63 protein-coding genes, 1 pseudogene and 1 riboswitch are annotated in these 57,671 nt (G+C 34.2%); of the genes and pseudogenes, 3 read left to right on the forward strand and 61 right to left on the reverse strand.

Annotated features, from left to right (window positions below):
* Both GMA06_RS02555 and GMA06_RS08475 read left to right on the forward strand, forming a co-directional pair.
* On the forward strand, positions 1-335 hold a 335-nt coding region (locus GMA06_RS02555), incomplete at its 5' end, for a transposase (RefSeq protein WP_163561595.1).
* A gap of 182 nt (positions 336-517) precedes the next feature.
* Positions 518-728, forward strand: a pseudogene (locus tag GMA06_RS08475) (IS3 family transposase); the annotation flags it as partial.
* A 61-nt stretch (positions 729-789) separates the two neighbouring features.
* Here the strand turns inward: GMA06_RS08475 and GMA06_RS02565 are convergent.
* The 43 genes from GMA06_RS02565 to pduB form a co-directional block, all read right to left on the reverse strand.
* A complete protein-coding gene (locus tag GMA06_RS02565) occupies positions 790-1,386 on the reverse strand; it encodes a flavin reductase family protein (protein ID WP_163561596.1) in 597 nt (198 codons plus the stop codon).
* A gap of 4 nt (positions 1,387-1,390) precedes the next feature.
* A complete protein-coding gene (locus tag GMA06_RS02570) occupies positions 1,391-2,170 on the reverse strand; it encodes an ATP-binding cassette domain-containing protein (protein ID WP_163545203.1) in 780 nt (259 codons plus the stop codon).
* Positions 2,163-2,948, reverse strand: coding sequence for an ABC transporter ATP-binding protein (locus tag GMA06_RS02575; RefSeq protein WP_163561597.1), 786 nt, complete (start codon positions 2,946-2,948; stop codon positions 2,163-2,165). Before GMA06_RS02575 ends, GMA06_RS02570 begins: the two co-directional genes overlap by 8 nt.
* The gene (locus tag GMA06_RS02580; protein ID WP_163545205.1) at positions 2,936-3,742 is read right to left on the reverse strand and encodes an ABC transporter permease; all 807 of its coding nucleotides are present in this window, start codon (positions 3,740-3,742) and stop codon (positions 2,936-2,938) included. The genes GMA06_RS02575 and GMA06_RS02580 overlap by 13 nt, the downstream gene beginning before the upstream one ends.
* A complete protein-coding gene (locus tag GMA06_RS02585) occupies positions 3,735-4,670 on the reverse strand; it encodes an ABC transporter permease (RefSeq protein WP_163561598.1) in 936 nt (311 codons plus the stop codon). Before GMA06_RS02585 ends, GMA06_RS02580 begins: the two co-directional genes overlap by 8 nt.
* A 70-nt stretch (positions 4,671-4,740) precedes the next feature.
* Positions 4,741-6,282, reverse strand: coding sequence for a nickel ABC transporter substrate-binding protein (nikA, locus tag GMA06_RS02590; protein ID WP_240328827.1), 1,542 nt, complete (start codon positions 6,280-6,282; stop codon positions 4,741-4,743).
* A 115-nt stretch (positions 6,283-6,397) separates the two neighbouring features.
* The gene (locus tag GMA06_RS02595) at positions 6,398-7,504 is read right to left on the reverse strand and encodes an NADH-dependent flavin oxidoreductase (RefSeq protein WP_163545208.1); all 1,107 of its coding nucleotides are present in this window, start codon (positions 7,502-7,504) and stop codon (positions 6,398-6,400) included.
* A 1-nt stretch (position 7,505) separates the two neighbouring features.
* Positions 7,506-8,096 (reverse strand): histidine phosphatase family protein, encoded by a 591-nt coding sequence (locus tag GMA06_RS02600; protein WP_163545209.1) that lies wholly within the window; start codon positions 8,094-8,096, stop codon positions 7,506-7,508.
* Positions 8,093-8,815: an adenosylcobinamide-GDP ribazoletransferase gene (gene cobS / locus GMA06_RS02605; RefSeq protein ID WP_163561627.1), complete on the reverse strand. Its 723-nt coding sequence runs from the start codon at positions 8,813-8,815 to the stop codon at positions 8,093-8,095. The genes GMA06_RS02600 and cobS overlap by 4 nt, the downstream gene beginning before the upstream one ends.
* A complete protein-coding gene (gene cobU, locus GMA06_RS02610; RefSeq protein ID WP_163545211.1) occupies positions 8,812-9,396 on the reverse strand; it encodes a bifunctional adenosylcobinamide kinase/adenosylcobinamide-phosphate guanylyltransferase in 585 nt (194 codons plus the stop codon). The genes cobS and cobU overlap by 4 nt, the downstream gene beginning before the upstream one ends.
* Positions 9,389-10,675 (reverse strand): glutamate-1-semialdehyde 2,1-aminomutase, encoded by a 1,287-nt coding sequence (hemL, locus tag GMA06_RS02615; protein WP_163545212.1) that lies wholly within the window; start codon positions 10,673-10,675, stop codon positions 9,389-9,391. The genes cobU and hemL overlap by 8 nt, the downstream gene beginning before the upstream one ends.
* Positions 10,676-10,685: 10 nt before the next feature.
* Entirely contained in the window at positions 10,686-11,651 is a 966-nt protein-coding gene (hemB, locus tag GMA06_RS02620) for a porphobilinogen synthase (RefSeq protein ID WP_163561599.1), read from the reverse strand.
* Position 11,652: 1 nt separating this feature from the next.
* Positions 11,653-12,369, reverse strand: a complete 717-nt coding sequence (locus GMA06_RS02625) for a uroporphyrinogen-III synthase (protein ID WP_163561600.1) — start codon at positions 12,367-12,369, stop codon at positions 11,653-11,655.
* Positions 12,370-12,449: 80 nt separating this feature from the next.
* Positions 12,450-13,361, reverse strand: coding sequence for a hydroxymethylbilane synthase (gene hemC / locus GMA06_RS02630; protein WP_163561601.1), 912 nt, complete (start codon positions 13,359-13,361; stop codon positions 12,450-12,452).
* A 3-nt stretch (positions 13,362-13,364) separates the two neighbouring features.
* Complete coding sequence (gene hemA, locus GMA06_RS02635) at positions 13,365-14,603, reverse strand: glutamyl-tRNA reductase (RefSeq protein ID WP_163561602.1); 1,239 nt, start codon at positions 14,601-14,603, stop codon at positions 13,365-13,367.
* A 12-nt stretch (positions 14,604-14,615) separates the two neighbouring features.
* Entirely contained in the window at positions 14,616-15,047 is a 432-nt protein-coding gene (locus GMA06_RS02640) for a bifunctional precorrin-2 dehydrogenase/sirohydrochlorin ferrochelatase (RefSeq protein WP_163545217.1), read from the reverse strand.
* On the reverse strand, positions 15,022-15,636 hold the full coding sequence (locus GMA06_RS02645; protein WP_163545218.1) for a cob(I)yrinic acid a,c-diamide adenosyltransferase: 615 nt from the start codon (positions 15,634-15,636) through the stop codon (positions 15,022-15,024). The genes GMA06_RS02640 and GMA06_RS02645 overlap by 26 nt, the downstream gene beginning before the upstream one ends.
* A 1-nt stretch (position 15,637) precedes the next feature.
* The gene (locus GMA06_RS02650; protein WP_163545219.1) at positions 15,638-17,134 is read right to left on the reverse strand and encodes a cobyric acid synthase; all 1,497 of its coding nucleotides are present in this window, start codon (positions 17,132-17,134) and stop codon (positions 15,638-15,640) included.
* A 40-nt stretch (positions 17,135-17,174) separates the two neighbouring features.
* Positions 17,175-17,972, reverse strand: coding sequence for an ATP-binding cassette domain-containing protein (locus GMA06_RS02655; RefSeq protein ID WP_163561603.1), 798 nt, complete (start codon positions 17,970-17,972; stop codon positions 17,175-17,177).
* Between the two features lie 20 nt (positions 17,973-17,992).
* Positions 17,993-18,658: a cobalt ECF transporter T component CbiQ gene (gene cbiQ, locus GMA06_RS02660; RefSeq protein ID WP_163561604.1), complete on the reverse strand. Its 666-nt coding sequence runs from the start codon at positions 18,656-18,658 to the stop codon at positions 17,993-17,995.
* Positions 18,645-18,926 carry an energy-coupling factor ABC transporter substrate-binding protein gene (locus tag GMA06_RS02665; RefSeq protein WP_163545222.1) on the reverse strand — a complete coding sequence of 94 codons (282 nt, stop codon included), beginning with the start codon at positions 18,924-18,926 and terminating at the stop codon, positions 18,645-18,647. The genes cbiQ and GMA06_RS02665 overlap by 14 nt, the downstream gene beginning before the upstream one ends.
* Positions 18,923-19,657, reverse strand: coding sequence for an energy-coupling factor ABC transporter permease (locus tag GMA06_RS02670; protein WP_163545223.1), 735 nt, complete (start codon positions 19,655-19,657; stop codon positions 18,923-18,925). The genes GMA06_RS02665 and GMA06_RS02670 overlap by 4 nt, the downstream gene beginning before the upstream one ends.
* Before the next feature lie 174 nt (positions 19,658-19,831).
* Positions 19,832-20,533, reverse strand: a complete 702-nt coding sequence (locus GMA06_RS02675) for a cobalt-factor II C(20)-methyltransferase (protein ID WP_163545224.1) — start codon at positions 20,531-20,533, stop codon at positions 19,832-19,834.
* Between the two features lie 11 nt (positions 20,534-20,544).
* On the reverse strand, positions 20,545-21,312 hold the full coding sequence (locus GMA06_RS02680; protein ID WP_163545225.1) for a sirohydrochlorin cobaltochelatase: 768 nt from the start codon (positions 21,310-21,312) through the stop codon (positions 20,545-20,547).
* A gap of 12 nt (positions 21,313-21,324) precedes the next feature.
* Positions 21,325-22,770 carry a uroporphyrinogen-III C-methyltransferase gene (gene cobA, locus GMA06_RS02685; RefSeq protein ID WP_163561605.1) on the reverse strand — a complete coding sequence of 482 codons (1,446 nt, stop codon included), beginning with the start codon at positions 22,768-22,770 and terminating at the stop codon, positions 21,325-21,327.
* Positions 22,771-22,786: 16 nt separating this feature from the next.
* Positions 22,787-23,536, reverse strand: a complete 750-nt coding sequence (cobK, locus tag GMA06_RS02690; RefSeq protein WP_163545227.1) for a precorrin-6A reductase — start codon at positions 23,534-23,536, stop codon at positions 22,787-22,789.
* Positions 23,533-24,258, reverse strand: coding sequence for a precorrin-3B C(17)-methyltransferase (gene cobJ, locus GMA06_RS02695; RefSeq protein ID WP_163545228.1), 726 nt, complete (start codon positions 24,256-24,258; stop codon positions 23,533-23,535). The genes cobK and cobJ overlap by 4 nt, the downstream gene beginning before the upstream one ends.
* A 28-nt stretch (positions 24,259-24,286) precedes the next feature.
* Positions 24,287-25,348 carry a cobalt-precorrin 5A hydrolase gene (locus GMA06_RS02700; RefSeq protein WP_163561628.1) on the reverse strand — a complete coding sequence of 354 codons (1,062 nt, stop codon included), beginning with the start codon at positions 25,346-25,348 and terminating at the stop codon, positions 24,287-24,289.
* Positions 25,338-26,111, reverse strand: a complete 774-nt coding sequence (locus GMA06_RS02705; protein ID WP_163545229.1) for a cobalt-precorrin-4 methyltransferase — start codon at positions 26,109-26,111, stop codon at positions 25,338-25,340. The genes GMA06_RS02700 and GMA06_RS02705 overlap by 11 nt, the downstream gene beginning before the upstream one ends.
* Before the next feature lie 23 nt (positions 26,112-26,134).
* Positions 26,135-26,725, reverse strand: a complete 591-nt coding sequence (locus tag GMA06_RS02710; RefSeq protein ID WP_163561606.1) for a decarboxylating cobalt-precorrin-6B (C(15))-methyltransferase — start codon at positions 26,723-26,725, stop codon at positions 26,135-26,137.
* A complete protein-coding gene (locus GMA06_RS02715) occupies positions 26,715-27,329 on the reverse strand; it encodes a cobalt-precorrin-7 (C(5))-methyltransferase (RefSeq protein ID WP_163561607.1) in 615 nt (204 codons plus the stop codon). Before GMA06_RS02715 ends, GMA06_RS02710 begins: the two co-directional genes overlap by 11 nt.
* The gene (gene cbiD / locus GMA06_RS02720) at positions 27,320-28,444 is read right to left on the reverse strand and encodes a cobalt-precorrin-5B (C(1))-methyltransferase CbiD (RefSeq protein WP_163545232.1); all 1,125 of its coding nucleotides are present in this window, start codon (positions 28,442-28,444) and stop codon (positions 27,320-27,322) included. The genes GMA06_RS02715 and cbiD overlap by 10 nt, the downstream gene beginning before the upstream one ends.
* 27 nt (positions 28,445-28,471) lie before the next feature.
* A complete protein-coding gene (locus tag GMA06_RS02725; protein ID WP_163545233.1) occupies positions 28,472-29,155 on the reverse strand; it encodes a cobalt-precorrin-8 methylmutase in 684 nt (227 codons plus the stop codon).
* A gap of 18 nt (positions 29,156-29,173) precedes the next feature.
* Positions 29,174-30,121 carry an adenosylcobinamide-phosphate synthase CbiB gene (gene cbiB / locus GMA06_RS02730; protein ID WP_163545284.1) on the reverse strand — a complete coding sequence of 316 codons (948 nt, stop codon included), beginning with the start codon at positions 30,119-30,121 and terminating at the stop codon, positions 29,174-29,176.
* Positions 30,121-31,485 (reverse strand): cobyrinate a,c-diamide synthase, encoded by a 1,365-nt coding sequence (locus GMA06_RS02735; protein ID WP_163561608.1) that lies wholly within the window; start codon positions 31,483-31,485, stop codon positions 30,121-30,123. The genes cbiB and GMA06_RS02735 overlap by 1 nt, the downstream gene beginning before the upstream one ends.
* Before the next feature lie 207 nt (positions 31,486-31,692).
* On the reverse strand, positions 31,693-32,889 hold the full coding sequence (locus GMA06_RS02740) for an acetate kinase (protein WP_163561609.1): 1,197 nt from the start codon (positions 32,887-32,889) through the stop codon (positions 31,693-31,695).
* A gap of 22 nt (positions 32,890-32,911) precedes the next feature.
* On the reverse strand, positions 32,912-33,736 hold the full coding sequence (locus GMA06_RS02745) for a heme-binding protein (RefSeq protein WP_163561610.1): 825 nt from the start codon (positions 33,734-33,736) through the stop codon (positions 32,912-32,914).
* Positions 33,737-33,754: 18 nt separating this feature from the next.
* Entirely contained in the window at positions 33,755-34,135 is a 381-nt protein-coding gene (locus tag GMA06_RS02750; RefSeq protein ID WP_163545237.1) for a glycerol dehydratase reactivase beta/small subunit family protein, read from the reverse strand.
* Positions 34,136-34,148: 13 nt separating this feature from the next.
* Positions 34,149-35,984, reverse strand: a complete 1,836-nt coding sequence (locus GMA06_RS02755; RefSeq protein ID WP_163545238.1) for a diol dehydratase reactivase subunit alpha — start codon at positions 35,982-35,984, stop codon at positions 34,149-34,151.
* 18 nt (positions 35,985-36,002) lie between these two features.
* Complete coding sequence (locus GMA06_RS02760) at positions 36,003-36,470, reverse strand: diol dehydratase small subunit (RefSeq protein WP_163561611.1); 468 nt, start codon at positions 36,468-36,470, stop codon at positions 36,003-36,005.
* Between the two features lie 26 nt (positions 36,471-36,496).
* On the reverse strand, positions 36,497-37,168 hold the full coding sequence (locus GMA06_RS02765; protein ID WP_163545240.1) for a propanediol/glycerol family dehydratase medium subunit: 672 nt from the start codon (positions 37,166-37,168) through the stop codon (positions 36,497-36,499).
* Positions 37,169-37,190: 22 nt separating this feature from the next.
* The gene (locus tag GMA06_RS02770; RefSeq protein ID WP_163545241.1) at positions 37,191-38,852 is read right to left on the reverse strand and encodes a propanediol/glycerol family dehydratase large subunit; all 1,662 of its coding nucleotides are present in this window, start codon (positions 38,850-38,852) and stop codon (positions 37,191-37,193) included.
* A 24-nt stretch (positions 38,853-38,876) separates the two neighbouring features.
* Positions 38,877-39,578, reverse strand: a complete 702-nt coding sequence (pduB, locus tag GMA06_RS02775; protein ID WP_163545285.1) for a propanediol utilization microcompartment protein PduB — start codon at positions 39,576-39,578, stop codon at positions 38,877-38,879.
* A gap of 346 nt (positions 39,579-39,924) precedes the next feature.
* Here pduB and GMA06_RS02780 point away from each other — a divergent pair, with 346 nt between their 5' ends.
* Positions 39,925-40,827, forward strand: coding sequence for a PocR ligand-binding domain-containing protein (locus GMA06_RS02780; RefSeq protein WP_163545242.1), 903 nt, complete (start codon positions 39,925-39,927; stop codon positions 40,825-40,827).
* A 220-nt stretch (positions 40,828-41,047) separates the two neighbouring features.
* Here the strand turns inward: GMA06_RS02780 and GMA06_RS02785 are convergent, their stop codons facing one another.
* The 18 genes from GMA06_RS02785 to GMA06_RS02870 form a co-directional block, all read right to left on the reverse strand.
* On the reverse strand, positions 41,048-41,947 hold the full coding sequence (locus tag GMA06_RS02785; protein WP_163561612.1) for a cation transporter: 900 nt from the start codon (positions 41,945-41,947) through the stop codon (positions 41,048-41,050).
* Positions 41,948-42,478: 531 nt separating this feature from the next.
* The gene (locus GMA06_RS02790; protein WP_163545244.1) at positions 42,479-42,931 is read right to left on the reverse strand and encodes a cupin domain-containing protein; all 453 of its coding nucleotides are present in this window, start codon (positions 42,929-42,931) and stop codon (positions 42,479-42,481) included.
* Positions 42,932-42,956: 25 nt separating this feature from the next.
* Positions 42,957-44,045, reverse strand: coding sequence for an ethanolamine utilization protein EutH (locus GMA06_RS02795; RefSeq protein WP_163545245.1), 1,089 nt, complete (start codon positions 44,043-44,045; stop codon positions 42,957-42,959).
* A gap of 18 nt (positions 44,046-44,063) precedes the next feature.
* Positions 44,064-44,339, reverse strand: coding sequence for a EutN/CcmL family microcompartment protein (locus tag GMA06_RS02800; protein ID WP_163545246.1), 276 nt, complete (start codon positions 44,337-44,339; stop codon positions 44,064-44,066).
* Between the two features lie 21 nt (positions 44,340-44,360).
* A complete protein-coding gene (locus tag GMA06_RS02805; RefSeq protein WP_163545247.1) occupies positions 44,361-44,993 on the reverse strand; it encodes an ethanolamine utilization protein in 633 nt (210 codons plus the stop codon).
* Positions 44,994-45,050: 57 nt separating this feature from the next.
* Complete coding sequence (gene eutD / locus GMA06_RS02810) at positions 45,051-45,686, reverse strand: ethanolamine utilization phosphate acetyltransferase EutD (RefSeq protein ID WP_163545248.1); 636 nt, start codon at positions 45,684-45,686, stop codon at positions 45,051-45,053.
* A gap of 18 nt (positions 45,687-45,704) precedes the next feature.
* A complete protein-coding gene (locus GMA06_RS02815) occupies positions 45,705-46,361 on the reverse strand; it encodes a hypothetical protein (RefSeq protein WP_163561613.1) in 657 nt (218 codons plus the stop codon).
* Positions 46,362-46,460: 99 nt separating this feature from the next.
* Complete coding sequence (gene pduA, locus GMA06_RS02820; protein WP_163545250.1) at positions 46,461-46,736, reverse strand: propanediol utilization microcompartment protein PduA; 276 nt, start codon at positions 46,734-46,736, stop codon at positions 46,461-46,463.
* A gap of 47 nt (positions 46,737-46,783) precedes the next feature.
* Positions 46,784-48,259, reverse strand: a complete 1,476-nt coding sequence (locus GMA06_RS02825) for an acetaldehyde dehydrogenase (acetylating) (protein ID WP_163561614.1) — start codon at positions 48,257-48,259, stop codon at positions 46,784-46,786.
* 17 nt (positions 48,260-48,276) lie between these two features.
* Entirely contained in the window at positions 48,277-48,837 is a 561-nt protein-coding gene (locus GMA06_RS02830) for a BMC domain-containing protein (protein ID WP_163561615.1), read from the reverse strand.
* 13 nt (positions 48,838-48,850) lie between these two features.
* A complete protein-coding gene (gene eutL / locus GMA06_RS02835; RefSeq protein ID WP_163545253.1) occupies positions 48,851-49,504 on the reverse strand; it encodes an ethanolamine utilization microcompartment protein EutL in 654 nt (217 codons plus the stop codon).
* 19 nt (positions 49,505-49,523) lie between these two features.
* Positions 49,524-50,453, reverse strand: coding sequence for an ethanolamine ammonia-lyase subunit EutC (gene eutC / locus GMA06_RS02840; RefSeq protein WP_163561616.1), 930 nt, complete (start codon positions 50,451-50,453; stop codon positions 49,524-49,526).
* A gap of 12 nt (positions 50,454-50,465) precedes the next feature.
* Positions 50,466-51,842 carry an ethanolamine ammonia-lyase subunit EutB gene (locus tag GMA06_RS02845; RefSeq protein WP_163545255.1) on the reverse strand — a complete coding sequence of 459 codons (1,377 nt, stop codon included), beginning with the start codon at positions 51,840-51,842 and terminating at the stop codon, positions 50,466-50,468.
* 27 nt (positions 51,843-51,869) lie between these two features.
* A complete protein-coding gene (gene eutA / locus GMA06_RS02850) occupies positions 51,870-53,297 on the reverse strand; it encodes an ethanolamine ammonia-lyase reactivating factor EutA (RefSeq protein WP_163561617.1) in 1,428 nt (475 codons plus the stop codon).
* Between the two features lie 108 nt (positions 53,298-53,405).
* Positions 53,406-54,842, reverse strand: a complete 1,437-nt coding sequence (locus GMA06_RS02855; RefSeq protein ID WP_163545257.1) for a sensor histidine kinase — start codon at positions 54,840-54,842, stop codon at positions 53,406-53,408.
* The gene (locus GMA06_RS02860) at positions 54,832-55,407 is read right to left on the reverse strand and encodes a response regulator (protein WP_163545258.1); all 576 of its coding nucleotides are present in this window, start codon (positions 55,405-55,407) and stop codon (positions 54,832-54,834) included. Before GMA06_RS02860 ends, GMA06_RS02855 begins: the two co-directional genes overlap by 11 nt.
* A 26-nt stretch (positions 55,408-55,433) precedes the next feature.
* Positions 55,434-55,778, reverse strand: a complete 345-nt coding sequence (locus tag GMA06_RS02865; protein ID WP_163545259.1) for a BMC domain-containing protein — start codon at positions 55,776-55,778, stop codon at positions 55,434-55,436.
* Positions 55,779-55,849: 71 nt separating this feature from the next.
* Positions 55,850-56,986 (reverse strand): 1-propanol dehydrogenase PduQ, encoded by a 1,137-nt coding sequence (locus tag GMA06_RS02870; protein ID WP_163561618.1) that lies wholly within the window; start codon positions 56,984-56,986, stop codon positions 55,850-55,852.
* Between the two features lie 372 nt (positions 56,987-57,358).
* Positions 57,359-57,504, forward strand: a riboswitch (adenosylcobalamin (AdoCbl) riboswitch).
* The last annotated feature ends 167 nt before the right edge of the window (positions 57,505-57,671 follow it).

The following is a 57,671-nucleotide window of genomic DNA, read 5'->3' on the forward strand; positions in this document are numbered from 1 at the left end:
CCACATACGATGTCGTTCATCAATTAAGAGATGCTTTACATAATAGAGATTTTGACCGATTTGAAGAAATACTCATATGGGCTAAACAGGAAGCTATTTCTCCTGGTTTACGTAGAGTATTAAGAACTTTCAAAGGGTATTTACCCTATATTAAAAACACCTTTATCTACCATCATTTGACTAACGGTGCACTTGAAGGAATCAATCATAAAATTAAAGTACTTAAGAGAAATGCCTATGGTTATCGTAACTTTTCACATTTTAGAAATCGTATTTTATTCATGTGTAAGTTATATGTACCGTATACCGTACCATCTACTTCACTAGTTGCTTAATAGTTTAAGTCAAAAGTGACGTACGAATAGCTCCTTCTCCGCACAACGTAGGGGAAAAGACATGTATCGTGTACATGTCGGTGAGCCGTACATCACTTTGTGACTTAAACTAAAAAGATAGTGACGTAACATTCGTGACATCACTACCTTTTATGAGTCATCAACCCTATTTGACATAGAGCCAAAATATACTTGAAGAGGTACTCCCTGATAAAATATACCGAGGAAACATTATACACAGTGATCAAGGTTAGTAGTACCAGCATGCTTTTTATCATCAATTCTTAGAAGAAAGTAGCTATTTCAGATTATATTGACTATGACAACAAACAAATCAACGTAAAACTAAAAGGACTGAGTCCTGTACAGCACAGAATTCAATCCTTCAACTAAATATATATTGTCTAACTTTTAGGGGTCACTTTAATCTCCAACACGATTTATTATAGAGCCATTATTTATCAGCATTTTCTTGTTCTGCTGCTTGTTCTTCTCTAATTTTTTTGATGATACTTCCCATTTTAATTGCTTCATCATTATAATAACGGTATTGACGTGCAGCACCGTCACCGATATAACTAATTGGAGAAAAGATTTCACTTCTAAATGCTTCATTTTCGTCAATTAAAGAGTCGTCAACGACACGTCTTGTCACACGAGCAATAACATTTGTTAATGCACCACATTCAACCATTTCAATCACTTCACATTCAATAGAAACAGGACAAGCATCTACTAGTGGTGCATCTACTGTTTCACCTAGTGTATAGGTTAAGCCAGTAATAGCAAATTTGTCTTTACGGCTATTAAAACCAGCTAATTCAGATTCTTTTGTTAGTTCTTGTGTTGGAATATTTACCGTAAATTGACGGTGTTTTGTAATTTCTGTAATGGCGTTGCCTTTTGTTCTCATGGCAATAACCATCATACTTCCTAAAGAATAAGCTGAACTAGATGTTGAGATATTGTATCCGTGAACATCATCTTTGTATCCTAAAAAGAAAACAGGAAATCCAAAGTATAATTTTCTTGTTTCAAATGTTTTTTTCACTTTTTTATTCTCCATTCATATTTTGTCTTTGACTTTCTAATTTTACAACAATTTTTCGTAATTGGCACTTAGAATATTTTGGATTTTGAGATTCTTTTAATAAATTTTGTGTCACGGGATGTGTCACGTTCATTGGTATATTGAAATCATTGATTTCATCAACAATTTCTCCTTCAAACATCACTAATACACGATGACATATTGCATAGCATAAATTAAAATCATGTGAAATAAACACATAGGTTTGATTGTATCTTGCTTTTAAGTCATATAAAAGTTTTAAGAGTTGTCCTTGAATTAAAGGGTCTAATCCACTTAATGCTTCATCAAAAATAATGACATCTGGTTTTAGTAATAATGCTCTAGCAATACAAATTCTTTGTAGTTGTCCTCCACTTAGTTCTTTAGACGTTTTTTCCAAATAAGTATCGTCCAATCCTACATCTTTTAAAATAGCACTAATTTCTTCCATTTGAATGGTTTCTTTTAATGCTTCACATAAAATTTGCTTCACAGTAAATAATGGATTGACCGCATGAAATGCATCTTGAAACACAAGAAGAATACGAACTCCATCTTTTTTAACACAGTATGGTTTTCCGTCTAATAATACTTGTCCTTTTGTTGCTTTTTCAAGTCCAATAAGAATTTTTGCCAGTGTACTTTTACCACTGCCACTCTCACCCATAATACCAATAATTTCACCTTTTTTGATATGAAAATGACAATCTTTTAATATCTCTTTGCCTTGAAAACTTTTATAAATATGCTGACATTCAATCATGTTCATTCACCAACCGTTCATAAGGATTGCCTAATACCAATTCTTGTGTATAAGGATGTTGAGGATTTTCTAATACGTCTTCTACAAAGCCCCTCTCGACAATATCGCCTTTGTACATGACTAACATTTCGCCACCTAATGCATGTGCTAAGTCGTAATCATGTGTGACGGTAATCAATGTTTTTCCTTTTTCAAGTAACATTTTCAATAGGCGAACGATATTATCTCGGTTATAAGCATCTAATGCAGAGGTCGGTTCATCTAAAATAATTGTATCCGTATTTAAACATAACAAAATAGCTAACATGACACGTTGAAGCATTCCACCACTTAACTCAAATGGATACTTTTCTAATACGTCTTGTGGATGTCCTAGGCGAACATCTTTCATAGCTTGAATAGCTTTGTCCAAACAACCCTCTTTAGACATTTTGTCGTGACTTAAAATGGTTTCTAAAAAGTGTACTTTTATTTTTTGGAATGGATTGAACATTGCCATTGGATTTTGCACCATATAAGCAATTTTTGTACCACGAAGTACTTGCCATTCTTTTTTTGACAAATCCAATAATGATAGGCCTTTATACAATATCTTTCCACTAATGATTGCTTGCTTTGGTACTTGTCCAATAATCATTTTGGTTAAAAGAGTCTTACCAGAACCACTTTCCCCAATAATGATTAAAGACTTACCTATTGTTAAGTCAATATCAATATGGTTGAGCAAAACAGTATCACCAATTTGAACAGATAGAGCATCTACAACTAATTTTTCCATAATTGTTTCCACCCTTTCTCATCAAAATGTTCTCCTAATAAATTAAAAGAAATAACTGTTAAGAAAATGGCAAGACCAGGGGACATCATCGTCCAAACAGCTGTTCTGAAATATGGACGTGCGTCGTGTAACATCATGCCCCATTCTGACACATTGGGTTGAACACCAATACCTAAAAATGAAAATCCTGAAATCATTAAAATAATGTTCCCAATATTCATTAAAGCTACAACTAAAATAGGTTTATAAATAAATGGCAAAATATGTACTTTTAGCACGTGTATAATAGGCATTCCCATTGTGAGTGAAGCTGTTACAAATGATTCTTCTTTGGCACTTTTTACAAGATTGATAACTAAACGAGCATAGTAAACCCACTCTACAATGACAACCGCAATGACCATATTACTCATTCCTTGCCCTAAAATACCAATGGTTGCCAAAGACAACAAGAAACTTGGGAAAGCAGAAATGACATTGGCAAACCATAAAAATGTTTGTTCCACTTTTCCTTGATACCAGCCAATGATTAAACCAATAGTAACCCCTATTGTTACTTCTAGTACGGTAATTAAAAATGCTAAAAATAAAGAAAATCTAGCCCCATACAACAATCTAGACAAAACATCTCTACCTAATTGATCTGTTCCTAATAAATGAGATTGCTCGGGTGCAAGTAATTTATGCGTAATATCCACATATTGCGGATCAAATGGAGCAATCATAGAGGCAAAAATCGCACAAATAAGTAAAATAGATAAAATGGTCAGTGAAAAAATAAAACGTTTAGACATGTTTGGTTTCACCTCTTTTTCTAATACGTGGGTCAATCCATAATGTAATGTCGTGTACCACTAAATTATTGACTAAAAATAAGGAACCAAATAAGAGCATGCACGCTTGAATAATCGGAATATCTGTTGATTGTAAAGCGTGAACAAATAATCCTCCGATACCATTAAATGCAAATACTTCTTCAATAATCAATGACCCTGTAATTAAATAAATAAAGGTCAAACTAAGTCCTGTTACAATAGCTGGTAGAGCATTTCGTAATAAGTGATGTTTAATGATATAAGACATTTTGACACCACGTAACATTGCATTTTGGACGTGGACACTGTCCATTTGTTCACTAATCACTTTACGAATGAGTGCTGTATATTGCCCAATAATTGGAATACTCAATGTAATACTTGGCAAAATAACACTTGTTATATCTCCTTTACCGGAAACGGGTAGCCATTTTAATTGAACGGCAAAAAGAATAATCAATAGATAACCTAACCAAAACGTAGGCACGGAAACACTTGAAAAACAGAAAAATTGTATTACTCTATCCAAAATAGAGTGTTTGCGTATACCTGTTAGTACACCTAATGGTAACGATATGACAATAACTAATATAAATGAAATAGATCCTAAATATAAAGTCGATAAAAAACTTGTCGCTACAAGTGGTAAAACGGGTAATTTTAATAAGTAGGAGTTGCCAAAATTACCAACAATCGCTTTAGATAACCAATCTAAATATTGTTCAAGCCATGATTTATTTAATCCTAAATACTCTCTTGCATTGGCTAAAGATTCTGCTGTAATACCAATTTTGGAAATGCGTAAGTAACTTTCAGCGGGATCTTGAGAGGATAGTTTTGTTAGCAAAAAGGTCAATATCGAGATTAGTAATAAAGCAACAAAAAATGATAGGCATTTTTTTAACATATCTTCTTCATCCTTTTCTAAATGAAAGCCCCACTTATGCGTGTGGGGCCTCTTCTCTTTTATAAATGTACTATTTTGCTTTACTAATGTAGCGTAGTGGTAGAGAATTTTCTTCAGGTGCAAAACGTACACCTTCTAATTCACCTGCACGATAAACAGATACAACAGATTGATACGTAATTGGAATATACACTGCTTCTTCGTGTAAGATTGTCAGTGCTTTTTTATAACCTGCATCAACTTTTGCTTCATCTGGTTCTACCAATGTTTCTCTTATGACTTTGTCTAATTCAGGTTTAACCGCCAATGCTTCTAAAGAAATACTTTCAGGATGTCCATGTTCTGCTGTTTCAGCAAGTGCTGTCATCCATGCGTGTGGATCCCATGGTGCTCCCCATGAATACGTTAGCATCATGTCAAAATTACCTGATTTTGCATTTGTCCAGTATCCATTTTCTTCCATTGCTTGTAATTGCACATCAATTCCTAATTTTTTCCATTCACCTTGGAAATATTCACCTAAATCTTTATCTGCGGCATTAGTTGAAATATATGGCATGTTGATTGTTAATTTTTTACCATCTTTTTCACGAACGCCGTCTGCACCTTTTTTCCATCCGGCTTCATCTAATAGTGATTCTGCTTTTTTGACATCATATTCATAAGGTGTTAATCCTGCGTCAGAGTGAGGTGTTTTTTTAGAGAAAATAGTGTCTGCTGGTTTTTCTGTTCCTCTAAATAAGTTCTCTGAAATTTCTTTTTTATTCATCGCATGATTCATTGCTTTACGAACGACTCTATCTTGGAAAACAGGCTGTTTAGCATTCAATAATAATAAACGTGTAGATAGTGGGTCAGATACCCCTGTTTTATATTTACTATCTTTTGCATATTGTGCAAAAGTATCTAAACTAATCAATCCATTTCCGTATAATAAGTCTAAATTACCAGACTCAAACTCTAATACTCTCGTTTGTGGGTCTGCAATGATTTTAATCGTAACTTCTTTTAATTTTGGTTTTTCTCCCCAATAATTTTCATTACGAACAAAAGTTGCATACTCGTCTTTTTTCTTTTCTTTTAAAACCCATTGTCCTGTTCCAACAGACATTTTTACATTGTCTTTGGTTGTATCATCACCCTCTGGAAATCCTGCATCTCCTAAGAAACGAATTGGGCGAATCATGGCTAAATCATACAATGTTGCACTGTAAGGTTGTTTTAATGTTAATTCAAATGTGTAGTCATCAACAACTTTATATGTGTCTAATTGTTGTGTGAAATTAAACCATGAATGATTTGATTTATTTGCTTCTGAAAAAATTGTATCGAAATTACGCTTAACGTTTTTAGCATTAAATTCAGATCCATCTGAGAATTTAGCATGTCTTAATTTAAATGTGTATGTTTTACCGTCTTCACTAATTTTCCACGATTCTGCTAAAACAGGTTCGATAACACCGTTGTCCCCATAACGTACTAAGCCCTCATAGACCATATCTTGTGTCACAAATTGATCCGGATTGTAGCGATGCGGATTTAAATCTCCAACATCTTGACTCCATGCAATTGTTAATTTTTCTTTATCGGACGCCATTTCTGTTTTATCCATTTTATTTTCTGATGTTGCGTCTTGTTTTTGTTGACAAGCTGCTAACATCAGCACTGATCCTGCTAAGCCAAGCCATAATTTGCTTTTTTTCATAATAATAAAATCTCCCTTGAATTTAATATTTTCCTTCTAAATAATCTCTTAACTCTTCAACAAACGTTGTTGGCAGTTTTAAAATATTTTGTAACTCGTCTTTATAAACAGTGATAATTTCGTTTTCTCTTCCTTGAGCAACTTTTTGGGTCCATTCAGGATCTAGTAATAATGGTTTTCCCAATGCAAACAATGGAATATTGGCATCCAATACTTTTTGAGCATCTTCACCTGTGCGAATATTTCCAACAGCAATAAAAGGTACTCGATTGTCAATTTTCTCAACAATTTTATGCATAATTGGTTCTGTTTGATTGGTTTCTCTAAGAGATGAACGCCATACATTTGATACTGAAGTATGCAAATAATCTATACCATTACGAATGAGTTGCTCAATCAACTGTAATGTATCAAACAGTGTAATACCTGGATTTTCAATTTCTTCTGGAGAAAAGCGATAGCCTAGTAAAAATGGTTTTGTTGCTTTTTCTTTAATAAGCTGTTTCGCCTTTTTCACTAATGTTTTTGAAAAACGCATTCGATTATTTGGTGTTCCACCCCATTTATCACGACGAATATTTGAATGTGGTGAATAGAATTGTTGTAGTAAATAAGTATTTGCACCATGCAATTCAACCCCATCAAATCCTGCTTCCATTGCACGTTCAATTGCACGTAAAAACAGATCCATCATCTCATTTACTTCGGGTGCTGTTAGTGCTCTTGGTGTAACCGTAAAACTTCTAATCGCATTGACAGCACTTGGTGCAACAGGCTGTTTGCCACCTATCACATCAGGAAAGACCATTCTACCTCCATGATAAATTTGTAAAATTGCCAAACTACCTTCTTCTTGAATGGCTTTTGCTAATCGGCTTAATCCTTCAATTTTATCGTCTTCAGCGACGCTAAAACTGTTTTCAAATGCTTGTCCTAAAGGATCAATATAAGCACAACCTGTGACAATCATACCTACTCCTTTTGCACGTTGTTTATAATAATCAATATCTGCTTGTGACACATAGCCTCCTGGTTCACATGCACTAATGGTCATAGGGGCCATGACAACTCTATTTCTTAATTCTACCCCATTTTCAAATATTACTTTATCTTGAATATGTTTCCCCATTTTATGCCTCCTTCCTAGTTATTAAATAGCTTTCCCATTCATTAGAATGGGTGTTTTCAAAGCATGTGACAGTGCCTTGTGGAAAATCAATGTTCCAAAAAACAGCATCTTTATCAATCACTGATTGATAGAGCAACCGTAACACGCCTAAATGTGCCACAATCGCAATACTGTCGTTTTGATGGGCTTTCAAAATTCTGTCAAATGCTTCCCAAACACGATGTTGAAACTGAGTAAATGGTTCAGCTAGTGGTGGAGTTACCTCAAAAGGTGCCTCCAACCACGCTTGCCATTCCTCAGGATATGTTGCTTGAATTTGATCAGCATTTAACCCTTCCCACTGACCAAATCCTTTTTCATCAAAGCCTTTTACTGTATCAAATACTTGATTTTCAAAAATGATACTGGCTGTTTCATAAGTTCTTTTTAATGTACTGATGTAAATTTTATCGACTGGATAATCTGCCATAATGTCTTTTATGCGATGTGCTTGTTGTTTACCTGTGTCATTGATAGACACATCTGCACTCCCGTAAAAACATCTTGCTTTATTATAATCCGTTTCGCCATGTCGCATCATATAAACTTTCATATCATCAGTCCTAACAATAATAAGATATGAGCAATTTCAACAAATGCTCCTAATGTATCTCCTGTATGCCCATCTATTTTTTTGTAGACAAACCATCTATATCCCACTGCTCCTAATAACACAAGCATATATCCTACAAAGCCTTTTATACCAAATACCAACGTTAACGATACAATCGGTAATATTTGTGCCAAAGCAATTTGGGTTAAAGTCGTTCCTGAGAAAAATTGACCAGAACCTCCTGTTGCTCGTGCATAAGTCATTTCATAAAGTTGTAACGATAAGCCGGCTTTACCTATCATGGATAGACAAACAACAATAAACCATTTAGGTTCTGGTAAATACGAAAAAGATACAAACATTACGCTATAATACAAAATTAAGGCGAGCACACCATTACTACCAATGCGACTGTCTTTCATGATTTCTAACATACGTTCTTTTTTTCGTGAGGAAAACAAGCCATCTGCCATATCTGCCAAACCGTCTAAGTGAAATCCTCCTGTTAATAAAACATCAAACAGAAAGGTAAGTATCCATGCAATTAGCTTTGGTAAAAATAATTGGGTAATAAAGTAAAATGCTCCAGATATAAGACCAATCAAAAAACCAAATAATGTAATAAATGGAATTCCTTTTCGCACATAAGATATATCTATCGTTTTAGGAATAGCAATGCGACTAAAAAATTGTGTGTAAATAATCAATGCTTTTATCATTTTAATCGTTGTGATAGCCCACAAATGACTAAGTAGACTTCACTTGCCTCCTTTGCTAAATGTTGATTGATATTGCCTAGAACATCTCTAAAATAGCGCCCTAATGCTGTATCAGGGACAATACCCAATCCGATTTCATTCGTCACAATATACATTGTTGTATCTTTTTCTCTAACAGCATCCATCACGGCTTGCCATTCTTTTTGAATATGTGCTGTCACAATACTTTGTTGTTCTTTCGTTAAAAAATTCGTATCTTCCATCATAATTTTCTCAGGAAATAATGTTTCTACCGTATCAAACAAAACATTCGTCGTTAACATCGTTGCACAATCTAATAAATAATAATCGTACGATTGTGTCTGTATCCATGCACCAATATGATCGTATTGTTCATGGTTTCCCCATGATTTTGGTCGACGTTCTTGATGCAACCGTACACGCTCTTGCCATTCTGCATCTGGTTGTTTCATCACCCCTGTGGCAATATAGCAAACATTGTCTTTATCCCACAGCTGTTCTTCGGTAAAGGAAGATTTGCCACTTCTAGCACCTCCCGTGACTAATACAATCTTACCCATATAGCTCACCAAATACATCGTCAAATACATTCAATGTACGCTCAATATCTTCTGTCGTATGTGCTGTTGACATGAAATTCGATTCATATTGAGAAGGTGCAATATACACCCCTTTTTCAAGTAATAAACGATGCACTTTAGCAAATAAATCTTGATCACTTGATTTAGAATCTTCAAAGTTTTTTACTGCATTTTCGTTAAAGAAGAATCCAAACATTGTCCCTGCACTCACGACTTGTAAAGGTATAGTGTATTTGTTTGCCAACTCTTTCAATCCTGTACACAGCATATCAACATGTTTTTCCATTTGTTTAAATAAATCGGGTGTTAAACGGTTAACTGTTTCATAACCTGCCGTCATGGCAATCGGGTTACCAGATAATGTCCCTGCTTGATAGATGCTACCTAAAGGGGCTACTTCGTCCATATATTCTTTTTTACCACCAAAAACAGCAACTGGGAAACCACCACCCACGACTTTACCAAGACAAATTAAATCTGGTTCAACATCATATAATCCTGTTGCGCCTGTATAACTTGCTCTAAAACCTGTCATCACTTCATCAATAATAAACAATGCGCCGTGTTTTTTTGTCAATGAACGAATGGCTTGTATAAATGCTTCATCGGCTTTAATCAAACCCATATTGCCTGCAACTGCTTCGATAATGACACATGCAATATCATCTCCACATTGTTCAAAACATGCGTTTAATGCCTCTATATCGTTATAAGGTAATGTTAGTGTATCTTGTGCCGTAGAAGCCGGTACACCCGGAGAATTAGGCAATCCAAATGTCGCCACACCCGAACCCGCTTGAACTAAAAACGCATCACTATGCCCATGATAACAGCCAATAAATTTAATAATTTTATCACGTTTTGTTACACCACGTGCCACACGAATGGCACTCATAGTTGCCTCTGTTCCTGAGCTAACCATACGTAATTTTTCCAAATAAGGTACTCGTTTTTGTAATAATTCACCCAATCGTGTTTCTGTTGGACTTGGAGCACCATAACTTGTTCCTTTTAACACAGCTTTTTGAACAGCATCAATCACATCATCTTGTGCATGGCCTAAAATCATTGGTCCCCATGACAACACATAATCAATGTATTGATTACCATCAACATCATAAAGATAGGCTCCTTTTGCTTTATCAATGAATAAAGGTATACCTCCCACAGCTTTAAATGCTCTTACTGGACTATTTACTCCACCTGGAAATACGTTTTGAGATGCCTCAAAAGATTTTACTGACTGTTCTATTTTCATTGTTTACTCCTTACTGCTGAAGATATGTTGCGGCATCTTTGGCAAAGTATGTTAAAATTAAATCTGCTCCAGCACGCTTCATACCTGTTAACATTTCTAGAACGACTAATTTTTCATCAATCCAACCATTTTGTGCGGCTGCTTTCACCATGGCATATTCACCACTTACATTATACGCAACAACTGGTAAATGCGTTCTTTCTTTTACATCTCTTAAAATATCTAAAAAGGCAAGTGCAGGTTTAACCATTAAGAAGTCTGCACCTTCTTCTTCATCACTTTTTGCTTCTCTTAGTGCTTCTAAACGATTAGCAGGATCCATTTGATATGTTTTTCTATCGCCAAAAGCTGGTGCACTTTCTCCCGCATCTCTAAATGGTCCATAAAAGCTAGAGGCGAATTTAACAGAATACGACATAATTGGTGTATAAGCAAAACCTGCTTCATCTAATCCTTTGCGAATAGACATGACATACCCGTCCATTGCATTTGACGGAGCGATAATATCTGCACCTGCTTTTGCTTGTGAAATAGCTACTTGGGTTAATTTTTCAAGAGATATATCATTACAAACATGACCTCTATCTAATAAACCGCAATGTCCATGACTTGTAAATTCACATAAACATGTATCAGCAATTACAATTAAGTCTGGATAATGTTTTTTGATTAAACGAATAGCTTGTTGCACAATCCCATCATCGTCCCATGCGGCTGAACCAATCTCATCTTTATGCTTTGGAATACCAAAAACAATAATAGCTTGTATCCCCAAAGAAACAATCTCTTTGACTTCATCTAACACATGCGTTAATGGTAATTGATATACATTAGGCATTGACAGAATTTCTTTTGGTTCTTGTAAATCTTCTTTTACAAAAATTGGTTGAATAAAATCATTGACAGACAAACTTGTCTCTCTTACTAAATCTCTAAATGCCTTTGTTTGTCTTAAACGTCTATGTCTGGCAAACATGTCATTCACCTCTTTCTCTATTTTGAATAATGGTTTCAATCATATTATCAATGGCCGGTGTATCTGGCATAAAATCAACAATTTGATGACTATTCATCACAGCTTGTTGTGTTGTCGTACCAATAACAGCAACTTGATGATGTTTTGGTAATTGTTCTCTAACCTGTATCAAACTTTCCCAAGCAGATGGACTAGCAAATGTCCAAATCACATCTTTTTCTTTACACAATGCATCAATCATAGATTGTCCTTTTTTGTTTGGTTTTGTGTCATACATTGCCCAAGCTAATGCTGTATGCCCATTATCTTTTAGTGTTTGTGCAATAATTGGATTAGATAAACTACTTTGTGGCAATAATACTGTTTGATGTGACAGACCAAGTGTCAACCACTCTCCTACAAAATCAACACCGTATTGACTAACACTTTCAAAATCAACTGTATACCCTAAATCCTCTACACTTTGTGTTGTTTTATGCCCAATCGTTGCAATACGGACATTTAAATCACGCATATAAGGTGCAAAGCACTCTGCCGCCACTGCACTCGTAAAGAAAACCCAGTCGGCTTTATGCAAATTATTTAAAATCATCTTTGGCATATCATTTGCTGTACAATGTATCAATGGTGCATGAACAATATCTAATCCCAATGTGTTTAATGCATTTGTCCAATCTTTTTCTAAAGGATGCTCTCTTGTAAATACAATTTTTCCCATTGGCATCACTCCTTATTTTATAATGACGATACCGTATGTTTTATCATCATATCTCATGTTCTACTATCTCTTGTTCTTAACTACTTTTTCCGACCAAAAGCACCTTGTGCCTCTAAACAATCTGCCGCGTTTTTTGCCAATGTATGTGCTTGTTCATCAGAAACAGTTGCATATACACATGTCATTGTTTCTTCTGTTGCCAACATCGTTTGTAGTGTATATATATTATCTTGTACAGTGGCATAGGCACCAATAGGAAAAGTACAATCACCATCCATTTGTTTTAAAAAGTCACGCTCAATGGTTACTTCTTGTGCCGTTTTTTCATCGTGTATACGTTGAATAATGTCTAAAACATACGTATCTTCTTCACGACATTCAATCGCTAAAGCACCTTGTGAAATAGCAGGTAAAAATACTTTTGTATCTAGTGGTTGTAAGGATAAAGTTTCTTTTTCTAACCACCCCATACGCGATAAACCTGCCATTGCTAAAACAATGGCATCATATTCTCCGTCTAACACTTTTTGAATACGTGTATCAATATTTCCTCTTAATGCAACAATGTTTAAATCAGGTCTTAATTTTAATAATTGTGCTTGACGTCTTAAACTACTTGTACCAACTTTTGCACCTTGCGGTAATGTATCTAATGTCATATTTGGCTGATGAAAAATCATACAATCTCTTACATCTTCACGTTTTGGAATAGCGCCTATAACACAACCATTTGGCAAAATAGACGGTACATCTTTTAAACTGTGAATAGCTATATCAATTTTTTTGTTTAGTAAACCAACTTCAATATCTTTGACAAAGACACCTTTTCCACCAATTTCTTGTAAACTGGCATGTACTAATTTATCGCCTGTTGTCTGGTAGGTCACTAATTCAAACGTCACATCAGGATTTGCTTTTTCTAATAAAGCAATCACTTGTTTTGTTTGTGTTAACGCTAATTGACTTTTACGTGTTCCTACTTTAATAATCATATATTACTCCTGTGTTAAATCTAATCCAAAAATCTTTGCAACAAGTGCAATGTCATACTCCGAATTGTCTCCAACAGACATTTCTTTTAATTGTAAAATCGGATTTTTTAATAGTTGATTGACAATACTCTTCATGTGTTTTTGAATAAGTTTGTGTTCTCTTTCTGATAAATGTGGTAATTTTCTTTCCAAACTGTCTAAAGCAGAGGCTTGTGCATTCAGAGCATTTTCTCTTAATTGCTTAATAAGAGGTACAATTCCTAAATTTTTACGCCATTCATCAAAAGCTATTAGCTCGTCATCAATCTTTAATACAATTTGATGTGCAATTTGTTCTCTTTGTGCTTGATAACTATCTAATTTTTGTGTCAGTGTATCAATATCATACAAATCTACCTTGGATGTTGGATGCACCGTTCTTGGTACCCCTAAATCAAAAACAATCGCTTGTTCTTTTAACATTGTTGGATGTACTAAATACGTTTGTGTACTAACAGCAGAAAAGACAATATCCGCTCTTGGTAACTCTTTCTCTAAGGCATCAATCGGACAAATACAAATATGCTCATGTCTATTATATTTTTCTGCTTTTTCAAGTGTACGATTAAAAAAGAGAATTTGTTTAAAAGAACGTTCTAATAAATAATTAGCTAATAATTGTCCAATCTCACCTAATCCAATTAACGCAACCGTTTTGTTTGATGTTTCTAAATTTAAGGCATCTAAGAGTTGTATGGCTGCAAAACTTACTGATGTTGGACGTTCATTGATTTTATATTGCTCATGCATACGTTTAGCAAATGAAACAGCTTGACGAAATGCATTATTTAATATAATTCCTGTTGTTCCAACTACATTGGCTTTTTCAAAAGCCTTTTTGAGTTGTCCTAAAATTTGTGTTTCACCTAGTATTCTAGACTCTAAACCAACAGATACTTTTAAAAGATGTCGTAATGCTTCATCGGCTTCTTTCATGACTAAATATTTTTCCAATTCTGTCACATCTACTTGGAACCAATCTGCTAAAAAATGTTTTGCATAATAACGTCCTGTATGTAATTGGTCAACGACAAGATATAATTCTGTACGATTACATGTGGATACAATGCAATCTTCTAAAATACTTTTTTCTTTGTATAATGTTTTTAATGCTTTCTCTAATGTGTCATCAGAGAAATGAATCGCCTCACGAATATGAATAGGCGTATTTTTATGTGTTAACCCAACATACAATAAATACATAATGCTTTCCTCTTATATTTCGTCTAATAGTTTTTCTAATTTTTGTCTGATTTCTTTTGCTCTCATAGGAGAAACACCATTGGTTGAAATATTGATAGAAAAATCTTTTTTCTCAACGATAGATACATTATAGAAGTCTGAAAAATGTTTATCCCCTGTATTATTCACTAATTGACACGTATCGGCATCTCTCATAATTTGTACATTAACTTCTTGATCATCTGTACACGCAAAAACTAATTTTGCACCGTTTAAATCACCTGTTTCATAACGACGTTCAATCCATGTAATGCATTCCTTTGGAATACTTTCATGCAATGTAGGACTAACAATCGTGACATGTGCCCCTTCTTGTAATAATTTTTTTAATTTTCTAGCTGCGACATTGCCCCCTCCAATCATTACAACACGTTTATTTTTAATGTTCATCATGACTGGATACATCTTTGTCTTCCTCCTGTTTTTTACTACGGAAAATTTTAGCACTACGTATATAATTTTTATCAGCTACTCCTAATCTGTAATTTACTAAACGTGCAATTACAAAGAAATAATCTGATAAACGATTGATATATTGTAATCCAATCTCGTTTACCGCTTCATCGGCTTCAATAACAGCAACAATACATCTTTCTAAACGTCTTGTCATCGTTCTTGCCATATGGAATAAACCTGCTAAAGAATGTCCTCCTGGAATAATGAAATGTTCCAATTTAGGAGGGATACCCATATAAGCATCAATTTTTTCTTCTAAAAAGGTAACATCTTCTATTTTTTGTTTATATGGTCGTAATTCACGAGGAGTGGCTAAATCACTTCCACAGTCGAATAAATGTTGTTGAATTTCTTCACATTCTTCTGTTAAGTCATTCAACACTTCGTATTGTTTCATTTCTGCTGTTAAATAACCTAAAAAGGAACATAATTCATCCATAGTTCCATATGCTTCAACACGAATATGTGTTTTAGACACACGGTCGCCTCCATATAATCTTGTAAAACCTTTATCTCCGTATTTTGTATAAATTCTCATGCTAATCTTCCTTATTTAAAATCTTATAAATTTGTTCCATATCTAAACTATTACGCAAAATAGTGGCAAGTTTATCATATTCTCTATCTTTAAATTCTTTTATCGTCACTGGTTTTTCTGTAATTGGCTCTAAACCTTTTTTTACACGGATACCATTCAAATAATCTCTTGTCCAATCTAAATTATCAAATACACCATGTAAATATGTTCCTTGCACTTGCCCATTATGCCCAATCGCGCCATCTAGTCGACTTGTTTCTTCACCATTTTGGACAGTTATTGTTGAAAATGGTGTGACACCGTCTGCAATCGTCGTTTCACCCATGTGTATTTCGTATCCTTCTAATACATGTCCATCGTGGTCTGCTTTAACTTGTGTTGTACGTTTCACAGATTTAAAAGTGGTACATGCGTCTAATAATCCTAATCCTTCAATTTCTTCAATAGAGGATTCAACATGTAGAGGATCTGTCATTTTTTTACCTAGTAATTGATAACCACCACAAATGCCAAAAATATGTACATCTTTTTCTAAACAATGTAAAATTTCTTTTTCTAAACCGGATTCTCTTAAATAATGCATATCTTCAATCGTATTTTTACTACCCGGTAAAATCAATAAATCAGGCAAACCAATGGCATCTCCTGGCATCACATAACGTACAGATACGTCTGGTTGAATTTCTAAGCTATGGAAATCTGTAAAATTAGACATACGTTTTAATCCAACAATCGCAACATCTAAATCTTTTTTCGTATCAAAACGTCTACTTTTTTGTACCAATGCAACACTATCTTCACTATCAATATCTAGATGTGCATATGGTACAACACCTAATACTTTTACATTTGTTAAAGATTCAATCATATCAATACCTGATTGAAGTAAGGCAACATCTCCTCTAAATTTATTGATAATGACACCTTTGACACGTTTTCTATCTTCTTCTGGCATAAGTTGAATGGTACCATAAATAGAGGCAAACACACCACCTTTATCAATATCCGCAACTAAGATAACAGGAGCATCTACTAATTTTGCCATACCCATATTCACAATATCTCTGTCATTCAAATTGATTTCAGCCGGACTACCTGCACCTTCTAAAACAATGACATCATTTTCATCACTTAATTGTTCATAAACTTCTTTGATTTTTGGTAATAGTTGTTGCTTAAATTCATGATATTCCACAGCGTCCATATCTGTTAATACTTCACCCATAAAGACAATTTGGGATTTTCTATCAGATGTTGGTTTCAATAAAACAGGATTCATACGTACATCTGGGTCAACACCTGCCGCTTCAGATTGAAACACTTGTGCTCTTCCCATTTCAGCACCTTTTTTTGTAATAAATGAATTCAATGCCATATTTTGAGATTTAAACGGAACAACAGATAAACCATCTTGTTTAAAAATACGACATAATCCAGCAACAATAATACTTTTTCCTGCATCAGATGCTGTCCCTTGAACCATAATTGATTTTGCCATGATGTTCTCCTTTATTTTCAATACATATTCTTTTATTTTACTATTTTTGTGCAAAATGTTCAAAGAACAATGCTTCATTTTTTGCAAGTGGCGTTCCAATAGTTTGATGTAATTTCACAATCCATGGAACAGACAAACCTGCTTCTTTTAATAACGTTGCTTCTTGAAATACTTGATATTTTTCTCCTTGAGTAAGAACCGAGCCTTTTTTAATCACATAGGCATAATCACAGCAATCATACATTAAATCCATATCGTGACTGGATAAAATAATACTTGTTCCTGCTTGAACTAATCGCTGCATTGTTTCATTCATTTTGTCACGTCCTTTTGGATCTAATCCAGCTGTTGGTTCATCCAATAGTAAAAATCTTGGTTGTAAAGCAAGCATCCCTGCAATCGCAACCCGTTTTTTTTGTCCATAACTTAAATATTGAACTGGTTTATCTTGTAAATGCGTAATATCCATTATATCAAGCACTTTAGAAACACGTTCATCAATGACATGTTTGTCATATCCTAAATTTTTTAATGCCATTGCTATATCTTCTTTAACAATCGTATAAAAAATTTGTTGTTCAGGGTTTTGGAAAACCATATTCACTTTTTGACGATAATCGTACAATGCCTTTTTATTTATTGTAATGGGTTGATTATCAAAAATGATTTCTCCTGATTCGGCCTTGAGTAGTCCCATAATCAATTTCATAATCGTTGATTTACCACTTCCATTCATGCCTAAAATACCTGTTATTTTACCTTCTTGGAATGCCATAGACACATGGTGAATGGTTGGAACTTTATCATAAGCAAATGTAACATCATTTAGTTGCAACATGATTGTCAATCCTTTCTGTATTACTCCTGTTCAAATTTCAACGCCAATACATCATTTAATACATCATTATCATGTAATAACTTTATAAACAAAGTATTACATAGTATCCCCCATGCATGATAATTATTTTTAAAGCCTTTAAACGAAAATTTCAGATCTAGCGTATCTCTCATTGTGATAAATTCATATAAAACTAAAAAAATAAAGCGATACATTAAGACAATAATGTCCAATAAAAATGTGGGCACTTTACATTTTTTCATCAACTGAATGAGTTGAGAAAAGGGAACGGTCAACACGAAAAAATAAGTTGACACACATGAACTATACACACGTAATAAAATCTCCAAAGCTAAACGAATACTTTTTTCAGTCATACCAATGTATCCATGAAACGCAGGGATAGAGAAAACAAAAGTATGCATATTTTTTCCGTACGTTAAAACAAATGTCAATAAACTAATAAAAATAAAAGGAATAATAACAAGTTGCCATTTGGCATAAACTGTCCACTTCACACGGGCAATATAGACTGTTATAGGAGCAATTACTCCTATAACAGCTAATTGAACCCACGCTATACCAGAAAAACTGAGTAGTAATAATCCAATATAGATGCACAATTTCTTTTCTGGCGACACATGTTTTAAACGATTTTCATGTGCGTATTTATCAAGCGTTAGCATTTTTAGATTTTCCTCTATTGTAACCAATCACATAGAAGATAATCCCTGCACCAATACTTCCTTGTAATGTAAATAATAAGCTTTCAACTTCACCAGCTGGCTCATATAAAGATTCAAACCATGGCTCATAGTCTGGTTGAACTTCTTTAATGGCTGTTTCTGCTGCATCATCGGTACCACCATATTCAGCATCTTTAGGTGCAAACACAAAAGCACCTAACATTACGCAAACGGCAGCTAAAAGTAAAAGAATGTTTTGTTTTTTCATTTGAATACCCCCGCTTTTTCAACATCGGCTGATGTAATTAAGTTGTATAGGACAACTGTTAATAAACCTTCAACAATCGCAATTGGAATTTGTGTTGTCAAAAAGACTGCCATAAATTTCACAATAGCACCAACAACACCTGTTTCTGCATCAGGGAAAACTAATCCTAATTGAACAGATGTAACAAAATATGTTGCGATGTCTGCAACAAACGCACATAAAAATAAAGATATACGTGTTGATACATTCATTTTTAACGCTAATTTATAGACAGCATAACCAACAAAAGGTCCTACAATCGCCATTGAAAATGCATTTGCACCTAATGTCGTTAACCCACCATGAGCAAGCAATAGCGCTTGGAATAATAAACAAATCGTTCCTAAAACACTAATAACACTAGGTCCAAACATCGCTGTTCCTAATCCAACACCAGTTGGATGTGACGTTGAGCCTGTAACAGAGGGAATTTTTAAGGCTGATAAAATAAAAATAAATGCTCCAGATAATGCCAACATTGTTTTATTTTTCGGATTTTCTGCTACAATTTTTTTCATTTGAACTAAACCTAAAATGAAAAATGGAATAAATACAATAAACCAAATACCTGCCCATAAAGGTGGTAAATAGCCTTCCATAATATGCATTGCATGAGCTGATTGTGATGAAATCAACATAAATAAAACAATCAAGGCGGAAAACATCACAATGTTTTTTACTGATTTTTTCATACTTCTTCTCCTTTGTTTGTCACAGAACATTTCTAAAAAAACGGTTACACTCCTTTCTTGAAAAAATTGAAACATCCCACAACTTTTTTTATGTTTAACACATAATGTGTTAAATAATAAACACATGGAACAAAAGAATAGATAAATGACCTATCTATTCTTTTGTATATATCATTAAAGTGGATTTTTCTTTACAATCATTGTTGTAAAGTAACTTAGTTTTTCATCCACAGAAAGATTTCTAACACCTTTTAACTCTGTTTGTTTATCCATTGTTGCGTTGCTTACTAAAAATGTATTATCCAATAACTCATATTTTTCCAATAATGGTAAAACTACGGATAAATGATTTGCCACTTTCATCAAAACAATCGTTTCATGATGACGTAATGCGGCTTCTATTTTGTCATGTCCTGCTGTTGCTGGAACAACGGCAAAAGATTCTTCATCCATTGTTAATGGTTGCCCTAAGAATGACGCAATACTTGAAAAAGACGTAATTCCAGGTATCGTTTGTGTATCAATATCATCTTTGACAATATCCAATAAATAACTGTATGTGCTGTATACCATTGGATCACCCAATGTAATGAAACCTACATTTTTACCGGCTTTCACATCTTCCACAATTTCTTGGGCAATTTGTTCCCACTGCCCTTGTTTTTCTTCTTTTGCTCGAACCATTGGAAAATGTCTTTGTTTAATTTCTAAATCACTTTTAATATATGGTTCAGCTATTGTTAATGCTAAACTTTTTGCACCTTTTTTTGCTTCAGGTGTGTATAAAATATCTAAATCATGAATTAAGCGACTTGCTTTTATTGTCACTAATTCACTATCTCCTGGTCCAACACCAATTCCGTAAAATTTCGCCATATTTTCTCCTATTATGCAATCACATCTAATAAATGTTGAATATATAATTGTTGTATTTCTTTATATTCACCTAAACCAATCAAGTGGGCTGTGACTGTATATCCTTTTTTACTAAAATATGTATACCATGAATCTTCTTCATCAGAAGCCATATCATTTGTTGCATGATCCCCAGCAACTAACATAAATGGTGCTAAATGAACGTGTTTTACATTTGTTTGTCTTAATCGTTCTTCAATCAATTCAACATCAGGATAACTTTCGACAGCTCCTACATAAACAGGTTCATTCATTAACATGTGATCGATGGCAGCATAAGATGTGAAAGCATAGTGTTGACTTCCGTGTCCCATTAACACCGTTGCCGTTTCTTCTCCAAATTGACCATATTTATCTAATAAAATACGTTTGATAGCTTCATAATCTTCAATACTGCTTAATAAAGGTTTGGCAATTTTTAATACATCAAATTTATCTTCAAATTGAATCGCTTGTACCAATACTTTTTCATATTCATCACCTAAAATCATATGCAATGGTTGTACATAAACTTCCGTAACACCTTCTTGATACATTCTTTCCAATGCTTGTGCCACTGTATCAATGTGCAAATCTTCTTGTTTTAAAATACGTCTAATAACAATATTTGATGTGAATGCACGATATACTTTATATTCAGAAAATTGATGTTGAATGGCATTTTCACAAGCTTCAATTGTTTTTTTTCTTGTTTCTGGGAATGTTGTCCCAAAACTCACAACTAAAATGGCTTTAGTCATGTCTATCCCTCCCTAATTTAAAATACGTTCACATGTTTTGACAATAGATAAAATAGTCGGTTCATCTGTTTCAACAATTGTTGTAAATCCTGCTTTCTCAACCACTTTTCTTGTCATTTCTCCCATAACAATCACTGGTTTTTCTTTTAAAGAAACATCAACTTGTTCACTTACAGCAACCAATGTTTGTGCTGCAACTGAATTTGGTAAACAAATAACATCAAGGTCTTGCCAATTATCAGATAGAACGGCATGATCAAATGTCACATCATGTGTTTCTAAAGCTATAATGTCTTTGAATACTTCAGTCATTGCTTCATGTTTTTCTTTATCAACAAGTGCAATAAATTGTTCTTGTTTATTGTTTAGAGCATCCACTAGCATTGCATCATCAAACTGATTAACAGATAAGTCCACTAAAACACCTGTTTCTTTGACAGCTTTTAATGTATGATGTCCTAATGTATAAATATGTTTGTCTTGTAATGAACGAATATCCTTACCTTGCGATACTAATTCAGTTAAGAAATATTTCCAACTATGTGCGTCTGTGACGAATAAACCATTAACTTTGTCTAAATCAGGTAATGTAAAGTGTTGTTTTAAGAACGTATTTCTTGCTGGGAACGTATAAACACTAGCACCCGCATCTTTTAATAATTTTGGCAATTTACCTGTTTCAGATTGTTGAATTAACACACGTTTACCAAATAAAGCGAGTGCTTCATGGAAATTCAAATCATCTTTAAACGCAACAACTTGACCAATCACAATAACACTTGGTGCTTTAAATTGATGCTCTGATACAAGGGATACAATTGTTTCCAGCGTTCCTTTAATAGAACGTTGTTGTGGGTGTGTTCCCCATTCAACAATACCAACAGGCGTTTCTTTATCAAATCCTCTTGTCACAAGTTCTGTTACAATATTGTTTAAATTTTTCATTCCCATTAAAAAGACGAGTGTTCCTTTTAATTGAGAAATAGCATCCCAGTTCAATGCTTCATTTTCATCTTGTAAATGACCTGTAATTATGTGGAAACTTGTTGCTATATCACGATAAGTAATTGGAATACCTGCGTATGTTAATCCTGCAATAGCAGATGTCACACCTGGTACAACTTCAAAAGGAATACCTGCCTCTTTTAAAGCAATGCCTTCTTCTCCACCTCTACCAAAAACATAAGGATCGCCACTCTTTAAACGGACAACATGTTTTCCTTCTTTTGCTTTTTCGATTAAAATTGCTTCAATATCACGTTGTTTCACACAAGGCATGTTTGGTGCTTTACCAACATCAATTTTTTCACTTGTAGGTTTTACGTGTTGTAGAAGTGCTTGATTGACTAATCTATCATACACAACAACATCTGCTTCTTTTAATCGTCTAAGTCCTTTGACAGTTACTAATTCTTCATCTCCAGGACCTGCTCCTAGTAATGTTACTAATCCAGACATTTTATTCTCCTTTTGATTATTGTTTTACCAAATAATCACGTAATTCATCAATTGTTGATACCATTGCTGGATATTCAACTTTTGGACGTGAAATAACCACACAATCAATACCCAATTCTAAACATGCATCAATCTTGTCACGCACCCCACCAACATCGCCACTTTCTTTTGTGACAAAAACATTGGCATTCGCACGTTTTAATAATTCTTTATTACATTCTTTTGTAAATGGTGCTTTGATAGCATCAATTTGATCGGCTACCATACCGATTTTTTCGCAAGCAAGTAATACCTCTGATGTTGGTAACACACGAGCAATAATGCGTTTATCTGGTAAACCATCAACGAATAAAGGCAATGTTTTACTTCCTGTGCCTAAATAAACGACATGTCCTAAATCTTTGATAACCTCAATCGCCTCTTGTGTTGAATAAACAACAATCGCACCACTTAAATCTGATGTTGCAACACGTTCAAAACGCATATATTTTACACCAGCCATTTCTGCAGCACGCATTGCTTCCCTTGATACAATATCGGCAAATGGATGTGTCGAATCAATGATTTCATCGACATTATTTTCTTTAATAAAAGACACCATATCCTCAGCAGTCAATCTTCCTTGGATAACGGGTTGTCCATATTTAGAAGCTAAATGCTTACCATAGTCGGTTACCACAGATGTGGTAACCGAAATATTTAATTCATTTAATAATCCTAAGATAGCAGTACTATCTGATGTTCCACCAAATAATAACTTCATCATAATGTGTATCCTCTTGGTGTCACCATACGGCCATTTTTAATGTATGTTTCTTTATTTCCAATGATAACAATAGTTGTCATATCTACTAATGACTCATCTAAGTCTTTAATTGTTGTTAAAACATACTCTTCTTTTTTACGACCAATATCTTTACCAATACCAACAATAGTATCTTCAGATTTATATTGAGAAATAATAGATAATGCTTTTGATAAATGATCTGGTCTACCTTTACTTCTTGGGTTGTACAAGCAAATAACAAAATCTCCTTGTGCAGCCGCATGTAGACGTTTTTCAATAATAGGCATTGGTGTCATCAAGTCACTTAAACTAATATGACAGAAGTCATTCATCAATGGAGCACCCATTACCGCAGCAGCACCTAAACTTGCTGTAATACCAGGAACAACTTTTACTTCTAAATCAGAATCTTCACCAATTAATTCTAAAATCAATCCAGCCATACCGTATACACCGGCATCTCCACTTGATACAACACCAACATTTTTACCTGTTTCAATCGCTAAATCAATCGCTTTTTGGCAACGATCGATTTCTTGACGCATACCTGTTGCAACATGCTCTTTATCTTTTACTAAATCACGGATTAAACGCATATATGTTGAATAACCAACAATAATTTCACAATCCTCAATAGCTTGTAATGCCTCACGTGACATCAATTCTTCTTTACCTGGTCCTAAGCCAATAACGTATAACATATTTTTCTCCTTCATATGTGCATCTTTTTTATCTTTGTACTGGATATTTTGCTAAAGCATACGTACATCCGTCTTTTGCAAAGCGATCGGTTAATACTTGACCACCACTTGCAACATCAGCGCTTGCTAAAGCAACACTTCCAACACCCACTGTTTTTTTCACAAATTCAGATTGTGGGTATTTGTCTGCTACGACTAATAATTGTTCTTTTGTAAATGTTTCAAAAGGACATGACAATGTTTTAGCAAGTTCTAAAATGGCATGCTCTTCTTTTTTTACATCAATGCTCACGATTTTAGAAATCTCATTTGGATGAATGCCTTCTTGCTGACAGAATAGATGAAATCCTTGTGCAAAAACATCTGCAGCTACATCTTTTCTAGCACCAACACCTAAAATATATGGTTTAGGATAAATAACGGCTACATCATCTCTAAAAACATCCATCTGTTCTGTTGTCATCACAATAATAGGATCGCTTCCTTGTAACACATTTTCTAAATCATCTTTTCCAATGACTGTTAGACCACGAAAATCACTAACCCATGGTTTTTCCTGATAGAAATAAACGGTTTTTTTACTACCTAAATAACTATTAAACGGTTTAATGAATGGACGTAATTCACTACGCCAACCATTAACAGATTGGGCTAAAGTATCTAATGCTGCCACATTTTGAACATCAGTTGCTGTTGTAATCACCGGATTACCACCTAATAATTCAGCAATTTGTGTAGCAATCGTATTTGCTCCTCCTAAATGCCCACTTAATAAGCTGATGACATTTGTTGCTTTTTCATCCATAACAATAACAGCTGGATCGGCTGCTTTATCAGCAACTACTGGTGCAATAGAACGCACGACAATACCTGTCGCCATAATACAAATTAATACATCAACTTCTGTAAAAAGTGTTGCGATAGCTTTAACAGGACTTCCTTGTAGAGCAACCGTTCTTTCATCAGAAATTTTAGGCATTGTATATACCGTACTTTTTTTATCTAATTTTTCTTGTAATGTGAGTGCGGTTTTTTTTCCAACCTCTGTTAAAGCAACAATAGCATAGGTTGATTGATGATTATTTTGCATGGCTACTTTTCCCGTGACGGAATTCATGTTCAAATTCCTCATGATATAGTTTTGAATAATAGAATTCTTCTCCTAGGAAATCACCAACTAAAATCAAAGCTGTTTTTGTAATACCTGCTTCTTTTACTTTGTCTGCTATTGTTTCTAATGTACCAAATACTTTTCTTTCCTCAGGCCATGTTGCTTTGTAAATAACAGCTGCCGGTGTCGTTACTGGATACCCACCTTCTACTAATTCTTCAACAACTTTTTCAACACCATGAATAGATAAGAAAATCGCCATAGATGTTCTGTGTTGTGCAAAACTTCTTAATGATTCACGATCTGGTACTGGTGTTCTACCTGCCATACGTGTAATGATGACACTTTGTGATACTTCTGGTACTGTATATTCAGTTCCAATACTTGAGGCTGCTCCTAAGAATGAGCTAACACCTGGTGTGCAATCAAATTCAATACCACGTTTTTTCATTTCTTCTGTTTGTTCACGAATAGAACCATAAATAGAAAAATCTCCTGTTTGTAAGCGCACAACATCTTTTCCTGCTTTAACACCTGCTTCCATGACATCAATGATTTCCATTAAATGCATGCTCGCACTATCATAAATTTCTGCGCCTTCTTTACAGTATTCTAATAATGCTGGATTAACTAATGAACCGGCATAAATAACAATATCCGCTTGTGATAATTGTTTATATCCTTTTAATGTGATTAAATCCACATCTCCTGGTCCTGCACCAACAAAATGTACTTTTGACATAGTTTTTCTCCTCTTTAATCCGTTTATGCTTGTGCACTCTCTTGTGCTTCTTGATTTTCTAATGCCTTTTCACACGATACGATAATCGTTGGATTTTGTGGTTTAAAATAATGGCCTTTGCCTAAACCTGTCCAACGACCTGCTTGAATACTTGTTACTTCCAATTCTTGCCAGTCCATTTCTTCAGCGATTTCTGCTGCTTCAATGGCATTTTCTAATAAGATAAAGTTTAAGACTAAACGTCCACCCGGCACGAGTAATTCATGACACCAGTCAAAAATTTCACGCATATTGCCACCTGTACCACCTACAAAAATAGCATCAAACTGCCCTTCTAATGAGATAGGGGCAAGCCCTTCATGTAAGGTAACATTTTTACAGTTGAATTTTTCAATATTTTCTAATGTTAATGCTACGGCATCTGGATTTCTTTCAATGGCAACAACATCTAACTCTGGATATATATGTGCTGCTTGAATAGTCACGCTTCCTGTACCTGAACCAACATCTAGCATTCTTTTTGCACGGTGTAATTGTAATTTATCTATGCTAATAGCTCGAATTTCTTCTTTTGTCATAGGTACTTTTGTACGAATAAATTCATTATCTCTCATCCATGATCACCACCACATTCATTTTATATTCTCTATCTTCAACATCTTGTGCAAGACATGATGTTATTTTTTCATCGTCATAACTTAAATTTTCACCTATAATCACACGTTTGTTTAAACCACGTTGTACAGCTTCTTGAGCAATTTGATACGGACCAACATGATCATCTGTAACCATAAACACTTTTGATAAACTCATAATCAAATCAAAATTAGGGATTTTGGCATGACTACTTGTCAAATAGGCATCATTCATTGGAATAAATGCTTTACTTGCCAAATATTGCATAGCACTAACACCTGGCATAATTTCTACTTGACCTTTAAATTTCTCGGATAACCATTTTCCTAATCCATAAATTAGAGGATCTCCTGAAGCTAAATACACAAGTGTTTTATCTTCATCATAACTACGTAATAATTCTTCTAAAGCCAATAATTTTTTAGGAGGTACAACACCTTTGTGTGCATATTCTTCAGGTAAAATTTCTAAATGACGATCACTTCCAATAATGTAATCAGCCTTTTTAAATAAATCTTCATGTCCTAATAATCCATAACGTGTATCTCCAGGACCTATACCAATGACATAAATCATACCCATTCCTCCTTAATATCTTCTAATGGTTTTGTTGATGCTAAATAGCCTGTATCAGAAGAAAAAATCACAACATCCACTTCGACTTTTGGTTCTTTATATTTTAATAAACGTTCACTGCGTCCTTTAATTTTATCGGCAATCACTTGATACACATGCGTATATCCATATCTTTCTATAGCTTCACCTGCTGATTCTGTCGTTAAACATTTATCAACTTCTTGTAATAACTCGATTGGTGCACCTAATAATGCTAAATTAGCAATCAATGTTTCCATACGTGCATCAGCATCTTTACTATGCGTTGAGAAAATACCTGCTGCAACTTTTACAAGTTTGCCCATATGCCCAATCATCAATACTTTTGTAAAGCCAATACGTTGTACTTCTTTTAGAACATGCCCAATAAAATTACTCATATTCACAATACGTTCTTTATTAATACCAATTGTACCTGTCGCAAAATCTTCACCATAATTTCCCGGTGCTAGAACAACACTTGTTGCGCCTGTTTTATACAGCATTGTTAATTCCACTGTAATAGCTGCTTTCCAACTATCTTCTGACATTGGATTAACAATCCCTGTTGTTCCTAAAATAGAAATACCGCCAACAATACCTAATCTTGGATTGTACGTTAATAAAGCACGTTTTTCACCTTCTGGTGCCCAAATAACAATTTTTGCACCACAGTTTTCACCAATAATCTCCCTTGCTGCTTCTTCTATGACACGTCTTGGTGTTGGATTGATAGCAGCTTCTCCAACGCTGATTGCCAAACCTTTTTTAGTCACTCGACCAACACCTTCACCACCATCAATGATAATCTCTTTTTGGTCTGGTAATAAAGTAACAGTTGAGTAAATCAACATACCATGTGTTGCGTCTGCATCATCACCACCGTCTTTTTCAACGGCTGCTGTTGCTGTGTTTTCTCCAAAGGATTGATCGTGTAAAGACACGGTTACTTTTACACCAGAAGCTGTATGAACCGTTACTTTATCTTCAATTTCTTGATTGTATATCATATAAAGGGCAGCAACCGTTGCAGCTGTTGCACACGTTCCTGTTGTATACCCTTTTTTTAATTTCTTACCATTAACGTAAGCATACTCTTCCACTTTGATAAAGCCTTCTTTCTAAAACTACTAGTCTTTCTTGTCTGGTGTATAGTAGCGTTGATAGTCTTCTGTTTTATATTGTAATTGATATAAAATCGCATTGATAATGGCTGCCGCAACATTGCTTCCACCTTTTCTACCTAAAGCTGAAATAGCTGGAATATCACTGTCGTGTAATGCTTGTTTAGATTCAGCAGCACCAACAAATCCTACTGGTACACCAACAACAGCATCAGCAACAAGTTTACCTTCATTAACCATATCAATCACTTTATAAACAGCCGTTGGTGCATTTCCTAATACAAAGACTTTTGGCCCTTCAACTGTAGCAGCATATTCAATAGCTGCCATTGAACGTGTAATACCATGTTCTTTTGCATATTTCGCAACATTTTCATCGTTGACTAAGCAGCTGTATTTCACGCCTAATTCATCTAAAATACGTTTGTTAATACCGCTTAATGCCATATTTGTATCTGTGAAAATCGTTCCTTTTTCTTCTAAAGCACGAATAATATTTTGAACGCCATCATTTGAAAATTTTAAATTATATAAATAATCAAAGTCAGCAGATGTATGGATAGCACGTTTTATAATACTTTCTTCCATACCATCTTTAAATGTATATCCTGCATGTTCTTCGTCAATAATAGATTGAATAATTTGGAAGCTTTTTGCTTCGATTGAACTTGGGTCTTTAATATAACTCATTTTGTTAATCTCCTAATGTTAAAAAATATAGATTGATAATGCCGTTACTGTAAATAACATTAAAGCAAGTGCATTACTGATAAATAATAATTGTATGGTTGATAAAATATCTTGATTGTCGACTTCTCTTTGTTTTTCTCCAATCATTGGTTTTTCAATGACTTGTCCATGATATACATGTGTTCCGCCTAATTGGATGCCTAAAGCACCTGCAACAACAGATTCTGGAAAAGCACTATTTGGGCTGGCATGTTGATAACGATCTCTAATGCCAATCATTATTGCTTGCTTCACATTTAATTGACACACAACACTGGCAAGCATAAGCAAAAGCCATGTCAAACGTGCCGGTATTAAATTGACAATATCATCTATTTTGGCAGATACAAATCCCATTTGTTTGTATTTTTCTGTTTTGTATCCCACCATAGAATCTAATGTGTTAATGGCTTTATAAATCATTGCCAATACCGGTCCGCCAATAAATAGGCAAAGAAGTGGTCCTATAACACCGTCACTCGTATTTTCTGCCACTGTTTCAATGGTAGCATTTCGAATTTCTTCTTTCGTTAATTCAGTTGTATCTCTTCCAACAATCATACCAACTTGATATCGTGCTTCTTCAATCGTTCCATAAACCAATGTTCGATAAACTTTCATTGCTTCAAAAGCAAGACTTTTAGCAGCTAGTGTCGTATAAGCCAAATATGTCCACACTATCCAATAAACAATACTATGTAATTGCTGTACACTCCATAGAACACCATAACTTATACCTCCGGTTAACGATACGGTTGTTATCCATAAAAGTGCCCCAAATAAATAGCCATTTAATTTCCATTTTTCTTGTTGTTTTAAACAAAAATAAATGTAGTTACCAATCCATTTAATTGGATGTGGCCAATGATATGGATCTCCAATTAACCAGTCCAATATGACTGCAATAAAAATTGATATAATGGCAATCATTTGTTCATTGCCTCTTTCACATCATCTAACCAATTAAACAATAATTCTTCATTTTGGTAGAAATGAACATGTAGATAACTTGCAAATGTACGACGTACTTTGTAGCCACCATCCCAACGAGAAACAACTTCTCCATCACGTGTTTTTTCCATATCTAAAACAGTTGGTTCATTTGTTTCAAATGTTGAATGATGAAATTCGTGTCCACGTACTTGTGTACCCGCTTTTCCAAATAAGCTATCTACTTTCGTTGTTGCTTGGCAATAGCCGAATTTTTTAAGTCTTGGTGTCATGACGCTTTTTCCGTCAAATACACCAACCATATCAAATATTTGACCGTCTGTTTCTAAATATTTACCTAAATACATCAACCCACCGCATTCAGCATAGATAGGGGCACCATTTATAGAGGCTTGATAAACAGACTGTCTAAAGGATTGATTTTCTGCCAATTCTTTTGCATAAATTTCAGGAAATCCTCCACCAAAATAATACACATCTGCTTTAGGAAGGCTTTTATCTTTTAATGGGCTGAATGGAATAAGTTCCACACCTAAATCTTTTAACAGATCAAGATTATCTTCATAGTAAAAATGAAAAGCATCGTCTAAAGCATAAGCCATTTTTAAACCAGTATAATCTTTTGTTTTAAAAGGGCTTACTTGTTCTACTCTAGGTAAATCAGCAATTTCTAACAATCTATCTAATTGGATATATTGTTCTGCTAATTCACCTAATGTATCAAATGTTTTATCTAAATTTTCCATTTCAACATCTGGAATTAATCCAAGATGTCTTGATGGTAATTCAACATTGATGTTTTTAGGGAAATACCCTAAGACTTCAACATTTGTATAACGCTCAATAGCACCTTTGATCAGTTCGTAGTGATTTTGAGAGGCCACACGATTGATAATGACACCTGCGATATTGACATCTTTATCAAAAGAAGCAAAACCGTGTACAATGGCTGCTGCAGACGTTGAAGTCGCTTTTCCGTCTACAATTAAAATAACGGGCACACCCATTTTTTTAGCAATTTCAGCCGATGAAGCACAATCTTTATCAGTGCCTAAACCGTCATAAAATCCCATAACCCCTTCAATGACAGCAACATCTGCTTGTTGATGCCATTTAGAATAAGACCATTTCAAGCGATCTTCATCTGGAATCATGAAACTATCCAAATTGCGTGAAGGTCGTTTGGCAATACGTGTATGATAGGCTGTATCAATATAATCTGGTCCGACTTTATAAGGTTGAACGACTAAGTTTCTATTTGCTAAAGCTTTTAGAATACCTAGTGTAATGGTCGTTTTTCCAACACCACTTGATACACCTGCTAACATAAATTGTTTCATGCAATCAGTCCTTATGTTTTTTTGTTCACAACGCAAAAATACTCTTTTTAAAAAATAAAAAGAGCCACAAAAAACATTTTCTATCTGTTTCTTGTAGCTCCATTGCTAACATAAAAAATCGAGTACACATCGTCGTGTCGAATAAATTCTACTACAAAATGTTCAAACTGTCAAAAGAATGTAAGCATTTTAGTTTAATAAATTAGATTATTTATCCACATTGCATAATAATGCATAAGTATCTTTCACAATCATTAGTTCTTCATTTGTTGGTACTATCGCAATTTTTACTTTTGATTTTGCAGCGTGAATAAATAATTTATTTTTTTCATTCGCCACTTTATCTACAAAAATAGAAAAGCAAGCTAATTTTTGAATGATTTTTTCACGAATATAGGCTGCATTTTCTCCAATACCAGCTGTAAAAGAAATCACATCTACTCCACCTAAGTCAACAATATAGCTAGCAATCGTTTGTGCAATACGATTCGTAAACATCTCAATAGCTAAACAAGCTTGTTCATCTCCTTGTTCGACCAATGCTAAAATATCACGTATATCGTTTGACACAGTAGAAATACCTAATAAACCTGATTGTTGATTAAGCATCTGTAACATATCTTGTGGTGTCATATTGGTTTTTTCTTGTAAAAACGGTAGAATACTAACATCAATATCACCACTTCTACTACCCATCATTACACCAGCTAGTGGTGTAAATCCCATGGACGTATTCACAGATTTACCATCTTTTATAGCACATAAACTACATCCATTACCTAAATGGCAATTTATCACTTTTAAAGGCACTGTTTTATACGCCTTTTGTTGTTTTAATACTTGATAAATATATTGATGACTGGTTCCATGAAACCCATATTTACGAATGCTAAAATCTTTATAGTACTCATATGGAATAGGATATAAAAAATGTTCCTTTTCCAATGTTTGATGAAATGCTGTATCAAAAACAGCTACTTGAAGTGAATTAGGCAACAACTCACGACAAATACGAATACCCTTGGCATTTACTGGGTTATGACTAGGTGCTAAAGCACCTAAAGCTTCTATTTCTTCTAACGCTCGATCATCAACAATAGCTGAGGCTTTGAAAAACTCTCCACCATGTGCAACTCGATGTCCAATTCCACTTATTTCAGATAAATTGTCAACAATACCCAATTTTATCATCAACTGTAACAAACAACTAATCGCATCTTGATGTGTATTAAAAGTATGTTCTTCTTTAAATACTTGATTGTCATACGTCAAAGTCAAACTAGAATGTTCTTGTCCGATTTTTTCAAACAAACATTTCATAATAAGTTTTTCTTCCGGCATCTCAAATAACTGGCATTTTAAAGAAGAACTCCCAGCATTTATGGCACATATTTTTTTCGTCATATTCTCTCCTCCAACGTTATGATTACTCTGTATACAAATAAGTTAACACTTTCTCTGCAATATATTGGTCTTGCTCCAATGAACCACCGCTAATTCCTAATCCACCAATTAGCAGACCATTTGAATAAATAGGTTCTCCCCCCGCTAAACTAACAAGCGTATTATCAGACATCGTTTCTAATTGATATAAAGGTTCTCCTATTTTTGTTAACTGTGCTAACTGTCTTGTTGGCATTTTCATCGCAACGGCTGAATATGCTTTTTTATAAGCCATTTCTTGACTGACTAAAAGAGCATTTTCCATACAATATGTTAAAATCACATGTCCATGTGCATCCACTAAACTAAAAACAATCAATACACCTAATTCATGCGCAACCTCAATACTCTTACGTAATAGCCCAGTCGCTTTTTCATGCAAATCAATACTTTGTCTTGTTTGTGTATGACAAACTTCTTGCAATACTTTTTCATAAATATGCTCTTGATAATCTATTTTTTCAGACAACACCGCAACTTCATAAACTTTTTGTATATAATCACACAAATCATTCGATATATCGTCTTTATAGTCATGTACTAAGATTTCCACAAGTTCTTTTATCATCAAGAGCGTTTCACCTGATACAGTTATCTCTTGCCAGCAATTTGCCGATAACTCTGAATGAATCTTATGCAAATAAGCAGCATCACTGGCAGAAACAACATTATCAATCGTGACATTTTGCAAAGTAGATGCAATTTTTTTCAAACTTATTTTTCCAAACGACGTATGCACTTCATCGCATAATTGATTAAAACAAATCACCAATAGCTTCAAAAGTTGCTTACTTTTTAAGTTATTCATATTGTCATCTCCTTTACGTTAAAATGATTTTTCAAAAACACTTGATACAATAAAAGGTTCACCTTTTACTAATTTTGCTGCATTACTTCCTAAAATTCTCAACTCTCGAGGCGTTGTTTCTTGTTTTCGATTTAACCGATACAAAAAGCGCTCTGTTGGTAAATGTTTATAATGCAGAACAAATTCTGTTGCTGTTCCACCAATACCGACTAATAAATCAGATTCTAAAGCAGCTTGATAGCTCAATGTCACAGCATTATGATTCGATGATTTATAAGCAACGGAAAAAGGAATGCCCTCTTCTTCAATGCCATAACAAATCTCTTGAATATCTTTTTCATCAATTTTATCATCAAGCCAAATATTGATTGTGGGTTTTTTCTGTGCATAAATACTCATCAATATCACCCTCTCATTTTTTCATCAATTCTTTGGCATACGCTAGAACAAGACCTGTTGCTACAGCATTTCTTGGACCACAGATACCTCTAACATTACCTCGTCCAGCAACAATAGCATAATGTGATAAAGCATCTGTTACAAATTGAGGAATTTCAAAATCAAGGGCTGAGCCCCCTACAATAACAACAAATGGAATATCTCGAATACTGCTTGTTGGACTTACTGTTTTTAACGCACGAATAGTATTTGTTACAAAAACTCTTTGTTTAGCGCTTTGTCTAACTAGCTTAATTTTCTCAATAGATACATCATCTTGCATCAATGGTACAAACTCTTTATTATCTTTTACAATAATCACACGTGCAAATAAATCTGCTGATAACGGATGTTCAAAAAATTCAACAGTACCGTCCTCATGACGTATATGGAATAAACTTTCCACTTTTGCTAATGGATATTTTTTAATGTCTTCAGCTAAATGCTTATTATTTAAACCTAGTTCTGAATTAATAAGCATTGTTACCATATCACCTGCACCGGCTAAATGCACCGATACCATTTCTTCTTTTTCATTGATAATAGACGCATCAGTTGACCCTGCTCCTAAATCTAAGATAGCTAATGGTTTATTTGTTCCTGGTGTCGTTAATGCCCCTAAAATCGCAGATTCTGCTTCTAATCCACCAATATCTACTGGGATTTTTAACGTATCGGATACTTCACGTGCAATCAAAGACATCTGTAACTTGTCAGACTCAACCATTGAAGCAATACCGACAGCTTGCTCCATTGAAAATTCTCCTGCTAAACCGCCTTTAACATCAATTGGTACAACTGTATCAACTGCTAAAATATCTTTAATATAAATATCTTGAGAATTTTTCCCAGTCAATTCAGACATTGTTTGTCGAACTTTTTCTAACATACCACCAACATTTGTCCCAGATTCTCCAGTGACGTTTTTAATCGTACCTACTTCGACAATATGTTCCATGATACATTGTGCACCTTTAGATACATTCACTTGAGAATTGCGATGTTCTCCAATAATCTGAATATTTCCCGCTGGAATAACTCTTGATTGAACATCTCCTTCAGGTGTTTTAATAACAACTGCTGAACGATTCCCAATCAATGCTCTTGCGATCGGTACAATATGTTTTGTTTCTTCTGAGTTCAACTGAAAAACCGTTGCAATCCCATAAGGGTTTGATAACTCAGAAATAACTTTTCCTTTTTCAACAACTTCTAGTGCAGCAAGCATACCAACAGGCACTTTATCAATAAACGCAATTTCATCAACAATTGGTATTTTTTTATGCAAACGATTATTCACTAAAACACCATCATCTGCTTGTAAAACAGCCCCAACAATCGAATACCCACGTTTCACGTATGCATTGATTAGTTCAGACACCATATCAAAGTCAATTTCTTTTTGTGCAATAACAATATAATCTTTATCCATTGGTTTGGAAATCAAATCGACAATGTTCACTGTTTCACCGACACCTAGCCCAATTCCTCCAGGAGTTCTTGGATTATGTCCAATCATACTTGATTCAGTGATAATCGTTTCCGTAATGGTTTCCATTGCCACATCACCAATAACTGGAGTAGCTTCATTGATACGAATTAAATCAATATCTTCTAAAGTATATGGTGTATCTTTTAATACTTTTTCAATGGATTGATAAATACCATGAACATTGTCAACTGTTCCTTTGATACCTGTTGTATCAGAAATTCCGTAAGAAACAAACCGTACGACTCCTGTGTCATCAACAGTCGCTAAAGCTGATTCCGTTGATGAATTACCAATATCAATACCGATAACTGTTTTCATACGTTTTCTCCTAACTGACTAATTATCGCCTTTTAATTTTTTACGACGTTCATAATGTAAAGCTGCCTCTTTCACAAAACCTGCACAAATAGGTGCATCATATTTTGTTTCTAATTCAGTAGCAATCGCCAATAATTCTTCTTTTGATGAACGATATGGACGAAGTGCATTATACATTTCCAATACACGTTCATCTGGAACTCTTACTAATTCAGCGGCTCTTAAAAAATTATTTTTAATCGTTGGACGTCCGCCAGCTGTAGCAATATCCCCTTGTTTTTTTAAAATATCAGAAGAAATTCTTAACTCTTTTGCTGTAATTGTATCATTTAAAACATTTTCCAATGTAATATCTGCATACGTTTTATCTTTTCCAATTTTTATCCAATCTGGATGTTTTTGTGCAATAGGATAATCCTCTACTCCAACTTCTTCACTCTGAACATTGTCCAATAATTTTTTTAATAATGTATCAATTTCTGACATGTTTCTTTGCTCCTTTTCTTTTTTTATTAAAGTAGCTCACATTCTTCTGCTGCTTTCCCTTTAACGACACATTTTGTATCTTTAATATGTAGCAATGCAGAATATGCTTGATATTTTGGTCGTGCCATTTGATCATTTAATGTAGGCACAGGATTAGGTGTTTCACCTTTTGCATATTTCGCAGCATTTTTACCAATTAAACGATATGTTTCAGCTGTTAATAATGGCGCTTGTGGGAATAACTCCAAATTGCTTAAAGGTGGTAAATCACGCTGATGAATAACCGTTGTTCCTTTAGATTGTATACCAATAGAAATACCAGAACCTGATAAGTGATCTCCTTCAACAGCCACAAAAGCAACGTCTGATGAACGATAAACACGTACAATTCTTGCTTTTAATCCTTCCTCTTCAATACCAGCAATAACTTGTCTTAATACTTCTTTATGAGGAATATCTACCATTGTTTTTGTTTGTGCACGTCCAAAAGAAGGACTTACAGCAATCACAACTTCATCAACAGAATGACTTGGTTGTGCTGTTCCAATGGTTCTTAACACTGTATCTTCATAACGTACTTGTGCCGGTTTTTCTGGTGTTTTTACAACATCTTGTTTTTGATTAGCCTGTTCTTTTAATACATCTTGTAAAATATCACGAATAACAGATTTTAATAAGGCTTCATTTACCTCTACCATATCTTTTTCCTCCTATTTTTCCTTAAATATCACGTGGATCAATGGCATTTGGAATATTTTTAACTTTTTCCCACTCTTCTCCAACTAAACGATGTCCTGTTCCAACACCAACATAATCATTTGGACAGTTAATTGCAGAAATAACTTGCCATTTACTATCAAAAATAGCAGATGTTTGTAAAAAGTCACCGGCTGTTTTTTGTCTAAATAAGTTCAAAATTTCTTCAGCAATATCGCTAAAGCCATTTTTTGCCAATGCTTTAATTAAATCAATACCTGTTAAACCGCGTTCTAATAAATTAACAGCGGCTTTAATATCCTCAACTTTATCACGTGCAGGCATATCTAAAGAACCATGTGCATAAGTTGCTGCTTCCACTTCTTCATCTGTAATTTTTGGTAAGCCTAACCCTTTAAATAGTGCTTGCATCACTCTAGCTGCTTTATGTCTTACTTTAACAACATCTTCTTCTTTAACTGGTCTTAATCCACCGTCTACTTTTAAGTCACGTTGTAAAATATTATAATCATCGAAGTCTTCTGCATCCCAGTTAGAACCAGCAAACATATTGTCATAGTTTGGTACAGAAGAATATCCAGAGTTAATAAAATCTGTTCCTGGTGCAAATTGCATCAATGTACGAATAGAACGTCTTAAATCTGAATGTGTAAATGTTTGGTCATTAGAAGATGCACATTCTAAATCAAGCATTGTAGCAATTAGGTTTTCTGCTAATACCGCACGAATACCAGACGGTACTGCTGCTGGTACCCCAATACAAGATACAGAACCATTTTGAATACCTTGTACTCCAGCACCTTTTGTAATATATAAGCAACGTGCTTCTAAGTACAACATTGATTTTCCTTCTGCTTGTCCCATTTGCACTTCTGAACCTGTACCAGATGTAAATCTCATTTTCAATCCACGAGAAGCGTAAGCTGATGCTAAAAAGGCTTTAGACCAAGGTGTATCATCTCCGTCAGTAAAGACATCTTCTGTTCCATATACAGAAATTGTTTCTGCATAAGCTGTAAATCCACGCATTCCTAAATCTAATTCTGTTGCTTCTTCAAGGGCACATTGTGTTAGTACACCAGGACGACCAACTTGTGAACCGATCATAATCCCAATAGCATTAAATGGTGCATAACGTGCAACGGCAACAGTTGTTTCTTGTTCTGCAAATCCACGATAAGCAGCTTCAGCAGCATCTGCTGCAATTTGAACAGGATTATCATTCACATTTGTTACGTGAGATTGTGTAGCCGTTGGTTTTCTTGTACGCATTTTTTGCATTGCCATCATCATTTCAACAACGTTCATATGACTAACCACTTCAACAATTTTGGCAGGTGTCATTGCTGTTGTTAATGGTACAATCTCTTCTCTTGGAACACTTGGTGTTAATATTTTATTGGCAATATCTCTAGAATCCATACGCATAACTTCTTCGGCTCTTGTCAAATCAATACCGTATGTCGCAATGAATTGGTCAATCAAGTCAAAATCTGCTTGTTTTTTGCCGTCTAATTCGACAACAACACCATTTTCAATTTTTATGCTTGGAATAGGATCATTTGGACTTTCCATTGCAATAAGTCCTTCTTCTATCCACTCAGTCACAAAACCATCTTTATTGATAGGTCTATTTCTTAATGCTTCAAATCTTTTTGATTTCATGATTTTTCTCCTATGCTCATTTTATTAAATATATGACGGTTGAGAATTTGTTGGTTCATCTCCCAATGTACCTAATAATGTTTTACCAACTTCTCTTGCTGAAATAACTGCTTGACGAACAGCTCCAGAATCTCCACTAATAAATAGGATAACTTCGTTTGAAAAACTTGTGCCATCACTAGGAGATGCATAACCAATGACATCAACATTTGCAGCTTTAACAGCTGTATCAGCCATAACAACACCGATCGCTGCAGGTGCTCCAACAATTAAACCAAATGCTTTTCCAATAGGTGCACCAAATGCTTTTTCACACGCTTGACTAGAACGAGCTGTGTATTGTAATTCAATATGTCCTGCATCATTTCCATACACATCACCAAATGTACGTGTCACTTCTTGTAATGTTACTTCAACCGCTCTTTTCACATCAGATACATCGTCGCCACCAAAAATAATTAAATTTCCGTGACCTGCTCCACCTTTTGTATCACGTGCTAATTCAATTTTCACGATTTCTGTATTTGTTGCTTTAACGGCTTCATCTGCTGCTAAAATATGAGGACCTGCACCCGTTCTAGCACCAATAACACCGATAGAACGATATTTTTTCTCCAATTTCATAGCATCTAAAATTTGTTGATCTACATTTGCAATGACTAGACCTATTGTTTCTCCAATAGGATTTACTCCTACAAATTCTGTAATATTTGCTCTTGCATGCATGTTTTTTCCTCCTAATTTTTCTAAATAATCAAGTGATATAATATTGACCATTTGATATCTATATTATATTGTATCCCTTTTCACCAAAACAGTTATTTTACGGATAAAAAATAAGTCCTTATAGTATTCAAACTAGTATTTTTTTGATATAATGTAATAAATGTAAACGCCTTAAAAATTATATTTTATTGATTTTATCCGTATTTCAAAAGGAATTACTGTTAAAAAAACGACATTTTAACAAAGAAAATCCTTTTTTAAAATTAGTATTTTTTTGATATTTCTACCTTAAAATTTAACGGATTTGTTATAAAGAGTACAATCTTTGTGAAGGAGCTTGATGGCTATGTTTCAAAATACAGAAAATAAAATAAAATTTAACAAAATTCTTCAAGAATTTTCCCAAGCAACAGGCTTGGCAACCGTTTTAGTAGGCATCAATGGAGAAGAAATATCTGAATGGCATCAATTCAGTGAATTTTGTGCCATTATGCGAACAAAACCTGAATATAAAAAAATTTGCGAAAAATGTGATTTATATGGAGGGTTAGAAGCAGCCAAAGAACAAAAACCTATTCCTTACACTTGTCATGCTGGATTAACCGATTTAGCCATGCCTGTCGTTATTGATAAACAACTAGTCGGTTTTATTTTAAGTGGACAAGTATTAACGACAGATCAAAAATTTCCTCCTATTTATCAAAAAAGCGATTGGCACTTATATCCTGAATTATTAAAAGCATATAAAAACATACGCAAAGTAAATGCGCAACAAGTTAAAAGTGCCGCCGAAATTTTACGTATTTTGACACAATATCACTTCCCTAGTCAACAAATACATTCTCCAAAAATCTCGTACGATATTCAAGACATAGAAGAAATTGAAAAACCTTTAGTCAATGCAAATAGAAAAATCCACGAACACAAAGAAATTAGAAGTGATATTGCTAAAGCTATTCGCTATATCGATAAAAATTTAACCAATAATATCCATTTAAAAGTAGTCGCCGAACATGTTTATTTAAATCCTGATTATTTCAGCAAACTCTTTAAATCACAAACCGGATTTAGCTTTATCGACTATGTTAATCAGAAAAAAATCGAACGTTCATTATCTATGCTAAAAGATAAAAAACGCTCTATTGAAAAGATTGCCAACGAACTCGGCTATAGCCAACCAAGTTATTACTGTAAACTATTTAAAAAAATTACTGGATACTCACCATCTGAATATCGCAATCAACTATAAAAAAATTCGCCGGTTCCCTATCGACAGGGAACCGGCTATAATTTTTTAGGATAAATAGAAATTATCTAATAAAAAATTCTTATTCATCACTAACTTTATCCATTTAATTTTAGATTAACTTTTTATTCTCTATAATCATATTAATCTCTCTATTATTCAAAGTTTTCTTTCTAAATAAAAAGAAGCTAAACAATTATAGTATGTTTAACTTCTCTAACACTTATATATGAATAATCTCTAATCTAGCTGTTTGATAAAGTGTTTGTAAATCATTTAAAAATTCTTGCTTTACATCAAGTAAATCTTTTACATAGTTTAATTCATTTTTTTGAACGTAAAGTCTTACTTTAATTGCCATGCCAATTTTGATCACTTGATAGTGCATATCCGGTAAAATAGGATAAAAATGTTTTACAATCAATTCATCAATCGGTTCCGTAATATCTTCATCTGTCACTAATCCTTGAGATAATTCAATAAAGGATGAGCGTAGCATTTGAATAGGCTCTTTCAACAATAGGATAACAGAAATCGTTGTAATAAAAAAATCTCCTGTATAGTGTAAAAAACCGAGTGGACCTTGAATATCAATGAGATATAATAAACAAAATGCCAATCCAGCTCCTAACGATTGTAGACCGTCAATAAGACTACCCTTTGCTTCAACTGATAATATCGTACTAATATGATTTATTTTTTTATTTTGGTAATGTGTATACAAACTTAATGCAAAGCATAACACAACGACAAAAATCGTATACGGCACAATAGGACCAATATCAAGAGGTTCTCCCTCTCTTTTTAAAACATACTGAAGTGCATTATCTGTTGCATTTATAAAAGCAATCAAAAACAAAAACAAGATTAAAATAGATTTAAAAATGGCATACAAAGGTTCCAAAAAATGTAAACCATTTGGATAAATATCTGTTTTTTTATGGCTTATTCTCGATACATAAATACCAATAATTGCCGATAAAAAACTAATAAAAGAAAAAAATCCATCAAGTAATAAGGCTTGTATTTCTGTCATAAAATACGCAATAATACCCGATAGAGCAACAATAAAATTGATAATAAAATTAACATTCAGTGACTTTCGTTCTATTTCTTTTTGCATGTCATCCTCCTTATTATTAATAAGTATGTTATATCCAGTATAACAAATTCTTTTTATTTTTTCAAAAGAAAGAGATATATACTAACTTAATTTTAAGAAATTTTATCTTCTATTTAAATTAAATAGAAAAATGACGAACTAAAAGATCAATATATCAATTTGTTGTATCATTTATTCTATTTTTCTGTTAGAGTATCTACAAAAGAAAAAATATTGACACACTTTTTAATCTAAAAATAAAAAACAGTCAATATTTCTTACTAATGGAATACTTACTTTTTTGCTTACAACTATAATTTTACGAAAAACTATTCCTTTATAAACAATTTATTATAGATACTCTTATTTTATTACGTATTTTAATTATATAACACCATTCTCAGTGGCAGAAAAAGAATGGGAAAAAGGTAGTGAATGGGTCATGCCATTCACTACTAATATACTCATTATTTCTCTCTACCAACACCATTTGACATAGAACCAAAAAAATCGTATTGATGATTTCATTCATCAATACGATTCATCATTTTATTATTGATTTTGCCAGTCAGCTGGATATGTTACATAGATAAAACGTGCTTTGTCTTTAACAGAGAATTGAATATCGCTTCCTTTTGGAATAAATAAAATTTCTCCTGGACCTGCACTCATTACTTCATCTCCAGTAATAATATCTAATTGACCCTCGATCACGTAATCCACTTCATCATAGTCTAAATGCCATGGGAAAGTTGTTTTTTCCATTGTCATCAAGCCAAGACCTAATCTTGGACTTTCTTCTAATGTTAACAAGTCACGTGTGTATACACAGTGATTTGGATTACCTGTATCTAAACGATCTTCAGCACGAACATCTAAAGTTGGTAAAGCAATAGATGCTACGCCTGCTTTACTAATTTTTTTAGCTGAGTCTTTTGACAATAATTCTTCTAATAAAATTTTACGAACTAATGCTTCTAGTTCTGAACGATTTACATCTGCCATAATCTATTCCTCCAAAGTGTATTGATTATGCTTCTTTTTTCGTTAACACAAATGCTAATAAAACAGCTGTGATACCACCAACTAATTTACCTACCATCATTGGCACGATCATTTCTGAGTTTGCCCCAGCAGTAAATCCTAAGTGGTCACCGATAACAAATGATGCTGATACAGCGAACGCAACGTTGATGATTTTACCACGTTTGTCCATATCTTTTAACATTTGGAACATCGCAATATTATTTGCTAAAGAAGCTACTAAACCAGCTGCACCAACTTCGTTCATACCTAATGATTTACCGATAGCTGATAATGGTTTGTTTGCTACTTTTGTAAACACAGCAACTAAACCAAATGCCCCTGCTAATGTTACAGCGATTGAACCTACAACACCGAATGCTTCTTGTAATGTTTCTGCACCAACTGGATATAAGTTGTTCAACCATTCATTACCAGTTAATAATTGAGCAGCACCGAATGCTAAACCTAAAGTTGCGATAACAACGATAATTTGGCCAAATACTTCAAATCCTTTAATCATTGCATTTGGTGCTAATAATAGACCTACAAAAATTAAACCTGAAACGATAATAATTGGAATTAAGTTTACAATTAAAGTGCCAAAAGGTAATACGAATAATCCACCTAAGAAACATCCAATAGGTACTGTTACTAATCCGTATAAAATACCACGTGCTAATAATGGACGATCTTCTTTTTCAATAATTCCTAATGCAACTGGAATTGTAAATACAATAGTAGGTCCCATCATTGAACCTAATACATAAGCAGCAAAATTACCAACAGCTGGATCTTGAGCTAATTTTAAAGCAAGTGGAGCACCACCCATATCGTTTGCGATAAATGTTGTCGCAAAAATAGATGGGTCAGCACCAACCAAACCATATAATGGTACAATGATTGGTTTTAATAAGTCAGCCAATAATGGTGCTACAACCATAATCCCAGCCATTGATAGTGCTAAAGCACCCATTGCCATAATACCTTCTTCAAATTTTTCACCTAGGCCTAATTTGCCACCGATACATTTATCAACTGCACCAACGAGCATGAATAGAACCATGATGTAAATGATTATTTCATTGATACTCATAAATCAATATTCTCCTATTTATTCATCTTTTGGATATTCAACTTTATCAATAATACCAACAACAACCATATCAACAGGTACTTCGGTATTGTTTAAGCTAACACGAGCAGAACTACCCGTTGTTACCAATACGAAATCACCTTCACCTGCACCGATACGGTCTGCTGCTATAATAAGGGCTGGATCTACTTGATGTTCATTCAGTTGACGTTCGATTACTAATAATTTTAACCCATTCAAATTCTCATCTTTTCTAGTAGCCCATAAACTACCTACAACTTTCCCAACAAACATCTTTCATTCCACTCCTTAATTTTAATTTAAAATAATTTTATGACGTTTAGCATAATCTTTTGCAAGAGCTGTTACAATCATACCTTTTTCAATATGGAACACATCGCCCTCAGTTAATCCTAATTCCTTAAAGCGTTTCTCAGTAATTAACTTTGTTTTTGTATTTCCACTTGTTTCTGAACGTTTTGTCACAGTTTCTCTTACGACTTGACGATTATCTGTTTTTGACAGACAATTCAACAAGTTTTCATCTTGATAAAATGTTACGCCATATTTTTCAAGTTTTTCTTTTTGTTGCACTAATTGACGGTACAACAAACTACTTGCAGAACCTTTATAGTTTTCCACATTAAAGGCTTCTTTAGATACAAAAGCTTTTTTACCATTCAATAAATGTTTTAGTAATGCTGATTCTTTTTCAGAAGTTGGACATAAAGACGCTACTCTTAAAAAAGCGTCTAAAGACAAATCATCTACCACAACCAAGTCAACCACATCACTATTACAATCTACTAAATCATAACCTGCTTTTTCTAACGCTAAACGCGTACTATCTTTACCAATCAATAATATGGATTCTTTTTCAGGCTCATTTTGAAGGTTTTCTAACAAACGATCGGTTATTAACTGAACAAGTTTGTCTAAATTTTCCATTCTTCATCAGCCTTTCTTTATAAAATGATTGTATCACCACTGCAATACAAGACCGTATTATTTTTTAATAATACGTCCTCTCATACCTTTTTTAAAGCCACACGCATTTGCTTCATCATAGTCAATATGCATATACGTTGCAAATTTAGGACTTACACGAACCACTACATCATCAAAAATAAGTGGACGTGTTCCCTCAACTTTAACTTGAACAATTTCTTGATTTTCAACATTAGCTTTTGCAGCATCTTCTGGTGTCATGTGAATATGACGTTTTGCTACAATTAAACCTTTGTCTAAAACAACATTTTTTGTACCGTTTAATAAAACAACACCCGGTGTACCTTCAATATCTCCACTTTCACGAACTGGAGCTTGCGTACCTAGGGCTAAACAGTCCGTTAATGATACTTCAACTTGAGATTCACTACGAACTGGTCCTAAAATAATAACATTGTGTAATGCACCTTTAGGGCCTAATACTGTAATACGTTCTTTACATGCAAATTGTCCAGGTTGAGAAAGGTCTTTTAATTTTGTCAGTTGATAACCTGGTCCAAATAATGCGTCTAAATCTTTTTGACTTAAATGCACATGGCGTCCACTAGCTTCTACTTCAAAAGTTCCAGTGAGTTCTGTTTGAACCAATTCTAGAACTTTATCCACTAATTGATCTAATCCATTTAAAGACATCTCATACCTCCATTATTTTTATTCACTTGTGATAAGCCATAATAAGACTTCAATAGCTTTTAACAAGTTAATTGTTTGAATTGCAAATGAATCATCTTGTGATGATAATGCTTCCTCTAACTCTTTGCGTAACACCACACAAGCAATATATGTTTCATAACAGCTAAGCTGCCAACTAGCAGCAGTGTAATTTAACATAACACTTGTTTGGTCCAACTGTTTAGCTACTCGAATAGCTTGTAATTCAACATTATTTGGTAATGTTTCATGATATTCACAAATATCATCGTGAATACGATGAGAAACAATACTTTCAATAACATTTAATAAATGTCCTATTTGATGACACTTTTCTGGTTGATACTCTTGATATAATTCACGTTGATTTTTTAACAATAAAGGATACAAAGTCATCAATTTTGATAAGTGTGGTAAAACAGCTGATTCTTCAACACATGTAACAGATTTATGGACCACAACAGCATTTGCTGTATGCGATGCAGCACTACTACTTTTACTTTTGTTAGAGTTTACAACTTTGACGTGACGGTCATTCAAAAAGCCTTTTGCAGCCGGTGTCAATTTTTCTCCTGCACGGAGTTCAAAAATACCACTTTCTAAGTAGTTATACTCTTTCAGCATTTTTCTAACTTTGGATTCTGTTAAAACTGACACACTTTCACATCCTTGCATACAGACAGGCAACGCAACGAGTAAAACGCTCGTTGCGTTCTATCTGTTTATTTTACCTTTATTTTCAAATAATCGTATCAATTATTTTGGTAAGATAACTTCAACTTCTGAATGTGGACGTGGAATTACGTGAACAGATACTAATTCACCAACGTTTTCAGCAGCTGCAGCACCTGCATCAGTTGCAGCTTTAACAGCACCTACATCACCACGAACCATAACTGTTACTAATCCAGCACCGATTTGTTCTTTACCAATTAAAGTAACGTTAGCTGCTTTAACCATTGCATCTGCTGCTTCGATTGCTCCTACTAAACCTTTTGTTTCTACCATACCTAATGCGTTTGTGTTTGCCATAATAAATTTCCTCCTAAAATATGTTATTGTTTTTTATTTTAACAAACCTAGTTTAATTTTGATAATACACGTTGAACAAGTAAGTTAATAAGTTGTTCTTCGTCTGTATTACTTACAGAAGTAGTATTTACTTCTATTTGTTGATTTTCAGCACGACGTAAATCTGCTAATTCAGATGTACCGTAAGCAATACGACGTACGTTAAATAAGTTTAATGGACTTACGTTATCAGAAGTAGCACTTCCTCCAACAGCACCACAACCTAAAGTAAAGGCTGGGAATAATCCAGTTGTTGCACCTACACCACCTAAAGCAGCTGCTGTATTTACCAATAATCTTGATACTGGTTTTTTCAATGCAAATTCACGAACAATTTTTTCGTTTTGTGTATGAATTGTCATTGTATGACCAACACCTTCATGGTGTAAGATTTTCATGCTCAATTCGCATGCTTCTTCCCAAGTTTTAACAGTATAGAAGCCTAATACTGGTGCTAATTTTTCCATTGAATAAGGTGCGTGTTTACCAACACCTGTTTCTTCTGCAATTAACACACGAGCATCTTCTGGTACATAAATACCTGCTAATTTACCAATGACTTGTGGAGATTTACCTACCATTTTTGGATTCATTGCACCACTTGGTAAAATGATGAATGCTCCTAATTTTTTAGCATCTTCTTCTGGAACAAAGTATGCACCTTGTTTTTTGAATTCTGCTACAACAGTCGCTTTCATATCTTCTTCAACGATAATAGATTGTTCTGAAGCACAGATAACACCATTATCAAATGTTTTAGAATCAAGAATTTGTCTGATTGCTGTTGGTACATCAGCTGTTCTTTCGATAAATGCTGGACCATTACCAGGACCTACACCAATAGCAGGTGTACCTGATGAATAAGCCGCTTTAACCATTGCTGAACCACCAGTGGCTAAAATCAAGTTAGTGTCTTTATTTTTCATCAATTCATTTGTTGCTTGTAATGATACATTATGGATAACCCCAATAGCACCCTCTGGGCAACCTGCACTTTTCGCAGCACGTTTGATGACATCAACAGTCGCTTCAATAGATTTCAAAGCATTTGGATGTGGAGAGAAGACGATACTGTTACCAGCTTTTAATGAAATCAACGCTTTATACATAACAGTAGATGTTGGGTTTGTTGACGGAATCAAACCTGCAACCACACCAACTGGTACAGCCACTTCCATCACTTTATTTTCTTTATCTTCACTCAAGATACCTACTGTTCTCATATCTTTGATTTCTTCAAGAATGCCTTTAGAAGCCAATGCATTCTTTAATACTTTATCTTGCCAGCGTCCAAAACCTGTTTCTTCTGACGCCATTTTAGCTAAACGTTCACGTTCATCATAACATGCTTTTGCAACAACTTTAACAATAGTATCAATTTGTTCTTGACTCATTTTTGCTAATTCTTGTTGTGCTTGTTTTGCTTCACGAATTAAATCACGTGTTTCTTGAATAGACACTAAGTCTTTATCCAATAGTTTCACTAAATGTCACTCCCTTCCTATTTTTTTAACAATGCGTCTAGCAATGTTTTTTTGTTTGCAAATTTTATTTGTTTTTTAGTTAAGCCAATATTAGGTTCACGATATGCTATTGAGCGTAATTCAACAACTTTTAATTTTTCTAATTCTTCTAAAGAATAGCTTGAAGATGCTTCTTGCGCCACAATCACTTCTTCTGAAATTGATTCAACCACTAAAGGTTTTTCCTCAACAACTTCTGAAACAACAACAGCCTCTTCTATAACTTCTTCAACAACCTTAGCTGGTTTTTGAATGTCTTTTTTACGAATATCCGTAAATAAAATTTCGGTCTGTGAATCAAGTCTAGGAATAACATGACTGCTCATCAAACAACCTAAGTCTGAAATAGATGCAACAGCTGAATCAACGGCTGCTTTAACAGCACCTACATCACCCACTAATTGTACAGTATGTAATCCGGCTTTGATACGTTCAACATTTAATAATGACACATTAGCTGCTTTTAATGCTGCGTCAGCAGCTACAACAGCACCGATATAGCCACGAACCTCAACTAACCCTAGAGCTTCTTTTGTCATTTAATTCATCCTCTTAATAATTTTTAGGATCGTCTGCAACTGTTTGAACAGTTCTTGCGAATGCATCACAAGCTGCACGACATGCTGATTGTGATCCTACTAATAAGCCACCCGCAAAGTTTGTTTCACTTGGTGGACCATAGAAAGCACCAACTTGTACATCTGCTGCTTTTAGAGCTGCATCTAATCCAATCATTGCTTCAACTGGAGGTGCAATTAGGTAAGCAATTGCTGTTCCTTCTTCTGCATTAGCACCAGCTGATAAGTAAGAACCAGCACGTGAAATACAATGTGCAAAGTAAGGAATTGAATTATCGTCATTTGCACTATAGAAACTTGCACCATTTTCAATTTCATACACAACAACATCTAAACCGCTGCGTACTTCTTCTGGGTTAGGACCAGCAATAATACCGATAACTTCCCCTGCTAATTTTGTTGATGCATTACCTGCACCAGCATACATACTACGTGCGTACACAACTTCTACATCTGCTGCTTTTGTTGCTTCATCTAATGCAACGTATGTTACATCGTCACAGTCAGATGATACAATCCCTAAACTTCTGTGATGTGGCTTTAAGTCTAATGATGCAGCCAATCCAGCGTCTACGTTAGAAATAATTTGTGTACTTAAAACATTTGCTCCAAGACGTTCGTTTTTCACAACGTTTACCTCCTAAAAATTATTTTAATTCAATACCAGATTTTTTATTTTCTAACATTTTTTTGATAATTTCAGCGATGTAAGCCCCCGCTTCAACAGCAGGTGTACCACCTTTATGAATGTTAGATACAACTGTTCTTCTTGATTCTGGCATACCAACAGTTGGTTTATAAACGATATAAGCACTCATTGACTCAGCAGTTACTAAACCTGGACGTTCACCAATCAATAAGCACACTACTTCAGCACCAGTCAATTCAGCAATTTGGTCCATTGCAGCAACACGACAATGTTTTACAAATAATACTTCATTGAAATCTAAACCAAACATTTTTAGACCTTGTTTCAATGATGGTAACAAGTCTTTAATATTTGCTTCAATAGCAGCAGAACTTAATCCGTCACCAACAACAACTTGTACTTTTTGGTTAAGTGCACAGTTTTGTTTAATGAATTGTTGTTGATCTTCATTGAAGAAACGACCTAAGTCTGGACGTGTTAAATATTCATCTTTTGAAGTACATTTTGTTTCAGTTGGAACAAATCCCATTTCTTTTACGAAGTCTTCATCAACATAAGAGAAAACAGCATCTTGAGCTGCCGCATGGTCTGCTCTGAAACGTAAAACAGATTGTGTTTTATAACGAGTACCAGCTCTCCATAATCCTAAACGAGCAGGTGTGAATTTTTTCATTTTTAAGTATGCTTCTTTATTTGCAGCATTTGGAATTAAGAATTGTGTTTGAATATCTACTTCTGAAATATCAGGAATACAACCTTCTTCAATAACACTTTCGTTAGTATTCACTGGTGAAGACCCAGCAGGTTTAAATACTACTGTACCACCATTTGATTCTGATGCAACAGTATCTTTAGATGTGTTAGCATCATCAGACGACATTTCACTTAATAAAGAGCGAATCATTTCTTTTAATTGTGCTTCATTCATCAAAGACACCTCCTAAATATTTTTCTTCATGAATACAGATCCATCACCGAATAATTCAGTCATGTTACCTTTTTCATCTAATAAGCCCATGTTTTTCATCCAAATTTCAAATTCTTTAATTGGACGTTTGTTTAATAACTCACGCATTGATGCTGATTCATGGTAACCAGTTGTTTGGTAGTTTAACATGATGTCATCACCATGAGGAATAGCCATGATATAGTTGATACCTGCTAAACCTAATAATAATGTTAAGTTTTCAGCATCATTTTGGTCAGCTTTCATGTGGTTTGTATAACAAATGTCACAACCCATAGAAATACCTGTTAGTTTACCCATGAAGTGATCTTCTAAACCAGCACGGATAACTTGTTTTGCATCATATAAATACTCAGGTCCGATGAACCCTACTACTGTGTTTACTAAGAATGGATCAAAGCGTTTTGCAAATCCATAACAACGAGCTTCCATTGTTACTTGGTCAGCATCGTGGTGAGCATCAGAAGATAATTCTGAACCTTGACCTGTTTCAAAGTACATCACGTTAGGACCAGCAGCAGTACCTACTTTAAGTGCTGTATCATATGCTTCTTGAACAATTTTTCCATCTAAACCGAATGCTGTATTTCCTTTTTCTGAACCAGCGATAGATTGGAAAACAAGACCAGAAGGAGCACCTTGGTTCATTGCTTCCATTTGTGTTGTAATATGTGCTAATACACAGTGTTGTGTTGGGATTTTAAATTCTTCAATAAAGTCATTGAATTTATGTAAAACACGTTTAACACTTTCAGTTGAATCGTCAACTGGGTTTAAACCTAATAACGCATCTCCACATCCATAAGCAAAACCTTCCATTGTAGAAGCCATGATACCATCTGGATCATCTGTTGTATGGTTTGGTTGTAAACGAGATGAGAATGTTCCAGGTTCACCAACTGTTGTGTTAGCTGTTTTTGTAATGATAATTTTTTGTGCACCAACAACTAAGTCCATGTTTGACATTAGTTTTGTTACTGCAGCAACCATTTCTGAAGTTAAACCACGAGATAACCAGTGAATATCATTACTTGTTGTATTTGTATCTAAAATCCATTCACGTAATTCTTCAACTGTCCAGTTTTTGATTTTTTCATAAGTACGTAAGTTAACATCGTCAACGATAATACGAGTTACTTCGTCTTCTTCATATGGAACAGCTGGATTGTTAAAGATATCTGATAATTTTAATTGTGCTAAAACAACTTTAGCCGCAACACGTTCCTCAGCAGATTGAGCTGCAACTCCTGCTAATTGGTCACCAGATTTTTCTTCGTTAGCTTTAGCCATTACTTCTTTTACTGATTTGAATTCATAGCTTCTGCCGAACAATTTAGTTTTCAGAATCATCTGAAATTCCTCCTTGGTTTTCTTTTTTTAGTTAAATACTAACGTTTTTACAACGACTGGCAATACCGAGCCTTCGATGACCGGATTACCAATATCGATATAATCTCCATTTTGTACATCAACAGAGTCAATACATACAAATGGATAGTCTTTTGGCAACTGAGCAAATAAGCATTGTCCCAGTGCTTTTGCCATATCCTGACGAACAACAATAATCAACGGAATGTTTTTACGAATGCTTTCATCCATACCTTTTACAATAGCACTTGCTATGTCCACAACTCTTGTAAATGACGGACTTTTCTCTCCTTCAAGAGCTAAAGCAACTTGTTGCACTTCGTTTTCTAACGTAAACCAATTCACTTTATCGTGAATGATTTGTGCCATTTCCATTGCTGATTCTTTTTCATCAGATACAGCTAATTTTAGAACAGGAATATTTTTAATTGGCAATACATCTGAAATATAAGTGATTGTACTACCACTCACATCTGTTGTATGACTTCCTGCCCCTACCACTGTTGCACGAATGGTTTCTTCAGAAACAATTACTTTACGTTCTGTGAAAATTTTAGATTTTTGTAAAGCACGTCCTAATAAAACACCAATATCACCGTAAGCGAATTCATCAACATCAGTGCCATAAACCTGATCGGCTACACCACCAGAGAATGATACGCAACGTATTTCATAGTTTAATTTTAAACCATGATTTGTTTGCAACATTTCGTAGTACGGACTATTGTTTTCAATACCAACAGACTGTTCTAAAACGGTTACCATAATTTGAATAATTGTATCTAAATCTTTTCGATTAGCCGGTTTTCCAACAGCTAAATCTAATTTTAATTCAGCTACAATATCAAGTAATTTTGGTGCGATATAACTGATCACATGTGTTTTAGGATCCAATTTAATTAAACGGCCACCTATATCAAAACACCCTGTATCAATCAAGTCACCTTCTCTAAAAACAGCTAAATTAGATGTCCCACCACCAATATCAATATTGGCTACTGATGTATGGTGCTCTTCTGAGTAAATATGACTACATGCACCTTTAGCTGCGATAATGCTTTCTAAGTCAGGACCGGCGGTTGCAACAACAAAGTCACCTGCATAACCACTTAAAACCTCAAGCACATGACTTGCATTATCTTTTCGTGCTGTTTCACCAGTAATGATAACAGCACCCATTTGAATATCACTTTTTTCAATGCCTGCTTTTGCATATTCGCTTGTCACGAACTGCTTAATTTTTTCAGCTTCAATCAAGTGATTTTCAGAAATAGGGGTAAAAATAATATCGCTTTTATATAGAACCTTTTTATCTGTAATATACACACGCGGTATGGTAAACACAGATGCGATATTTTCAATGGTTAACTCTGATAAAACTAGCTGCGTAGTTGCTGTCCCTAAGTCAATCCCTACACTTAAAATTTTATCCGACATGTGCGTAACACCTCCAAAAAAAAGACACTCAAAGACATATAGTTAGACTACTAGTCTACTACCTTACCTTGAAGCGTCATTGCTTTATTCTAACATCATTGTTAGTTGTTATTTTTTAAATGTAATAGTTGTTACCGTTCCATTTCTGTCGGACTGAACAGAAATTTTACCCGATAATTTACTTTTTACAAATTGATTAACAATCGTTAAACCTAATCGGCTTTCCTCATGCTCTTGAATTTTGTAACCTTTTCCATTATCGGCAACTTCTAAACGTATCATACCATTTTCTAGGCTAACATGCAAATGAATATATAAATTTTTTCGATTTATTTTTTCAAAAGCATGGTCATAACTATTTTGGACCAATTCATTCACAACAAGAGCAGTTGCTACTGCTCTATTACTATCCAATAAAATGCTCGTATCAATATTATACGTCAATCGAACATCTGATTGGCCCATGAAGAAACGTTGAATATTTCCAAGTGTTTCTTCTAAGACTTTAGCCAGTACAATTTCGTCCTCAGTTTGTGAAGATAACAACTCATGCGTCATCGCAATAGATAAAACGCGATTTACACTATCATTTAACGTCTTTTTCACTTCAGGATTTTTACTTCGTCTTGCTTGAAGACGAAGCAATGACACAACGGTTTGTAAATTATTTTTAACACGATGATGAATTTCACGAATAACAGTTGCTTCAGTTAACAACCTCGATTCTTTTTGCTTAATTTCTGTAATGTCTTTAAAAATCATCACAAAAATATTACTGTCTTGAATAAAGTGTCGTTTTACTGAAAAATAATATTGTCCATACTTGATTTCTACTATTTTATTATTTTCCCAACGTCCATTAAGAATTTTCTTTTGAATGGCTTTAAACTGGAAACTGTCCAAAACCAAATTATCATAGTGCATACCAGTAATTGAATCTCGATAACCTAATTTTTTACGATAGTAATTATTAGCTGCATGGTTATAATATTTTAAATAACCTTGCCCATCAAAAATTAAAATGGCATCATCTATATAATCTGATAATGTAATTTGTTCAAGTTGAGAAACTTGCAAAGCATTCGTTAATTCATAAACGCTATTTTTATCATTGTCTATCGAAAAAGTTGACAAGATTTTTTCGGTCACATCCGTTTCAATAATAATTACAGCTATGACTTTACTTTCTCTTGTTATCGGAAATACTTTTTGCTGAATGGATACACCTTCTTGAGATAAGGCCGACAATCCATTTGTTTTTGCACCCGTTTGTAATGTTCGAATCACACCTGGTTCATTATGTAAATAAGCAATGCTTCCAACAACATTTTTTTCATATAAACTTTGTTTTTTTTGCGGTTTTTTATGAAAAATAACGATTGCATTTTCGGAATAAGCATCCTTCACATCAATGAATACATCTTCTAATGCATACATTGAGCTTCGCATCAATCTATCTGCTTGAGATAAAATCCACTCTATATCAAACTCATCCAAAGTTGTTTGCTCTTTGCAAATACGAATAATATCATCTTTATAAGTCATCATGTAACACTAACAATTTAGCTATTTCAACCATTGGAACACGCTTTTGCATACTAATTGTTCGAATTTTTTTGAAAGCATCAGGCTCACTTAAATGCTCTTGCTCCATAAGTAGACCTTTTGCCTTTTCTATAATAATTCGATCTTCCAATTTTTTAGCTAATTTCTCCATATCTTGTGAAAGTTCTCTTAACTCTTTTCCTTTTTCAACACAAACTTCAACCATTGGTACCAAAGATTTTACATCTAGTGGTTTCACTAAATAAGCACTTGCTCCATATAGTTTGGCTTTATTTGTATATGCTTCATCACTATATGCAGATAACAAAATAACGCTATATGCTAATTTATCATCTAATATTTTTTTACTTGCAGTTAATCCATCTAATAACGGCATTTTAATATCCATTAAAACAAGATCTGGAGTAAACTTTTGACACATATCAATTGCTTCAAAGCCATCTGCAGCCTCTCCAACAACTTCATATCCCGCTTCTTCCAAAATGTCTTTAATGTCTAATCTTGCCATAGGTTCATCATCAACAATTAGTATTCTACCCTTCATCACGCTCTCCTTAAGATTTGTTCAAATTATGTGCGTGTTACAACTGTACTTGAAAAACTTAAAATATCTTCTAAGCCTTGTAAAACAGCTACAAGAGAAGCCTCAACTGAAGCAACATCTCCTGTTAACACAACAGAACCGCTAAAGCGATCTACAAATCCAACTTGAACATCTGCAGCTTTTGTTGCAATATCTACTGCAATAATGGCTGCTTCACTTGGGGTTATGGTTAAAATACCTATTGCACCTTTTTTCTCAGTAATTAAACCAAGCTTTTCATAAATGACTGGATCAGGATTGGCAATTAAATGCGCTAATGTGACCTGTTTACCAGGTACATATTCCTGTATCATCCTTTGTTTTTCTTCCATTTTGTCACACCCTTCATTTTGTTAGATTATGTAGCTCATCTATTATATTAGAAAATGGTATATCTAGCAATCTAAAATGCATTTTCTAAAATTTTAGCCACATCTTCTGGTGAAGGTGTTCTTGGGTTTGTATCTGTACAACGATCTTTAATAGCCGCAAGAGCTATCTCATCTTTATGTGCAAGAAAATCTTGTGATGCCACACCATATTCTCTTAATGTTGTTGGCATATTCAATTTTTTCTGTAATTGTTTTATAGCACTTACTAATTGTCTAACTGCCATTGCAGGATTAGAGGCATTACAACCTAATAATTTTGCAATTTGTTGATAGCGCATTGCTGTTGATTTATCATATCCAATTTTACCAACGCTCGTCATATTCGCATTATATTGGATAATATGTGGCATTAAAATACTATTTAAACGTCCATGTGGCACATGGAATTTAGCACCTGCTGCATGAGCAATACCATGATTTAATCCTAAAGATGCTGTATTAAATGCCATACCAGCTAATGTTGACGCTGCATGCATTTTTTCACGTGCTTCTACATCATGTCCATTTGCATACGCTTTAGGCAAATATTCAAAAACAAGTTTAATAGCTTTTTCTGCTAATGCATCTGAAAAATCGGTAGCATTTTTAGAAACATACGCTTCGATTGCATGTGTCAATACATCCATTCCTGTATCTGCTGTAATATTCGCAGGTAAAGTTAACACTAAGTCGGCATCTAAAATTGCAACAGAAGGTAAAATATCTCTTGAAATCAATGGATATTTTGTTTCTTTTTCTGCATCTGTGATAATTGAAAAATCTGTTACTTCTGAACCAGTTCCACTTGTTGTTGGAACAGCAATGAAGGTTGCCCCTGAAAAAATACCTTGTTTAGATGCAAAATAATACATCGCTTTTGCTGCATCAATAGCAGAACCACCACCGACTGCCAACACAATACTTACATTTTTTCCTTCTGCACTCTTAATACCAGAAACAACTGTTTCAATTGGAGGATCAGGAACAATATCAGTAAACACAATCACATCATTACTGCTATCAACATATTTTAAAACATCATTGATTTGGCCAGATGTTTGTAAGAACGGATCTGCTACAACTAAGAAACATTCATTTTTATATGTACTTAACTGTTCCAAAGCACCTCTACCTATACACAATTCTGTTTTATAATATATTTTATACATATTCATTCTCCTTTCTTTTAAGATAAAAAGCATGAAAAAATGCTACACGAAAACAACCACATTCATAGGTGGATTTTTTCCACATAGCAACATTGCTTTTATGAAGTAAACACGCCTTTGTGCTTATGGTGAAATTTTAACATAATAACGCTTTCTCGTCAATAAAATTCATGCTCTTATCATTTTAAAAACACCTTTTCTCTTCTAATTTTTAAGATATTGTATCTCATCTCATAAAAGACATGCTCCCCCATACTTTTTATATGTTTATCCTCTTATTATCCTATAAAATTTTTCTATCAATTCTTCTTAAATAAATACGACAAAACAGTTGTAACCACGCTATGTATATGGTATAATTTACTTGCTAGATAAATATTTCAGTACTTTTGTGAATATGGAAGTTTGGTGAAATTCCAACACGGTCCCGCCACTGTGATAAGCATTGCTTTCAGTCAGATCTTTATTCTCAAATTTTAGTAGATTTCATTCCTCGATGTAAGGATATGACGTCATTTTGGATTGCATGACAATCGTTGTAGCTTTCCATACTTGGCTCTACGTTCAGTATGTGCTGATATTTTCTAAAGGCGCCAATAAGCGTCTTTCTGCAAAGATGCAGAGCCAATGTTATGGAAAGCTACAACTAACCGAAGCTGTTTAGTATTGGATACAATGATGTATA

Origin of the sequence: Granulicatella sp. zg-84, from assembly GCF_010892375.1 — a bacterium.
In the GTDB taxonomy this organism is placed as follows: Bacteria; Bacillota; Bacilli; order Lactobacillales; family Aerococcaceae; genus WM01.

What these genes read in the sequence shown, in the direction of transcription:
- GMA06_RS02570 (WP_163545203.1), bottom strand. Translation starts at nt 2,170, where the DNA reads ATGATTGAATGTCAGCATATTTATAAAAGTTTTCAAGGCAAAGAGATA.
- GMA06_RS02575 (WP_163561597.1), bottom strand. Translation starts at nt 2,948, where the DNA reads ATGGAAAAATTAGTTGTAGATGCTCTATCTGTTCAAATTGGTGATACT.
- GMA06_RS02580 (WP_163545205.1), bottom strand. Translation starts at nt 3,742, where the DNA reads ATGTCTAAACGTTTTATTTTTTCACTGACCATTTTATCTATTTTACTT.
- GMA06_RS02585 (WP_163561598.1), bottom strand. Translation starts at nt 4,670, where the DNA reads ATGTTAAAAAAATGCCTATCATTTTTTGTTGCTTTATTACTAATCTCG.
- nikA (WP_240328827.1), bottom strand. Translation starts at nt 6,282, where the DNA reads ATGGATAAAACAGAAATGGCGTCCGATAAAGAAAAATTAACAATTGCA.
- GMA06_RS02595 (WP_163545208.1), bottom strand. Translation starts at nt 7,504, where the DNA reads ATGGGGAAACATATTCAAGATAAAGTAATATTTGAAAATGGGGTAGAA.
- GMA06_RS02600 (WP_163545209.1), bottom strand. Translation starts at nt 8,096, where the DNA reads ATGAAAGTTTATATGATGCGACATGGCGAAACGGATTATAATAAAGCA.
- cobS (WP_163561627.1), bottom strand. Translation starts at nt 8,815, where the DNA reads ATGATAAAAGCATTGATTATTTACACACAATTTTTTAGTCGCATTGCT.
- cobU (WP_163545211.1), bottom strand. Translation starts at nt 9,396, where the DNA reads ATGGGTAAGATTGTATTAGTCACGGGAGGTGCTAGAAGTGGCAAATCT.
- hemL (WP_163545212.1), bottom strand. Translation starts at nt 10,675, where the DNA reads ATGAAAATAGAACAGTCAGTAAAATCTTTTGAGGCATCTCAAAACGTA.
- hemB (WP_163561599.1), bottom strand. Translation starts at nt 11,651, where the DNA reads ATGTTTGCCAGACATAGACGTTTAAGACAAACAAAGGCATTTAGAGAT.
- GMA06_RS02625 (WP_163561600.1), bottom strand. Translation starts at nt 12,369, where the DNA reads ATGGGAAAAATTGTATTTACAAGAGAGCATCCTTTAGAAAAAGATTGG.
- hemC (WP_163561601.1), bottom strand. Translation starts at nt 13,361, where the DNA reads ATGATTATTAAAGTAGGAACACGTAAAAGTCAATTAGCGTTAACACAA.
- hemA (WP_163561602.1), bottom strand. Translation starts at nt 14,603, where the DNA reads ATGTATTTATTGTATGTTGGGTTAACACATAAAAATACGCCTATTCAT.
- GMA06_RS02640 (WP_163545217.1), bottom strand. Translation starts at nt 15,047, where the DNA reads ATGTATCCAGTCATGATGAACATTAAAAATAAACGTGTTGTAATGATT.
- GMA06_RS02645 (WP_163545218.1), bottom strand. Translation starts at nt 15,636, where the DNA reads ATGAGAATTTATACAAAATACGGAGATAAAGGTTTTACAAGATTATAT.
- GMA06_RS02650 (WP_163545219.1), bottom strand. Translation starts at nt 17,134, where the DNA reads ATGGCAAAATCAATTATGGTTCAAGGGACAGCATCTGATGCAGGAAAA.
- GMA06_RS02655 (WP_163561603.1), bottom strand. Translation starts at nt 17,972, where the DNA reads ATGTTGCAACTAAATGATGTTACATTTGCTTATGATAAAGTTCCAACC.
- cbiQ (WP_163561604.1), bottom strand. Translation starts at nt 18,658, where the DNA reads ATGCTAACGCTTGATAAATACGCACATGAAAATCGTTTAAAACATGTG.
- GMA06_RS02665 (WP_163545222.1), bottom strand. Translation starts at nt 18,926, where the DNA reads ATGAAAAAACAAAACATTCTTTTACTTTTAGCTGCCGTTTGCGTAATG.
- GMA06_RS02670 (WP_163545223.1), bottom strand. Translation starts at nt 19,657, where the DNA reads ATGAAAAAATCAGTAAAAAACATTGTGATGTTTTCCGCCTTGATTGTT.
- GMA06_RS02675 (WP_163545224.1), bottom strand. Translation starts at nt 20,533, where the DNA reads ATGGCGAAATTTTACGGAATTGGTGTTGGACCAGGAGATAGTGAATTA.
- GMA06_RS02680 (WP_163545225.1), bottom strand. Translation starts at nt 21,312, where the DNA reads ATGACTAAAGCCATTTTAGTTGTGAGTTTTGGGACAACATTCCCAGAA.
- cobA (WP_163561605.1), bottom strand. Translation starts at nt 22,770, where the DNA reads ATGTCTGGATTAGTAACATTACTAGGAGCAGGTCCTGGAGATGAAGAA.
- cobK (WP_163545227.1), bottom strand. Translation starts at nt 23,536, where the DNA reads ATGATGAAGTTATTATTTGGTGGAACATCAGATAGTACTGCTATCTTA.
- cobJ (WP_163545228.1), bottom strand. Translation starts at nt 24,258, where the DNA reads ATGTTATACGTTATTGGCTTAGGACCAGGTAAAGAAGAATTGATGTCA.
- GMA06_RS02700 (WP_163561628.1), bottom strand. Translation starts at nt 25,348, where the DNA reads ATGCAAAATAATCATCAATCAACCTATGCTATTGTTGCTTTAACAGAG.
- GMA06_RS02705 (WP_163545229.1), bottom strand. Translation starts at nt 26,111, where the DNA reads ATGTCAAAAGTACATTTTGTTGGTGCAGGACCAGGAGATGTGGATTTA.
- GMA06_RS02710 (WP_163561606.1), bottom strand. Translation starts at nt 26,725, where the DNA reads ATGAGAGATAATGAATTTATTCGTACAAAAGTACCTATGACAAAAGAA.
- GMA06_RS02715 (WP_163561607.1), bottom strand. Translation starts at nt 27,329, where the DNA reads ATGGGTATGATTTATGTCATTGGTATAGGTCCTGGAGATACACGTTAT.
- GMA06_RS02725 (WP_163545233.1), bottom strand. Translation starts at nt 29,155, where the DNA reads ATGAGTTATATTAAAGACCCAAGTTCAATCGAAGCAAAAAGCTTCCAA.
- GMA06_RS02735 (WP_163561608.1), bottom strand. Translation starts at nt 31,485, where the DNA reads ATGAAACAATTTATGTTAGCAGGTGTATCAAGTGGTGTTGGAAAAACG.
- GMA06_RS02740 (WP_163561609.1), bottom strand. Translation starts at nt 32,889, where the DNA reads ATGACGAAAAAAATATGTGCCATAAATGCTGGGAGTTCTTCTTTAAAA.
- GMA06_RS02745 (WP_163561610.1), bottom strand. Translation starts at nt 33,736, where the DNA reads ATGAATAACTTAAAAAGTAAGCAACTTTTGAAGCTATTGGTGATTTGT.
- GMA06_RS02750 (WP_163545237.1), bottom strand. Translation starts at nt 34,135, where the DNA reads ATGAGTATTTATGCACAGAAAAAACCCACAATCAATATTTGGCTTGAT.
- GMA06_RS02755 (WP_163545238.1), bottom strand. Translation starts at nt 35,984, where the DNA reads ATGAAAACAGTTATCGGTATTGATATTGGTAATTCATCAACGGAATCA.
- GMA06_RS02760 (WP_163561611.1), bottom strand. Translation starts at nt 36,470, where the DNA reads ATGTCAGAAATTGATACATTATTAAAAAAATTATTGGACAATGTTCAG.
- GMA06_RS02765 (WP_163545240.1), bottom strand. Translation starts at nt 37,168, where the DNA reads ATGGTAGAGGTAAATGAAGCCTTATTAAAATCTGTTATTCGTGATATT.
- GMA06_RS02770 (WP_163545241.1), bottom strand. Translation starts at nt 38,852, where the DNA reads ATGAAATCAAAAAGATTTGAAGCATTAAGAAATAGACCTATCAATAAA.
- pduB (WP_163545285.1), bottom strand. Translation starts at nt 39,578, where the DNA reads ATGCATGCAAGAGCAAATATTACAGAATTTGTAGGAGTAAATCCTATT.
- GMA06_RS02780 (WP_163545242.1), top strand. Translation starts at nt 39,925, where the DNA reads ATGTTTCAAAATACAGAAAATAAAATAAAATTTAACAAAATTCTTCAA.
- GMA06_RS02785 (WP_163561612.1), bottom strand. Translation starts at nt 41,947, where the DNA reads ATGCAAAAAGAAATAGAACGAAAGTCACTGAATGTTAATTTTATTATC.
- GMA06_RS02790 (WP_163545244.1), bottom strand. Translation starts at nt 42,931, where the DNA reads ATGGCAGATGTAAATCGTTCAGAACTAGAAGCATTAGTTCGTAAAATT.
- GMA06_RS02795 (WP_163545245.1), bottom strand. Translation starts at nt 44,045, where the DNA reads ATGAGTATCAATGAAATAATCATTTACATCATGGTTCTATTCATGCTC.
- GMA06_RS02800 (WP_163545246.1), bottom strand. Translation starts at nt 44,339, where the DNA reads ATGTTTGTTGGGAAAGTTGTAGGTAGTTTATGGGCTACTAGAAAAGAT.
- GMA06_RS02805 (WP_163545247.1), bottom strand. Translation starts at nt 44,993, where the DNA reads ATGGAAAATTTAGACAAACTTGTTCAGTTAATAACCGATCGTTTGTTA.
- eutD (WP_163545248.1), bottom strand. Translation starts at nt 45,686, where the DNA reads ATGTCTTTAAATGGATTAGATCAATTAGTGGATAAAGTTCTAGAATTG.
- pduA (WP_163545250.1), bottom strand. Translation starts at nt 46,736, where the DNA reads ATGGCAAACACAAACGCATTAGGTATGGTAGAAACAAAAGGTTTAGTA.
- GMA06_RS02830 (WP_163561615.1), bottom strand. Translation starts at nt 48,837, where the DNA reads ATGACAAAAGAAGCTCTAGGGTTAGTTGAGGTTCGTGGCTATATCGGT.
- eutC (WP_163561616.1), bottom strand. Translation starts at nt 50,453, where the DNA reads ATGAATGAAGCACAATTAAAAGAAATGATTCGCTCTTTATTAAGTGAA.
- GMA06_RS02845 (WP_163545255.1), bottom strand. Translation starts at nt 51,842, where the DNA reads ATGATTCTGAAAACTAAATTGTTCGGCAGAAGCTATGAATTCAAATCA.
- eutA (WP_163561617.1), bottom strand. Translation starts at nt 53,297, where the DNA reads ATGTCGGATAAAATTTTAAGTGTAGGGATTGACTTAGGGACAGCAACT.
- GMA06_RS02855 (WP_163545257.1), bottom strand. Translation starts at nt 54,842, where the DNA reads ATGACTTATAAAGATGATATTATTCGTATTTGCAAAGAGCAAACAACT.
- GMA06_RS02860 (WP_163545258.1), bottom strand. Translation starts at nt 55,407, where the DNA reads ATGAAGGGTAGAATACTAATTGTTGATGATGAACCTATGGCAAGATTA.
- GMA06_RS02865 (WP_163545259.1), bottom strand. Translation starts at nt 55,778, where the DNA reads ATGGAAGAAAAACAAAGGATGATACAGGAATATGTACCTGGTAAACAG.
- GMA06_RS02870 (WP_163561618.1), bottom strand. Translation starts at nt 56,986, where the DNA reads ATGTATAAAATATATTATAAAACAGAATTGTGTATAGGTAGAGGTGCT.